This is a genomic window from Streptomyces sp. NPDC030296, assembly GCF_055572815.1.
Genome location: NZ_JBVICQ010000013.1, coordinates 114240 through 171910, shown reverse-complemented (window position 1 = coordinate 171910; position 57671 = coordinate 114240). Strand labels below are relative to the sequence as shown.

The window sequence follows — 57671 nt, the reverse complement described above, 5'->3', positions numbered from 1 at the left end:
ACGTCCCCCTTCTCCACCAACGGCGCTCTCGTCCTCAGCAACGCCCGGGGCGTCGACCCCCGCCGCTTCTACCGCCAGGTCATCGGCTACACCGGCGGAATCGTCGCCCTCGGTCCCATCGTCGCCTGGGGAGCGCTGGTCCTGCCCTGGTCGTAGTCGGGCTCGTCTTAATATATTTCAGGCTGGAACTGAAACAATATCTGGTAGGCTCCTCTCCAAGCAGCCACGACGAGCTGCGTGCACGCCATGTAGAGAGGGGACCTGCTGATGACATCGACACCGAGTCGGGCGCTGGCCAACTACCCCAACAGGTTCGATCCCGCAGCGCTCGGCGACCTGCCCGAGCGCTTGCGGTCGACCGTCCGGCGGCGGAACAACGTGCTGGGCCCGGGCTACGCGCTGAACTACCGGGAGCCGGTCGAGTTCGTCTCCGGCCACGGCGCCCACCTCGTCGACCGGGACGGCAACGACTACCTCGACGCCTACAACAACGTGCCGTGCGTCGGTCACGCCCACCCGCACGTCGTCGAGGCCGTCTCCCGTCAGTTGGCGGCGGTCAACACCAACACGCGCTACGTGCAGGAATCACTCGTCGACTACGCCGAGCGCCTCCTCGCGACGATGCCCGAGGAGCTCTCCCGGGTCAGCTTCGCGTGCAGCGGGTCGGAGGCGAACGACCTGGCCGTACGCGTGGCGCGATTCCACACGGGCGGCGAGGGCATCGTGGTGACACGCTGGGCCTACCACGGTCTCACTCGCGAAGTCGCGAGCTTCTCGCCGACGCTCGGCGACGGTTCACCGCTCGGGCCGAACGTCCGCGTCATCGACGCTCCGGATCCGCGACTCGTCCCGCCCGGCTCATCACTCGCCGACCACATGCGAAGCCAGGTGCGCGGCGCCGTCCACGACCTCGAACGCCATGGCTACAGGCTCGCGGCGCTGATCACGGACTGCGCGTACTCCAGCGACGGCATCTTCACCGATCCGGTCGGCTACCTGCGTGACATGGTCGAGGAAGTGCACGCCGCGGGCGGCGTGTACATCGCCGACGAGGTCCAGTCGGGATTCGCCCGGCTCGGAGACTCGATGTGGGGGTTCAGCCGCCATGAGGTTGTTCCGGACATCGTCACCATGGGCAAGCCCATGGGCAACGGCATGCCGATCTCCGGCGTGGTGTTCAGGCCTGAGGTGTGCGAGGAGTTCGGACGGAACGTCCGGTACTTCAACACCTTCGCGGGCAGTTCGATCGCGGTCGCCGCCGGCGCGGCGGTTCTGGACGTCTTCGAAGCGGAGAACGTACGGCAGCGCGTCCTCGACAGCGGCAGGGCACTGCGCGCCGGTCTCGAGGAGATCACCCGCGAGTCGCCCTACGTCGCGGAGATCCGCGGGAGCGGCCTGTACGTGGGAGTCGAGCTGGTGAAGGACCGGGAGTCGCTGGAGCCCGATCGTGTCCTCGCCGACCACGTCATCAACGACATGCGTGAGCGCCGTGTTCTCATCAGCGGCACCGGCGAAGCAGTCAATGTGCTCAAGATCCGACCGCCGTTGGCCTTCGACTCGGACGATGTGACGCGATTCCTCGAGACCTTCGCGGAGATCGCCGAGAAGCGCCTGTAGCAGGCCGAAAGCCCGACCGCCCGAAGGGACCGAACGGTGAACACCTCGCCCCCCGCCCGTATCGCCCGGCAGTTGTTCGAGGAGAGCGGCCTGGCGTCCTCCCACGAGCCCATCGCGACGCACGTGGTGGACACTCTCCTGGCCCGGCACTACCGACTGAGCGGACGTCTCGAACGGCTGGCGACCGAGAAGGACGACACGTTCCGGCTGCGCACCGACACCGCCGACCACCTGGTCAAGGTGTCCCCGCCCGACGAGGCGGTGGCTGTCGTGGCTCTGCAGACGGCTGTGATGCGCCACCTCGAAACCACCGCCCCTCACCTCCCCACCCAGCGGGTCAAGGAGACCATCGAGGGCGGCGACCACGTACCGATCGAGACGAAGGACGGCGCGGTGCGGATCCTGCGTGTCCTCGACTTCGTCGAAGGCACCGTTCTGGCGCGGACGGACCCCGATCCCCACCAGCTGGCCCTGGCCGGGCAGATGCTCGGGCGAGTGGATGTGGCCCTGCGGTCGTTCAGGCATCCCTCGGACGAGCGGCGCCTCGTGTGGGACCTCCGGTACTTCGACCAGCTGCGGGAACTCGTCGACCACACGCCCGACCCCGCGCACCGCCGGCTGGCCCGGGAAGTCTTCCGCCTCTTCCACGAGGCGGTCGTTCCGCGGCTCGGTGAGCTGGAGACCCAGGTGATCCATGGTGACTACAGCCCCTACAACGTCCTGGTGGATCCACAGGACGAGAGCTTCGTCACCGGAGTGATCGACTTCGGTGACAGCATGCGCAGCGCTTTGATCTTCGATCCCGCCGTCTCGCTCGCGAACCTGCTCGGACGGACGCCCGAGGACCCCTGGTACGAGGCTTGCGGCTTCGTCGCGGGCTATGAGCGAGCTCGCCCGATCAAGGACACCGAACTCCCGCTCCTGCCCGTTGCCGCGCTCGCCCGCCTCACGCTGCGCGCGCTGGTCACCCACTGGCGCGCGGATCGAGTACCGGAGCGTCGGGACTACCTCCTCGAGCACGCCAGGGACGACTGGGTCAACGTCGAGCGGGCCATGGCCGTCGACCTGGAGGAGATCGTGGCCCGCCTGCTGAGCACCCGTCGCTAGATCCCGGCCAGGACCCTCGGTTCGGACCACGCACGGTCTCGATAAGGTCATGAGGTGAGCAGCATCAACCCCACACCACGCGACTACAACAAGGCAAGTGTCCTTGATGTGCTTCTCTCCCGTGCGCCGTTGACCCGGAACAAGCTCATCGACGTCACCGGGTTGAGCAAGGCGACGGTGTCGCGGGCCGTCGAGGAACTGCGCGCCGACGGGTTCGTCGTGGACGGGGGAGTCGACGCCGTCGTCGGGCGTGGCCGTCCGTCGACGTACCTCGATGTGCCCGAGACGGCCGGACACGTCGTGGGGGTCGGTTTCGGCGCCGTGACCACCGGCGTGCTGGTGACCGACCTGCGCGGCCGGGAGATCGGCCAGACGATCGTTCCGACGGTCGAGCACGACGACGTTTCCGAGGCCGGCCGGTGGCTGGTCGACCTGATCGCGCAGACGGCGGCGCCCGCACGAGGGCCACTGCGCCAGGTCGTCGCGGCACTGCCTGCCCACGTCCGCGACGGCGCCGAGGTCTTCCGTCCCGCCGATCGGATGAGGATCTTCTCCGGCAGGGATCTCCAGCGAACCGTCGAGGAACTCCTGGACGCTCCGGTGACCTTCGACAGCGACGCGAACGCGTCCCTGCTCCAGGTGCTCAACGACGACACGAGCATCCGCAACGCCGCCCTGTTCAGCGTCAGCAGCACCCTGAACTTCGCCACCTGCAAGGACCACGAACTGGCTCGGGGCCGTACCCCCGCGTTCGGCGACCTCGGTGCCCTCTCCTCGGGCATCGACGACCACACCCTCAACGATCTGCTGAGCACCGGGGGGTTGGTGAAGTTCGCTCGCGACCACGGATGGGACGTCGAACGCGTCGAGGACCTGTCGCCGACGCCGCACAACCCACCAGCCCGTACGGAGACGCTCAACGCGTTCACGACGGCGCTCACCACCGCCGTGAGCATCGTCGCCGTGACCCTCGATCCGGAATCCGTCTATTTCGTCGGCAGATTGAGCCCGTGGGTGGACGAGGTGCTCCCCGAGGTACGCAAGCGGCTCGAGCACACCCTGCCGGCCGTTCCCCGCATCACCACCGTCTCCCAGGTTCTGGGACTCTCGGTGGCGAGCGGTGCCGTCCACTCCTGCCTCGCCATGGCCCACGATCGCCTACGGGACACGCTGCTCAAGGCACGCACCCAGGGACCCCACCAGGGACACACCGAGCCGGCCTTCTGATCGGGCTCCGGCTCAGGGGTGGACCCTGAATCTGGATCAACCTTCCGTCAGCCGATCTGTTCCGCAAGCGCGAGGATGATGCCGGACGGGCCGCGGAGGTAGCAGAGCCGGTAGATGTCCTCGTAGCGCGCTACTTCGCCGAGGGGTTCGGCGCCGTGGGGGCGCAGGCGGGCGATGGTGTCGTCGATGTCGTCGACGGCGAACATGACCCGATGCAGGCCCAGCGTGTTGGGCGGCGGGTTGTGCGAGGCGTCGCCGATCGCCGCGGGGGCGTGGTACTGGGCGAGCTCCAGCTTGCCGTGGCCGTCAGGGGTCCGCATCATCGCGATGTCGCTGCGGACGCCGTCGAGTCCGACGGCCTGGTCCGCGAAGAGGCCCTCGATCTGTGCCGTGCCTTCGACCTCCATGCCCAGTTCGGTGAAGAAGGCGACGGCGGCGTCCAAGTCTGCGACGACGATGCCGACGTTGTCCATCCGCTGAAGCGTCATGACGGTTCTCCCTCTGCGCGGTGCGGTCCTCTGAGTCCACCGGTATACCGAGGACGGAGCCGGCGCCCCGCTCCCGACACCCGTGAACGCCCGAGTTCCGCACCGCACACCGACCGGGCTGTCGGCTCAGCAGGCGATGACGTACCAGACCGGCGTCCAGAAGACGTCACTCCTGGGGGGGAGCCTCGATGGCGGTCGGTGTGGGCGGCGGCCGTACCGTCGGGCCCGACCGTCGGGACCGCGATCGCCGCTGCCGCGGACAGTGCCGCGGCCCACTCGCGCACAGTCATGCGAACTCCCTCCTCCTGCCTGCCCCGTCGTCCCGTCACCGGTCGACCCCGACCACGGCTTTCGGGCGTGGCCGAGTTCCGCTGGTCCGACCGCTGTCCAGAAGGTCGGTGCCCAGGCCGGTGACGCTGTGCAGAACGGCGCCGCCGATCCGGCGGCTCGTGAGCAGGCCCGCCTCCCGCAGCACCGACACATGGTGACTGACGGTCGCCGGACTGATCCCCAGGCGCAGCGCCATCTCGCTCGTGGTCCGGCCCTCGACCACCTCCTCCAGGACGGCGGCCCGTGACCTCCCGAGCAGCGCGGCCAGCGCCTGGTGAGTGCCGGCACCGGCCGTTCGCGGGGGTGCCAGCCAGCGGGGGTCATGGATCACCGGGTGCACGAGCACCGGAGGCAGGGAGCCGTCCTTGAGCACGATCGGGCCGGGCCAGCAGAAGAAGGAGGGAATGATCCGCAGACCTCTGCCCTGTAAGTGGAGGTCTCCCCGCAGATGGGCGCCCGCGATGTACAGCACCGGCGCCGACCAGCGCACGCTCGGATGCAGCCCCGCCGCCAGGCCGGCGAAACCCGACCGCAGCATGGCCCTCGCCGCGACCGACCGGGCCTCGTCGAAACGGGTGCGGACCTGCGTCCAGAAGGGGGCGACGAACCGTTCGTGATTCCGTCGGACCAGGCCGCCGAGCCCTCGCAGCGCCTGGGGGTCGCCGTCGGCGAGCGGGCGCGCCCAACTGGGCAGGGGGCGGGAGAGGGACAGTTCCGTCAGGTCGGTCCGCAGACGGGCGCGGGGTGTGGAGAGCAGTGCGTCCACTCCCGCCTCGAACCCGGCGGACGCGCTTCCCGGGGTCAGGAAGTCCGCCGAGTAGCCGCGTGGCGGGGCGAGATGACGCAGCCGGGACAGCGCCGGGTCGAAGGAACCCCGCGTGGCCCGCCGCCAGTGCCCGAAGACCAGCGGGCCGTCGCGGTTCTGCAGCAGATGCAGGCTGAGCAGCCCCTCCCACAGCGGATCGGGCTCCTCCGCCAGCACCACCCGGGCCAGGTCCTCGTACGTGAAATGAATGCGCAGTCCCACCGGCTCGCTCTCCCAGACTCGCCTTGGTCAGCCTCGCACGAACGTGTGCGCTCGCATGAACGTGTGCGCTCGGACGAAACGCGGGGGCGCGTCATCGAGGGTCGGGCGCCCCCTGTTCCGTTTCGGACGGACGGCTCCGGCGATCGGAGCCGTCCGCTCATGGACCGGCCCGCAGCGCGAGCCGGTCAGCTCACGTCGCCGATGCGCTCCACGCGCTCGTCGACGCCGTTGCGCAGTTCGGTCAGCGTCGTCCCGGGCGGGGCGACCTTCGGGGCGGAGGACGGCGGCTGCACCTCGTCCGCGCAGGCGGTCCCGGAGGCCGGGACCACGAGGTCGACGAGGTAGTTGACGACCGCGTCCGTCGCGCAGGCGCTGCGGCCGAACGCCGTGTGCCCCTCGGCGTCGAACGTCAGCAGTGAGGCGTTGTCCAACTGCCGGGACAGTGCGACCGCGTCCTGGTACGGCGTGTCCGGGTCACCGGTGGTGCCGAGAACCAGCAGCGGCGCCGAACCCCGGGCGTGGAAGGAGCCGCCGTAGCGGCTGGGCGTCTCCGCGGGCCACTGGACGCACGCGGTGGCGTGCTGGTGGTCGTAGGTGGGCGGACCGTAGGCCATGGCCGGGCCGAGCAGCGGCGCGTCCTCGGCGTTGTCCGTCACGTTCCGGTACAGCTTCCGCAGACTCTCGGGGTAGTCCTTGTCGACGCACTCGACGACCACGTTCGGGCCGAGAAAGTCGAAGCTCGCCGGGGACGGCGGACGCAGCAGGAAGGACGTGTTGTCCCGCAGCTGCGCCTTCTTGAGGGCCGCGCCGAGGGAGGGCCAGATGACCTTGCCCTCGTTGATGTTGAACATCAGCCGGTAGACCAGCGTGTAGCCGTTCGCCTTGCCGCCGTTGGCCGTGGTGACCGGGTTGGCGTCGAGGTCCTTCTTCAGCTGATCGAACGCCCCGCGCGGGTCGCCGTCGCCGAACCCGCAGGTGGCCTGGTCGGCGGCGCACCAGTCGAGGAAGCGGCCCATCGCGCCGTCCAGCGCCAGGTACTGGGCCCGGTCGTACGCGTAGGGGCGGTAGGCGTACTTGTACGGGTCGTACGCCCCGTCGAGGGTCAGCGCCCGCACCCGCTTGGGGAACATCGACGCGTAGACGGTGCCGATGTACGAGCCGAACGACCGCCCGTAGTAGGTTAGTTGATCCTCACCGAGGGCCCGGCGCAGCAGGTCGATGTCACGGGCGACGTACTCGGTGCCGACGTACGGCAGCAGCGCGCCCGCGTTGTCGAGGCACGCCTGGTTGAACTCGGCGGCCTCGCGCAGCGCCGGCCCGAAGGCACCCCGCCCCGGTACGCCCTTGGCGTCGGTGACGGCCTTCGAGTAGCGGGTGTCGTCGAAGCAGGTGAGCGCCGAGCTGCGGCCGACACCGCGGACGTCGTAGCCGAACACGTCGAACGACTCGCGCAGCGCGGCCGGGAGGTCGTCGTAGTTGTTGCGGACGAAGTCCACCCCGGAGTTGCCCGGCCCACCGGGCTGCATGAACAGCGTGCCCTTGCGCTTGGCCGGGTCCGCGGCCTTCTTGCGCACCACCGCGAGGGTGATCTTCTGGCCGGTCGGGTTCCGGTAGTCGAGCGGCACGTCCGCGTTCGCGCACTCGTACCCACCCTGACAGTCGGTCCAGGTGAGCGTGGGCACGGGCGGCGTGGTCGTCCTCGCCGAACCCGGCTTCTGCGGCGCGTTCTGCACGGCCATGGCCTGCGTCGCCGTCCCCGTCGCCGCGAGGACGAGCGCGGTCACGGCGGCACCGGCGAGTCGCAGACCTGAGAGGCGTCTCGGTGTGGTCGGTGTGTGGTGGTACCTGGACATGGATGTGTTCCCCCTGAACGGTCAGAATCCACCATCCCCACTGGTCGAGGTGGGGTCGGAGACTGTCTGACTGATGAGAGGGCAAAAAGGCCCCAGCGGTGCCACTGTGTCGTGGTTTTCGCTCAATTCCTCCATGAGCCGCGGCAGTCGCCGACCGCCGGCCCCCCCGGACCGCGCGCCACGCGCACGACCACGCCCCTCGGTCCCGTGGGGACCGAGGGGCGCTCATGTCGGATGTCCGGTCAGGGATCAGCCCCAGTAGACGTCGATGAGGCCGACGTTGTCGTTGAGGATCGATCCCAGGTTGCGGGCCGGCAGCCTGAACCCGGCGGCGTAGGAGCGGGCACGGTTGTGGAAGGTCGCCACCGTGCACCGTCCCCATCCCGTGGCCGAGCTGATGTTCGTCGACCAGTAGCCGTCGGGGCTCAGTCGGTAGCCCGAGGAGTCGCAGGTGCCGGAACTACCGTAGACGTCGGTGGAGTTGCCCCTCAACTGGTCGTCGCTGTACCACGTCATCAGCAGCGTCGACTGCACCGCCCTGCCGCCGGTCGCGGCCCGCGCCTGAGGAGATGCCAGCTGGGCGCGGGCCTTCGCGGCGGTGTCCGCACAGTGCCGGTACAGCTCGGGGGACACGCCGCCGTCGCTGGGCGCCTTGCCCACGACGACCACGCAGTGCTTCCCCTGGGCCGTGGACGTCTGAGCGGAGCCCTCCGCCGCACCGGCCGGTGCGGTAGCGGTCAGAACACCGACAACGGCCGCCGCGCTGATCAGGCCGACGGTCCCCTTCTTGTTGAGCATGTGCCGTCCCTTCTGTCGCTTCTTTCCCCTGAATTGCCCTACATGACAGAAGGTGCCAGCACATAACGGTGGACAGTAAGCCCTTTCGACGACGGTCGAAGGCCGGAGGTCGGGGGGGTGCGGCCCCTCCCGTGCTCGACGAGGGCGCTACTTGTCCCAGATCTTGCGGTAGGCCCGGCGGTAGCCCTCGGAGTCCCAGGACAGTGAGCCGCCGCTGTTGTCCGCGGTGGTGATGTGGACGGGAGCGACGTACCCGCTGGCCGGTTCGCCCGCGAAGGCGCGGTTGAACTCGTCGACGATCTGCCAGCCCTGCTCGTTGAGAGGCTCGGGCACGGTGGCGGACTGGTACCGCTTGCCGTTGATGCGCTGGAAGGCCGACGGGTCGCCGTCACCGGCGCCGATGTTGAACGGAGCGCCGTCGCCCTTCTGCCCGGCCGCGCGCAGGGCGGGTGCGGCGTGGTCGAAGTACAGGTCGTTGATGGCGGCGGAGTACGTCCACTTGTCGCCGAGGCGGGAATGGAGGGACGAGACCTTCTCGACCGTGCGGGTGTTGGCCTCGGGAATGGGGATGTCCTCGTAGCTCAGCAGATCGACGTCGGGGCAGGTGGCCAGCTCCTTCTTGATCAGCTCGGACTTCCGCTTCGCGAACGGGATCGAGGCGTCGGTGAACAGCACCACGCCGGCACGGCCGTTGGACCGGGCGATGATCCAGTCGGCGCTGATCTTCGCGACATCCTCGACCTTGGTGGTGATGTTGCTGAAAAGCTTGGGCTTCGTGCTGGGGCCGGGGGCGGCGGTGGCGTGCCAGCCGATGAGCGGGATCCCCGCGGCGTCGGCCTGTTCGACCTGCTTGCTCACGGAGCCGGGGTCGAAGCCGCCGATGACGATGCCGGACGGTTCGAGGGCGATGGCCTCGGCCAACGCGGCCCGGATACCCGCGGGTGTGCCCTGCCCGTCGATGGTGCGCACGTCCCAGCCGATGACCTTCGCGGCTTCCTGAACGCCCTTCGCGACGCCCGACACACCGGGGTTGGTCATGGTCTGGGCGACATAGGCGATGGTCCGGCCGGAGACTGCCTCGGGCCCGGCGGTGGGGCCGCTCCAGGGGGCGTTGACGTCCTCGGCCGCCCTGACGGCCTGCTTCGCCTTGGTGAGGACCGCGGGGCAACCAGGTCCCCGGGAAGCGGTGGGTGCCGCGGTGGCGGTCGCACCACTCTCGCAGCCGGTGGTGGCGGCGGTCGCGGCCAGGAACGCGACGACGGCCGCCGTCGCCTTGCGGGTGGAGTGCACAGGGGTCTCCTCGGGGGCAGGAGGGCGTACGGGGATCGCGTGGGGGGAGGAGACCGATCCAGCTGGTGGCTGGAAGCACAACGGTCATGACGGTGCCTCCGGCTGTGACCGGGAGGCCGTCGGGGTGGGAATGTAGCAGGGCCTCGACCTGCCCCTCCACGGCGAGGTCATCGCTCGGTAGGCAGCCGTGAACAATTTGTAATCACGTATTGATTACGTACAGCCTCAAAGCGATCACAAAGACGGTAGTCTCCCGCCGACGAGATCCGGACACGTGACGCGAATCAGTACCTCGCGTCGCGGGTCTGGTCGTTCACGCCCGGCGGACCGTCGCGTCAGCGCGCAGGTCCGTTCCCCGGGCGTCGACGGCCCGGCGGTCACAGCACCCTGACCGCCGATCAGCACACACCCAAGGAGACCAGCGTGCCCGCGAACACAGTGGAGCCGCCGCCCGGCCATGTGGACCGGACCTCTCCGCTCCGCCGGAAACCGGGCTCCGTTCTCGCCCGGTGGCCGTTCCGGCGGAAGCTCAACGTCCTGGTCGTCGCGCCCATCGCGGTCGTCGGTGTCCTGCTCGGCGTCGGTGTCACCGGACAGATGGAGCAGGCCGGGGACGCCGACCGGGTCGCCGAACTCGTCCGCGACAGCGAGCAGGTCGCGAAGCTCATCAACGACGTACAGGCCGAACACCGGTTGGCGCTGCTGCTGTCCGTGGAGTACGAGGCGGCCCGCCCCGGAGCGGCCCGGCCGTCCACCACCGCCTACCGCGAGGCCCAGCGGGCCACCGACGCGCAGGTCAGGGCCGTACGCTCCGAGTTCGGGTCGAGTCTCCCGGCCGAGGAGGAACAGGCCCTCGCCTACATCACCGGTCTGGACGTCCTGCGCGAGAAGCTCGACCGGGACTACGTCCCCGCCGCGAACATCGACCCCGCCTACGCGGCCGCGGTCGGCTATCTGATCGACGGCGTCGGCCTCGACCGCTTCTCCGCCACCTCGGCGTCCTCGGTGACGAATCTGCTGGACGCGATCCTGCGCGCCGACGCCGCCCACGCGGCGTTCGAGAGCGCCGTGTTCTCGGCCCAGACCCGGGACGCCAACGCCCTCACCGAGTACACGCGCGCGGCCGGTGCCCACGAGCTCTACACCTACCAGGCCGACCGCTTCGGCCGCATCGCCACACCGGCGCAGGGGCTCGCCATGGGCGAGATCGAGCGCGCCGCCGAACAGAACGACCTCACGTCCCAGTTCGCGGAGCTGCAGATCGACCCGGGCGCCCTCCAGTCGCAGAGCGCCCAGGAACTGCGCAAGAAGATCAGCGCCGGCGAGCGACAGGCCGAGACCCGCCTCGGCATCACCCGGGCCCTGATCGACCAGACCGCCGCACAGGCCGACTCCGCCTCCGCCGGCGCCCTGCGCAAGGCCTGGATCATGCTCGGCGCGGCCCTGCTCGGCTTCGCCGCCTGGCTCGCCTTCTGCGTCCTGGTCCGGCGCTCGGTCATCCGTCCCCTGACAGCCCTGACCGGCTCCGCACGGCAGGTGGTCGAAGCCGCCGACGAGGAACTCGCCCGGGTCGCGGACGACGAACTCCTCGACAGCACCCCGTTCAGCCCGCGGGCGATACCCGTCCCGGTGCGTGACGAGATCGGCGAACTGGCCGAGGCCTTCAACCGGGTGCAGGTCACCGCCGCCGCACTGCTGGAACGCCAGGTCCTCAGCCGCCGCAACGTCGCCGAGATGTTCGGCAACGTCGGACGCCGGGTCAGCAACCTGACCACCCGGCAACTGCTGCTGATCGACGCCGTCGAGCGGCAGGAGACCGACCCCGACCTCCTGGATCGGCTCTACCGCATCGACCACCTCGCTGTACGGCTCCAGCGCAACGCCGACAGCCTCATGCTGCTCGCCGGGATCCGGGAGACCGACGTCGAGGCCCGGCCGGTCACCCTCGCCGACGTCATACGCTCGGGCCTCGGCCGCATCGAGGGATTCCGGCGGGTGTCCCTGCGCTCCGAGACGGACATCACCGTGGGACCCGACATCGCCGGCGACCTGACGCTGATGCTGGCCGAACTGATGGAGAACGCCGTCGCGTTCTCCCCGTCCGACACCACCGTCGAGGTGGTCGTCCGGCCCGGCACCGACGTCACCAAGGACGGCGGGGCACTGATCGAGATCATCGACCACGGCCTCGGCATGAGCGCGGAACGCCTCACCGAGGAGAACGCCCGCCTCGTCCGCCGGGAACGCCTCGACCTCGTCCCGACCAAGGTGCTCGGCCTCTTCGTGGTCGGCAACATCGCCCGCCACCTGGGCCTGCGCGTCACCCTGAGCCGCACACCGGGCGGTGGTGTCACCAGCACCGTGTGGATCCCCTCGACGCTCGCACGGGTGCTGAGCCCCGGGGAGGCCGCACCGCCTCCCGCCGCCGTGGCCGGGACGGTGTCGGCACTCCCACCGAAGCCCGCCGCGCCCACGACGGCCACCCCCACCACCCCCGAACGGCGGCCGGTCGCCGTGCCCACGACGGGTGACCTGCCCAGACGCATCCCGCCCCGCGCGAACACGACCACCACCGACGCCACCGACGCTCCCGACGGGCCCTCCCCGTCGACGACGGCCCGGCCACTGCGGCGGCGGGTGCGGGGCGCGACGCTCGCCACGACCACCACCGTCGACCGGAACATCCCCGCCGCGCGACAGCCCGCCGACGCCGACGCCGTCCGCGCGGAACTCGACGAGTTCGAGGCCGCCGTACGCAGGGCCGAACAGGACAGCGCCACGCCCGCGGACCCGGACCCCGACCGCATGACAGCAGTACGAGAAAACCCCAGAAGGCCAGAAGGAGACGGGCAGTGACCATGTCGACAGATGACAGCACCCCCGAACAGTCGAAGCCCACTGATCTGCGCACCGCCGCGGCCGACTTCACCTGGCTGCTCGACCGTTTCGCCACGGAGACCGCCGGCGTCGTCGACGCCATAGCGGTGTCCTCCGACGGTCTGCTGATCGCGGTCTCCCAACTCCGCGACAGGGCGGACTCGGAGCGGCTCGCCGCGATCGTGTCCGGCGTCACCAGCCTCGCCGCCGGGGTCTCCGGCAACTACAGCCTCGGCGGCCTCAACAAGGTCATCATCGACCTGGAGGGCGGCCACGTACTGGTGTCCGCCATCGGAAACGGCGCCGTCCTCGGCGTGGTCGCCTCCAAGGAGGCGAAACTCGGCAACATCGCCTACGAGATGACCCTCTTCGCCAACCGCGCCGGAGCCGCGCTCACCCCGCAACTGGTGATGGAGCTGAAGAACAGCGTCGGCGCCCCCGTGGTCGGCTGACCCATCCCGCGAGGCAGGAGGTCGTCATGGTGGTCGGTGGACGAGAACCACAGGAGACAGAAGAAGGGACTTGGGACGATGAGGAGGCTGCGGTCGGCCGTGCTCCCGCGGTCCGCCCGTTCCTGCTGACCGCCGGCCGGGTGTCGGGGGGAGGCGCGGCGGCACCGATCCCGATCGAGACCCAGATCGTGTCGACGGCGGCCGGGCTCTCCGTCCTCGGCAAACTCGCCTTCGAGCACCACGACATCGTCGCCGCCTGCCGACGGCCGCAGTCGGTCGCTGAACTGGCCGCCCGTCTGCGCCTGCACCTCAACGTCGTCCGAGTGCTCGCCGAGGACCTGTGTGCCGCAGGGCACCTGGCGATCTACGTGCCGCACGCCCGGGCCGCCCAGGACATCTCCGTACTGCGAAGGGTTATCAATGGTCTCCGTGCCGTCCCCGACTCACGGGGCACACTCCGCGACAGCGGTTGAACAACCGCCGCTGCCGGTCAAGCTGGTCATCGCCGGCGGCTTCGGGGTCGGCAAAACCACCACCGTGGGGTCGATCTCCGAGATACGCCCCCTCACCACCGAGGCCGCGATCACCGAGGTCGCCGCGGGCGTGGACGACCTCACGCACACGCCCGACAAGACCACCACCACCGTCGCCATGGACTTCGGCTGCATCACCCTCGACCCGACCCTGAAGCTGTACCTGTTCGGCACACCCGGCCAGGACCGCTTCGGTTTCATGTGGGACGACATCGTCGACGGCGCGGTCGGCGCCCTGGTCATCGTCGACACCCGCCGCCTCGACGACTGCTACGCGGCCGTGGACTACTTCGAACACAAGCGCATCCCGTTCGCGGTCGCCGTCAACGCCTTCGACGGAGAGGTCGAACACGACCTGGAAGAAGTGCGGTGGGCACTGGACATCGCCGACCACGTACCGCTGACCGTCTTCGACGCCCGCCGGACCGGCTCGGTGCGCGACGCGCTGCTCGTCGTACTCGACGTCGCCCTGTCCCGCGCCCAGGCGGCCGCGGCGACCTGACGGTGAGGGGGACGCGGCCTACGGTTCGACGATGTGCCGCAGATAGGCCTGCGGGTCGGCGAGATAGCGCCGCCAGTGATCCACGATGCCGAGCTCCTGCCAGGCGACCCTGCGCATGCCGTGCTCGCCGACCTCGATGATGTCCGCTCCCGGCAGGGCGGTGAGCAAGGGGGAGTGCGTGGCACAGACGACCTGGCCGCCCTCCTTCGCCAACCGGTCGAGGTGCCCGATCAGCTCGAGGCACGAGGAGAAGGAGAGCGCGGCCTCCGGCTCGTCGAGAACATACAGCCCCGGGTCGAGGAACTTGCCGCGGAGCGCCGCGAGGAAGCCCTCACCATGGCTGACCGAGTCCGGCGAGAAACCCTCCCGGTCCAGGGCGTCCCACGCGGTCTCGGCCCGCAGGAAGAAGCCCTTGCGGGCCGGCCAACTGGTCATCATGCGGCGCCCTTGCGAGGCCGCGTCGAACCTCATCCGTTCGCCGAGCTCCGACTTGCCCCGCGAGGAGGCGTAGCGCCAGTCGTGGGAGCCGCCGTAGGAGTCCAGCCCGAACCCCTCGGCCAGCGCCTCGACCAGGGTCGACTTCCCCGAACCGTTCTCACCGACCAGAAAGGTCACCGGTGCGGTGAAGCGCAGCCCTTCGTCGAGCAGCTGGCGGACACAGGGCACCGACCAGGGCCAGGCGTCCTCGTCGTACGAGGAGAGATGAGCGTACGCGCGTTCGACAATCACGGGACCAGTGTCGCTCACCAGGCGGAAGACGCATGTGACGGCAGATGGCCGGCGTTGCGGAGCCGGCCGGTGAGCCGGGCGCGGACGAGCGCTGGACCCGAGCGTGCGGCCCAGAGCGGAGACCAGCGCGCCGGGTGTCAGAAGTGACCGTCGAGCAGCGCCTTCCCCAATGAGGTGATCGTGTGATGGACGGTCTTGCCCCGGCGGTGCGAGCAGATCAGGCCGGCCTCCCGCAGGACGGCCGTGTGCTGGCTGGCGCTGGCCGGTGAGACCCCCAGCCGACGTGCGACCTCTCCGGTGGTGAGGCGCCCGTCGGCGGCCTCCAGATCACCATGCCGCTTCCCGTCAGATGGACGTCCGTCCCACGGGCCAACGGCCGGTAGTCCACCTCGAGGAGCGGGGGCTTCCAGCGGATCGCCGGGTGGAGCGAGGACAGCATCGGCCCGATCCTCCACAGGCCAGGGCGCGCATCGCGGCGTCCTGTTCCCCGTTCAGCGCCGCGCGCATCCGTGGCCAGTGCCGGGCGATCGTGGCCTGGTAGGCGGTCGTCAGTGCCTCGGCCGCATGACGGGCGGCCCGGCCGTCTCCCGTACTGGCGGAGAGCATCCACGGCGGCAGCATCAGTCCGCTCTCCCCGCCTCGCGGGGTGGCCGGCTCAGATGATGTTCAGTCGCCGTGCCTCGCGGATCCACGACGGGAACTCGGACAGCAGCCGGTCGTAGAGCTCTGTGTCCGGTACGCGGCTGATGTCGTCGACGGCGAAGAACCCGACGTTGTCGACGCGTCGGCCCGGGAGGGTGTCGAACCGTTCCAGTACGCCGTACTGGGCGCGTCCCAGTCCGACGAACTGCCAGAAGACCGGTTCGTCCACCGCCTCGCGCAGCTCGGTCTCGATCTCCTTGTTCCGGTAGACGCCGCCGTCGGAGAAGAAGAGGACCAGGGTCGGGGCCGCCGCCGGGTGTTCACGGACGTAGGTCCGCACCTCGGCGATCACCTTCTGTTCCTCGTTCTGGATGCCGACCGCGCGCATGTCCACCTGGCCCGGCAGCAGTCCCTTCTGCGGCTTCTTGCGCCGGAACAGTGCCAGTTCACCGACCCGGACGTGGTGCTGGAGCCACTGCGGCAGGTCTCCCAGCGTGAGGTCGGGCAGCCGGGCCGGGTTCGACGCGAACGTCCATGCCTGCATCTCACCGTCGTCGTCGAGCTGCGCGGCCACCGCGGCCATCCGCTCCACGACATCGGCGACGACGCCCTTCGAGTACAGCATCGACATCGACCCGGAGGCGTCCAGGACCAGGATGACGCGCGCGGTCACTCCCTCCGCCCCGTGCTTGCGCAGACTGACGGCCACCTGCTCCTTGCGCAGGGAGAGCCGCTTGCGCATGTCCACCGGCAACTGCTCCTCGCCCTTGACGAGCCGCGGGGCGGGGGTCCCCGGGGAGGGAGGGCCGGGCTGGGGCTGGGGCGGAGCCGTGTTCGCGACGGGTGGCGCGGGTGACGCCGGGGCGGCGGGCGTGGGAGGGAGAGGAGGTGCGGGCGTGGGCGGGGCGGAGGTCGGCGGGGTGACGGCGGCCGGGTCTTCGTCCACGCTGATCCCGAAGTCGGTGGCCAGCCCCGCGAGTCCGGACGCGTATCCCTGTCCCACGGCGCGGAACTTCCACTGACCGGCCCGCCGGTACAGTTCACCGCCGATGAACGCCGTCTCCGTCGTCGCCTGCATCTCGAACAACGCCAGCTGCCCGCCCGTCGCGGCGTCGAGCAGCCGCAGCCGAAGACCGGACAACTGGCCGAAGGTGCCGCCGTCCGCGGAAGCGCCGAGAACGACCCGGTCGATCCCCGGCTCCAGGGCCTCCAGGTCCACCCCGATGGTGTCGGTCGTCCCGGTGCCGTCGCTCCGTTTGCCCAGATGGCGCACGGCACCCGAGGCGTGCTGGGGCTGGTTGTAGAAGACGAAGTCCCCGTCGTCCCTCACGCGCCCGTCGGCGCCGAGCAGCAGCGCCGAGGCGTCGGCGTCCGGCCCTCCGGGGCTCCCGGACCAGCCGAGCTCGACGTGCACCGCCTTGGCGGCGACGGGAAGGTTGCCGCCTTTGGCCATCGATGTTGCTGTCATACGCCCAGTCTGCCGTGCGTTGAGGTCGCCGGCGTCTCCACCCGGCCACGCGCCCTGATCAACCAGTGGACCCGCGACACCGGCAGTGCCCTCGCCACCAAGAAGAACCAGATCTGGCGGCTCTGGGGCCCGCGCTGTCCAACTCGCGAGCCACTCCGCATCGGCGGGCGCGGTTCTCAGCGAGTGTCAGATCCATCATGCCTGTTCGGAGGCGGTTTCGGTAGGACGGAGCGCACGTCCGTTCGGGCTTGTCGCAGGTGGTGATCCGCCCGCAGACTCGTCGTCATCCACTCTCCGACGTCCGTGTCGGCATCCGTTCCCGGCTGCCGGCGCGTTCGCTGTGCTGTCCCGTCGCGTGACGGGACGGGCCGGAGGGGTGAGGGTACGAAGGGGGATCGATGGATCAGGACATGGTTCTGCGGGCGAAGGTCCAGCTGCTCAGCGCGAACCGACGGGTGGTGCGTGGCGCCGAAGGACTGTGGATCTACCGCCTGCTGACGCAGGTCGAGCCGGAGGTGTACGGGTCGAAGTTGGCGTACGTCCTGGTGGAGGCCAGCGCCTCGCCACTGGTGCGGGAGCTGCCCGGGCAACGGCTGGCCCTGTTGGACGAGGCGGTGACGGTGGCGACGGCCCTCGACGCCGTGAACCCCTACCGCGCCAAGGTGCTGGCAAGAGCTCTCGCCGCCCGACGGGAACTCGACGACCGGCAGGCCGTGTAGCGGCGCGGAACGCCGGATCCGGTGCGCGTCAGGTCCGCGGCACACGCGGACCTGACGCGACCTACGACCCCTGGCCCGTCAGGCCGCCGCACTCTCCTCGGCGGCGAACTTCTCCACGAACTCCTCCGCACGGCGGTCGAAGGCAGCGTACTGAGCCTCCCGTTCGGCGCCGCTGACCGCGTCGCCGACCAGGAGATTGCCCTCGGCGTCGACGCGCTGAGGGCGCTCCTCCGCGTCGGTGAGAAGGCCGACGGTGGAGTGGGAGAAGCCGCAGTAATAGGCGATGCCCTCGCTCAGACTGGTCTCGAGGACGGTCCGCATCCCCTCCACGATCGGATCGTCGGCGGTGGCGCCGGCCAGCCCCAGCCACAGGATGCGCTTGCCTGCGAGGCGGGGCTTGCTGCGTCCGTAGGCCAACCCGTAGTTCCACACGCGGTCGATCCAGCCCTTCAGGATGGCGGGCACGCTCTGCCAGTACACCGGGAAGACGGCGACGACGGCATCGGCGTCGAGGATGCGCCGCATGTGCGCGTGCACTTCGTCCGAGTACCTCTTCTCCCGGTCACCCCAGTCCGGCTGGTCCGCCACGTTCATCCGAGGGTCGAACCCCTCGGCGTGCAGGTCGAGCAGGTCGACGCGGTACCCGGAGGCCTCGAGCCGGGCGGCGGCACGCCTGGCCGTGTGCGCGGTGAGGGAATCGGTGCGGTGGTGTGCGACGACGACGAGTGCTGTGGCACGGCTGTCGTGCTGCGTCACGGTGTCTCCCGGTGGTCTCGGTCGGTCCGATGAACGACTCCAGTACAGCCCCGACGGCGTAGATGATCCATGGGAGATACGCTTGGAAACATAGGAGATCGTCTACGATATGTGCCGTGGATCCTCTGAGTTCGCTGCTGAGCGGCATCCGGGCCGAGGGGTCGGTCGTCAGTCACGCCGTACTGGCGGCGCCCTGGAGCATCCGCTTCGCCGACGCCGCGCCGCTCGTCATGATCAGCGTGCTGCGAGGCGGGGGCACGCTGCTGCTGCCCGGCGGAACGGAACGGGCTATCGGCGCGGGCGACACCGCCATCGTGCGCGGGCCCGAACCGTTCCACCTCGTGGACCACCCCACCACCGTGCACGGGTCCCACGCCGCCTACGAGATCGCCTGTTTCACCGACAGCGCCGGGTGCACCGCCCAGGAACTCGGTGGTATCCACTGGGGCGTCGAGTCGGAGGAGGCGACCGCGCTGATCGTGGGCGCCTACCGCGCCTCGGGCCACCGCCATGAGCGGCTGCTGCGTGCCCTGCCCCCCGTCCTGGTGGTCGAGGAGGACGCCGAGGTCTGCGGCTGGCTGGAGACGGCCGCCGCCGACGCCGCCCAACACTCGGCCGGTTCGCAGGCGTTGATGGACCGCCTCCTCGACTGGGCCCTGGTGTGCACATTGCGCAGCTGGTTCGGCAAGGCGGGTGCCGACGCGCCCAGTTGGTACCGGGGCCTCGCCGACCCGGTCCTCGCGCCCGCCCTGCAGTCCTTCCACGACCGGCCCGCCGCACCCTGGACCGTGGCCTCCCTGGCCGCTCGCGCCGGTGTCTCGCGGGCACTGTTCGCCAAGCGCTTCACCCTGCTGATGGGCCGTCCGCCGCTCGCCTACCTCACCGAATGCCGCATGGACGAGGCCGAGGTGCTGCTGTCCGACACCGACCTCGGCATCGCCGAGATCGCCAGATCGGTCGGTTACGCCGACGCCTTCGGCTTCAGCGCCGCGTTCAAACGCCTCAAGGGCCTGAGCCCCAGCAGCTACCGAGGCAGGACGGCCGGGCCGACGGCGGCTGACCGCTTGTCTCACGGCCAAAGGCGGAAAGCTGCCGGAACAGCAAGGCGGCCTTGACCCTGGCGGCGGCTCATCAGCCCTCGCGCCAGTGGCGGAAGCGTGCCTCGGGTGTGAACTTCACGCTGTAAGAGTCGTTCGCCACCGGCCAGGCCCGGCGCGAGGGTCGCCGCCACCGTGGCGGCGACCCCGGACCACCCAGTTGATGCCGTCGCCGAGGGACGACGGAAGCCGAGCTGTCGGCCGTCATCGGCTTCACCGTCCCTCGGCGGCGGGCTACATCAGGTGCGGGTCCAGCGCTGGCTGCCGCCGTTCGAGCACGTGGAGATCTGGATCAGGGTGCCGTTGGCGGTGCCGCCCGCGGCGGTGTCGAGGCAGAGGCCGGACTGGACGCCGACGATGGTTCCGTCGGAGTTGAGGCGCCACTTCTGGTTGTCCCCGCCCCAGCACCCGTAGATCTGGACCTTGGTGCCGTTGCCGGTCCCGGCCGCGTCCAGACACTTGTTGCCGTAGACTCTCAGCTCGCCGGCCGCCGTGTACGTCCACTGCTGGTTGGTGCCGCTGTGGCAGTCCCACAACTGGACCTGGGTGCCGTCGGCCGTAGCGCTACCGGGCACGTCGACGCAGCGGCCCGAACCGACGCCCTTGATCGGCTTCGCGTCCGAAGGCGGCGTGGGGGTACCGCCGTTCAGTGCGTTGAGGACGGAGGTGTAGGCGGGCTTCTTGCTTCCGTCGCGGTTGAACAGCAGCGGCGAGTGCTCCGGGCGCCAGGAGTCGGAGTCGCGCACACCCCAGACGGTGATGCCGAGGCAGCGCGGGACGGCCAGGCAGTCGTTGACCACGTTGGCGTAGGTCGTGCCCGAGGCGCCCTGGATGTCGAGTTCGGTGATGGCCACGTCGACACCGAGAGCGGCGAAGTTCTGCAGGGTGGTGCGGAAGTTGCTGTTGTAGGGGCTGTCGTTGTTGAAGTGCGACTGGAAGCCCACGCAGTCGATCGGCACGCCGCGCTGCTTGAAGTCCCGGACCATGGCGTACATCGCCTGGGTCTTGGCCCAGGTCCAGTTCTCGACGTTGTAGTCGTTGTAGCAGAGCTTGGCGGCCGGGTCCGCGGCGCGCGCGGTGCGGAAGGCGACCTCGATCCAGTCGTTGCCGGTGCGCTGCAGGTTGGAGTCGCGCCGGGCTCCCGAATTGCCGTCGGCGAAGGCCTCGTTCACGACGTCCCACTGGGCGATCCTGCCCTTGTAGTGCGCCATCACGCCGTTGATGTGGCCGATCATCGCCTGGCGCAGGTTGCTGCCGCTGAGGCTCTGCATCCAGCCGGGCTGCTGGGAGTGCCAGGCCAGGGTGTGGCCGCGCACCTGCTTGCCGTTCTGCACCGCCCAGTTGAAGACGCGGTCGGCGGCGGAGAAGTTGAACTGACCCCGCTGCGGCTCGGTGGCGTCGATCTTCATCTCGTTCTCGGCCGTCACCGAGTTGAACTCACGGTTCGCGATCGTCGTGTACGCGGAATCGCCCAGCCTGCCCGAGGCGATGGCGGTACCGAAGTAGCGGCCGCTCTGTGCCGCCGCGGCGCCGAGCGTACTCTCGGCGGCGTGCGCGGCCGGCGGCGCGACCAGCGCGGCGGCCGCACCGAGCACACCGACGAGCAGCGTCAGCAGCAGGCCGCGGATCTTGCGGCGGACACGTGGTCCTGGAAGGGCGTACAAGCCCATGACTGTGCCTCCAAGGTAGAGATCACGGAATGGCTGAAGCGCGGGGGGAAGGAGTCGTTCACGGGCACCGGGACGATCTCATCCGGCGGGGACGGCAGCGCTGTCTCGACGCAGGCATGGGGGCACTCCATAGCGGCTCAGCCGGGGGGACCGTCACAGAAAAGTGGGATGGCGCAGGAGCATCGGTGCGCGGATCTCTGTCGTGCAGGCGTGCGTTGATCCGCCGTGCGGCACGGTCTGCCGACGCGGTCGAGAGCACGGTCTCTGGTCGGCTTCCCGACAGGGATGATTGAGGGATTGACGATGAATCGTCAATACTCGCCGCACAAAAAGTTTCAGCTTTCGCTTCGAAACATTCGGAAACCTGTAGAGCGGCTCAAGTGAGCCCTCGTCGACACGGGTCGACGAACGTCACAGGCCTCGCGACGGATCCAGGACAGGCGCGCGGATGCCGCACGCGCCGCCTCCCAGCTGCCGCCCTTCGCATTCCCAGGGCCGACGAGCGATATGGCGACTGCCGGCCTGACGTCGGCGGGAATCGCAGCCCGCCAAGCTCAAGGAGGCGACCTCTTTGTAGACAGGTCAGCGAGAGCCCTTGACCGCAGGGCCCCGCATTCCTAGGTTGTGGCGTCAAAGATTCTGGGAAGCCTTCGAAAGTTTCGAGACTGTCGCAAGGAGGCCCACCGATGTCTCGCGGACCGGCGACGCCTCACCGCGCAGGACGCCGTCGTCATGGCCTTCTCCGGCGACAGGCGAGCCCGCCGCAGATCGTGTCACGCCTCGTCGCGCTGCTTCTTGGCGATGGCGGCGAGGTCGGCACGGCGGACGACCTGTCCGCCCGCACCCCAGGTCCCGTCGGGCTGCTCGTGCACCAGCACCCATACCCGCGGTGCGTCCGCCGGGGAGAGCCCGGCCGCCGACAGGACGATCCTGGTGGCTTCCGCCACCAAGCCCGCGGTGCCCTCCGCGGAGAGCACTCCCTGGGGAACCGTGACGTCGACGAGGAAGCGGGACGCGTCATCCTCGGCGGTGGTCTGCGCCCCTTCGGGCAGTTCGACGAGGTAGCTCCACAACTGGGCTCGGAAGAACGCCGCGTCGGGCGCCCCCTCCCAGCGAAGGAGGGCAGCGGCCAGATCGCGCTGGACGGACGTGCGGCCCTCCTCGGTGAGGGAGTGCGCCGGGGCCGTGAGCCGGATCATCGACATGCCGAGTTCTCCCTGTCGGTCGTGCACACCACCCAGCGCCGCACGGCAAGATCTACGACGGTCGCGCCACTTCATCGCGCGAACGCATCGTAGCCGGTTCGCCACGTAGTTCGATCACCACCTGTTCGAGGCTCCAGCGCCGCACCGTCACCGCTCAAGGGCAGGCCGAAGCCGACGAGCCCAAGGCGGCCCTGGGGGAACCCGCGTTGTCAGTGGCGGCTGCAAGGCTTGGTCGGATGAACGGCGATGAGCAGCTGCTGAACGGCCGGGTCTACGGCGCGGAGCACGACGACCCCCACCCCGGCCCGCTCCCACACCGGACCTACGCCGAACTGGTCGGCGGACCGCTGGACGGTCTGCTGCTGGACATCCACGGCTGGCGGACCGAAGAAGTCGACGGCGGCGTGGCCCTGTCCACCGAACTGGGACGCTGGCCCGGCGGCCGCGCCCTGTACGACCCGCGCCCCGGCGAACCCCGCACACCGGGCCCGGGTGTGAGCTGCCGTTTCTATTACTCCGGCGACACGCCCTGACCGTCATCGGCCCGGCCACGGCAGGTCGGCCGCGGCGTTGGTGGCTGCTGTCGGACGCAACCAGGGCGCGAGGCGCTGCGTCGATCACTGACGGAACTGCTGACGCACGTTGATGAAGGAGTGAACGATGTTACGGACGAGCGGCCCTCTTGGCTCCGCGATGAGCCGGCGCACGCTGCTTGTGGCCGGTACGGCCACCGCGACAGCCCTGCTCACGACCACGCCCGCCCGCGCGTCGGACGGTGTCACCGGCGGTCTTCGCGCGCTGGAGGAGCGGTACGGTGCCCGGCTGGGGGTCTACGCCCACAACGTCCGTACCGGGGAAACGATACGGCACCGTGCCGACACACTGTTCCCGATCTGTTCGCTGTTCAAGACGCTCGCCGCCGCGGCGGTGCTGCGCGACCTGGACCGCGACGGCGAGGTGCTGTCCCGCCGGATCCACTACACCGCGGCCGACCTCCTCGAGAACTCGGACGTGACAAGGGAGCACCTGGCCACGGGCATGACGATCGCCGAGCTGTGCGACGCCACGATCCGCCACAGTGACAACACCGCGGGCAATCTGCTCCTGCGCGAACTGGGCGGCCCCACGGCGATCACCCGTTTCGCCCGGTCCCTCGATGACCCGGTGACCCGGCTGGACCGGTGGGAGACGGAGCTGAACTCGGGCGAGCCGTGGCGGATCACGGACACCACCAGCCCGCGCGCGATCGGCCGCACCTACGCCCGGCTCGTCCTCGGCGACGCGCTCAGCCGGCCCGACCGCGCGCTGCTGACGCACTGGCTGCTGCACAACCAGACCAGCAGCACCCGCCTGCGCGCGGGTGTGCCGTCCTCGTGGGCCGTCGCGGACAAGACGGGTGGTGGTTCCTACGGCACCAACAACAACGTGGGCATCGCCTGGACCGAGGACGGCACCCCGCTGGTCATCTCCATCATGTCCCGCAAGTTCGACCAGGACGCCGCGACGGAGAACAAGCTGATCGCGGACACGGCCCACCTGTTGGGCGGCGCCCTGGGCTAGCCACCTCCCGCACCTCTTCGCCGACAGGCGCCCGGCCCTGACGCGAGCGTCAGGGCCGGGCACACGGACGGTTCTCAGGAGACGGTGAACATCTGGTGGTCGCGGCCGTCGAACGGGCGTTGCTCCAACTGGTCGCCCTGGGCGTTGCCCGCGGTGAGGTAGAGACCGCTGTGGCGGTTGAGGAGCCGGACACGGCCGTTGCCCGCGTCTTCGGCCAGCCATTCGTCGTTGGTGTTCGCGTTGGCTTCGTAGGTGTACTGGATGGCCTTCGAGCCCGCGTCGCGCGACGCGTACCGGATGACGACGTCCCTGCCGCTGGCCTGGTTGACGATCCGTGTGTACCCGTCGTCGAGGGGCAGGAACGCGAAGCGCTGGTTGGCGCCGCCGGTGCTGGGCCAGCGGATGATCGCGGCGTCGTTCGCGATGCTCGCGCTCCTCACGTCGAGTACATGGCTGCTGCCGGCGATGGTCACCGTGCGGTTCCCGGTCGGGAGGGCCGCGACCTTGGTCAGCCTGACCGCATGGCCGCCGTTGGCGACCGCCGGGACGCTCAGTGTGTCACCGGCCTGGATGACCCTGCTGGTGCGGGTCAGGCCGTCGGGGCCGTCGGTGGTGATCTCCGCGTGCCAGGTGCCGGAGCCGAGGAACGTCGTCGGGTAGCTGATGGTGGTGGCGCCGCCGCGCCTGAGCGCGCCGACGAACCACCGGTCGCCGCTGCGGCGCGCGATGACCCCTCCGGTGAGCGGGTCACCCGAGACGTACTTCGTCTCGTCCCATACGGTCGGCAGCATGCGCAGCCACCGCTGTGCCTCGGGGCGGGCCTGGTAGTCCGAGACACGGCCGCCGGGCAGCATGATGCCGCTGTCCAGGAGGACGCCGAGGGCGAGTTCGGCTCCGTCGCTGTTCGGGTTGCCCTGCTGGAAGCTCATCGGCGAGTAGTCGGCCGGGCCGAGGACACCGCGCGTGAACGGTAGTGCGGCCACGTGCCCGATGTTCCGGCCACCGGGGTATTCCTCACCCCGGACGGCCTCGTTGGTCAGCACGTGCGGCCAGGTTCGGTGGACTCCGACGGACAGGCGCGAGCCGTGCAGGTCGACCATCAGCTTGTAGCGGGCGGTGTCGGCCAGGGTGGCGTCGTACCACTGCTGACGGACTTGGGTCTCGGAGCCCATGAAGTCCATCTTGACGCCGGCGACACCCCACCCAGTGATCTTGGTGAACTGGGCGTCCCGCTCGGCGGCGGTGTCCAGGTCCTGCCAGTGGTACCAGAGCATGATCCGCACGCCCCGCTCCCGGGCGTAGGCCACCAGCTCGGGGATGATCGCCTGGTTGTCCTTCCACCCGTCGTCCACCAGGAGATAGGGCCAGCCCTGCGAGGAGGCGTAGTCGGCCCACTGCTTGAGCTTGGTCAGATCGCGCTGGGTGTTCCACATGCCGTCCAGCCATGGCCACGCGGCGATACCCGGCTTGATCCACGAGGTGTCGGAGACCTTCGACGGGGGCGCGACGTCGTCGACCAGCGTGGACTCCACGACCGTCGCCGCGCTGCCGATGGCGGCGGTGCGCCAGGCCGTGGCGAACGCGCCGGACCGCACGATCTGCGCGTCGGCCAGCGCGACGGTGAACCGGTCGGTGCCCTGGGTGTGGGTGAACCGGCCACCCGAGTAGCCGCCGTCCACACCGGACTCGGCGAGCAGTACGCGCGCGCCGTTGGCCTGCTGGGCGAACATGCCCATGTCGTAGGAGCCCGTCGCCACGTCGGCGACCGGAGAGGTCACATAACCCCGCTCGTGATCGGGGCTGAACTCCTGCCGGGACAGCTGGGCGTCGGCCGGCAGATCGAACGAGGTCGCCTCGCGCAGCACCGTCGCACCCGACGGAAGCTCGTAGCGCAGCGCCATGCCGTCCGCGGAGGTGCGGACGTGCACGGTCATCCGCGCGGAGCCCTTCGCGAACACCAGTCTCGTCTCGGTCGCGGACCGCGTCCGGACGCGGGACTTCCCCGCTTGGACCTCGTAGGTGTAGGTGACGGGCGCATCCGTGCGGCTGACGAAGTCCAGTCCGGTGGTGAAGTCGGTCTGGCTGGTCACCAGCCCGATCGGAGCGGGTGTCAGGGCCTGGCGGCAGTTCCAGGTCGCGCCGAGCGAGAGGGCGCCGTTCGTGTCCAGCGCGACGGTGGCCCGTACGCCGTCACAGCCGGTCTGCGCGACACCGGGCTGGACCGAGGTCCAGCTTCCCGGCGTGGCGGCGGATGCGGGCACCGCGGTCACCGCGCCGAGGACGGCGAGGACGGCGGTGGCCGTACCGGCGACTCGGGTACCGCTTCTTCGAGGGAGTCTCATGCTGCCTTCCTGATGAGGGGAGGGGGGGCCGGCGCGCGCTCAAGCCGGGAGCCGGGGGAGGGCATCGACCGATCAGGCCCAGGGGCTGACCGCCTTGAAGGAACTGTCGGCGCGGAAGGTGGCGTTGTCCTGGAAGGTGTCGAGGCGCAGCTCGTAGTTGTAGTGGCGGAGGTAGCGGCCCGGGTAGTTGTACGACTCCAGGCTGACCGAACCGGTGGCGGAGCCGGACCGGGCGCAGTAGGTGGCGTCCTTGTCGAAGAGCGTGGTGCCGTTGCTCGCGTCGGCGCGGATCCGGAGGTCCTTGTGGCGCAGGTAGCGGCCGGACGCGTCACGGAACGAGTAGCAGCTTCCGTCGGCCAGGCCGGGGACGATCGTGAAGGTGGCGCCTTGCTTGACCGCCGTGGTGCTGGAGGACGTCACCGGGTCGAGGTAGCCGAGGCTGTCGGAGCGTACGGCGGCGTAGCGGCCGGGGAAGTTGACCGACTGGAGTGAGCGGGTGGTGTTCGTCGGCAGGGTGACGCCGCCGGTGACCGGGTCGATGCTGCTCAGGGTGGGGACGACCTTCTTGATCAGGCCGTTGGCGTCGAACTCCAGCTTGTCGATGGTGGTTTCGCGGTGGGTGCCGTCTCCGCCGGGGATGGCGAAGCGGTGGTAGGCGATGTACCAGTCGTCGGTGCCCGGTACCTGCACCACGGAGTGGTGGCCGGGGCCCTTGATGCCCAGGGAGAGGTCCTTCTCCAGGATCACGCCGCGCTTGGTCCAGGGACCGGTGGGCGAGGAGCCGGTGGCGTAGGCGACCCGGTAGTTCTCGTCACGTGTGTCGTTCTCCGACCACATGAAGTAGTAGGTGCCCTTGCGCTTGACGACGAAGGAGCCCTCCCTGTAGCCGCTGGGGGTGATGTTGGTGACCTTGGAGGCGTCGAAGGAGACCATGTCGTCGTTCAGGGGAACCACGTACGCCTGGCCGTTGGCCCAGTACAGGTACGACTGGCCGTCGTCGTCGGTGAAGACCGCCGGGTCGATCATCTGGCCGGAGTAGGCGCCGCGGGCGATCAGCGGCTTGCCCAGCGGGTCCTTGAACGGGCCGGTGGGCGAGTCGGAGACCGCGACACCGATGTTCCCGTCGGCGGAGTAGTAGAAGTAGTACTTCCCGTTCTTCGCGGTCATCGTCGGGGCCCAGGCCCGGCTGTTGGTCCAGCTGATGTCGGGACCGAGGTCCAGGATGACGCCGTGGTCCGTCCAGTGGACCAGGTCCTTCGACGAGTACGCCTTGAACTGCGTACCGCTCCAGTTCGCGAAGCCGTCGGTGGTCGGGTAGATGTAGTAGGTGTCCCCGAAGCGGACGATGTTCGGGTCGGCGGTGAGCCCCGGTAGGACCGGGCTCCTCATGACCAGCGCCTCCACCGTCCAGGTGCGCTTCGTTCCGTCGGAGCCGGTCACCTCGTACGTCACGGGCTCGGTGAAGTCGCGGGGGGTGCCGGAGGCCGGGTTGATGGACGCGCCCGGGGCGAGGGTGAACTGCGGGGCGAGCGCGGTGAGGTCCGTGCCCTCCTTCACCGGCAGCGTGATCTTGCTGCGGGCGTCGTCGACGATCGCGTCGATCTTCAGCGAGGGATGGGTGACCGCGGCGATGTGCGCGGTGTTCCCGCTGATTTCGAGGACCTCGCCGGGCGCCAGCGCGCGGTTGTAGACCCTGAAGTCCCGCATCTTGCCCTTGAAGAGCTTGTCACCGCTGTAGAGCGACTTGCCGATGTAGTTGGCCGTGGTGGTGCCGGATCCGATGGAACCGGGGGTGGTGGTGACCGACGTGTTGCGGGCCACCTCCACCCCGTCCTGGTACAGCACGCCCGTGGTGCCGGTCTGGGTGTAGGTGACGTGCTTCCAGACGGAGCGCGGCAGCTCGGTGGCGGTCCGGGTGTTCTGCTCGGTGGAAAAGGCCCCGGAGGCGATGGCGGTCCGGAACGTGTTGCCGGTGGTGAACAGGTACCCGTTGCCTGCTCCGTTGGCGGAGTTGCCGAAGCCGTAGAGGAAGTACGGCGTGGCCTGGTTGGCGTCGATCTGCACGTCCATCGAGACGGTGATCGAGTTCATGCCGCTCATGATGTTGTCCGGCACCTTGATGTAGGTGTCGGAGCCGTTGAACGTGAGCCCTTCCCCGGAACCGGACCAGCCGGCGGTGCCGTTCACGGTTCCGTTCCGGCCGTTGCCCGAGGCGTCCGCCGCCACGGTGCCCGAGGTGGCGTCGAGCTTGTACCAGAGAGCCAGGCCATCGGTGATCTCCGCTGCCTGGGCGGGGGCCACCGGGCCGGCGACGCCCACAACGAGCGAGGCGGCGGCCAGGGCGGCCAGAGCGCCCGGCCGGAATCTCCTGCGGCCATGAGATCTCAGGCTGTACATCGGTTCACATCCCTCTGGAGAAGAGCGAAAGGCACCGCGGAGGCGCCTGCATTCCTGTTCGGTGCGGGTCAGTTCGTCACGCGGAAGGTGGCGTCTCCGCGCGCTGTCGCGGTGGTGATCGGGTCGAGCTTGAGCTGGTAGGCGTAGTGGCGGATGTAGCGGTCGGGGTGGTTGTACGACTGGAACGAGGACCAGGTGGAGTCGGCGAGCCCGGCGACCTGGCGGAAGGTGGCGTCGGCGGCGAACTGAGCGGTGCCGTCGTTGCGGACCAGCTGGAAGTCGTAGTTGGCGTGCCGCAGGAAGTAGCCGGGGTAGTTCACCGACTCGAAGGAGACGGTGCCGGTGCCCGCGAGGCCGGGCCGCAGGCGGAACTGGGCGTCCGCACTGGTGACGTTCTGGTCGATGCGCACGTCGAAGTTGGCGTGCCGCACGTACCGGTCCGGGAAGTTGAACGACTGGAGCCGCTTGGCCGGGGTGCTGGGCCAGCGCGTGAGGACGCGGGTCTCCTCGGCGGCCGTGAGGTTCAGGATCGAGCCGTGGCGCTTCTTGGTGACGCCCAGGTTGTAGCTGCCCGATGTCGGGAGCTGGTAGGTGCCCACGGCGGAGGGGTTGGCCGTCGTGACCGGCATGTACCCGCCGCGGGAGGCGTACTGGTCGAGGTACAGGGTCCACTCGTCACGGTCCCGGAACTTCATCCACATCGGGCCCTCGACCTGGGCGCCGGTCAGGCCGATGCCGGAGAGGTTGCCGAGGTTGGTCCACGTCCCGAGGATCGAGTTGCTGCCTTCGATGGTGATCTGGCCGTCACCCGAGGCCCGTACGTAACGGTAGTCGCCGACGCCGGCCGGGACCTCGACGATCTGGGTGTCGATGAGTTCCTGGGCACCGGGCCGGTCGATGTAGATCCGGGGCGTGGTGATGGTGCGGAAGTCGCTGGTGCGGGCGTAGAAGATGCGGTGCTTGGTCTTGCCGTCGAGGGGAACGTTCGTCGCCCAGTACAGGACGTAGTCGTTGGTCTCGGGGTTCCAGATCGCCTCCGGCGCCCAGGCGTTGCGTCCATCGGGGATCGCGCCGGCCACGTTGAGCAGCCACGGCTCCGACCAGTTGACCAGGTCCGTCGACTCCCAGACCACGATGCTGCGGCTGCCGTTGTTGATGGAGCCGTCCACGGTCGACCCGCAGCCCCAGCACAGGTCGGTCGCGATGATCCAGTACTTGTCGCCGCCCGGTGATCTCACCAGTGCGGGGTCACGCACCCCCTTCGTGCCGACGGTGGAACGCAGGATCGACGCCCCGTCATTGAGGTCGTTCCAGTGCAGGCCGTCCGCGCTGTGGGAGAGGTACATCTGCTGACCGGTCGCGCCCTCCCCGGTGAAGTGCAGCATCAGATAGCCCGGGTCTGCCGCGGCCGCCCGCTCCGGTGTGATCAAGACGTGGGACGTGAGGAGCAGGCACGCGGCGAACAAGATCGCCGACAGCCTGGAGAGAAGAGCGGACATGTACATCTCCTGTCGTTCTGCCGGTGCCGCCATCGAGCGTGGAGCGCCAACCTGGGGGCGAGCGGGGGAAAGCTCGGTCTCGGCGTCGACGGGACAGACCAGCTGCCGCGCGACGGGGGAGGGGCGACTGGATCCGGGTGACGGTGTGTCTGCCGTGTGCGGCGTGCTCCACCGTGGGTGACGGCGGGCCTGGGCACACTCCCAGCCCTCGACCGACGGGAAACCGTCCCTGGCCGACTCCTTTGTGCTCAACGTGAGTTGTCCGATAAATCGAACGTTGTTCGTAAGGTCGGGCAGACGGTAAGTGTGGGGAGCGGGGTGCGTCAATACTTCCGGCAGCGGTGGTCCGTGGACCTGAGAAGGCTGGTCACGGTCGGGTTCTGCGCCAGACATTGCATGTCTGGCGCAGAACAAATACTCCTCGCCTGGACAAAAGAGCATCTTTTGATTGCTTCGAGAGTACTTTCATCCACTTACCCGTTGACACAGGGCAGTTACATCATCGAACTTCTTGCGTAACATCCGGCGCCTTGGAGCCCCTGAGGGAGCCCGCGCTGCACGCCTGGGGACCGAACGTCCTCGGGCGTTGCCCACCCCCTGCCTCAACCCGAACCACAGAGCCAATCGAACCGGGAGTCAACATGCCGTCAGGAAGACTGTCCCGTCGCGCGCTTCTGGGTGCCGTCGGCGCCGCTGCGGCCACGACAGCGCTGCCCGTGATGCCCGCGCTGTCGCCCCTGCTCGCGGAGGCGGCCGCAGCGGACGCGCAGACCAATCTGGAGAAGCTGGCGAACATGCGGTTCGGCATGTTCAACCACTTCAGCCTGGGCACGTTCACCAACGAGGAGTGGGCCGCGCCCAACCAGAACCCCGCGTTGTTCGCCCCCACGGCCGTGGACTGTGAGCAGTGGGCCGCCGCCGCGGCCGCGGCGAAGATGAGCTACGGCATCCTGACCACCAAGCACCACGACGGCTTCGCGCTGTGGCCGAGCGCCTACGGCACCCAGAACGTCGCGAACAGCTCCTACAAGCAGGACGTGGTGAAGGCGTACTGCGACGCCTTCCGCGCGAAGGGGCTCAGGGTCGCGTTCTACTACTCGATCTGGGACCGCACCTTCGGCGTCGAGGCGTGGGAGAGCCGGCACAAGGTGTCCGGCCTCGAGATCACCGACGCCATCCAGCCCGCCGACATGACCTTCATACTCGGTCAGATCACCGAACTGCTCACCAACTACGGCACCATCGACATGTTCATCACCGACGGCTACGCATGGCAGATGGGCCAGCAGGCCGTCTCCTACCAGCGCATCCGCGAGCACGTGAAGTCGCTCCAGCCGGACATCGTCATGATCGACCACGGTGCGCTGTCGGTGCCGTGGCTCGGCGACGCGATCTACTTCGAGGAGCCGCTGGGCGTCACCGCGCCGGCCGGAAACACGTACGCCGCCACGCAGGGGCAGACGATCAGCAACGGCTGGTTCTGGCATCCGTCCACGCCGACCGAGGGCCTGATGAGCAAGGACGCGATCCTCTCCCACCTGGCCGACCTGGAGCCGAAGTACACCTCCTTCATCCTCAACTGCCCGCCCAACCGCAACGGCAGGCTCGACACCAACATCGTCAACCGACTCGCCGAAGTCGGGGCAGCCTGGAGCCCCGACACCTCCCGCCCGCCACTGCCGACACAGCCACTGCGCGCCGAGCACCCCGTGACACCCGTCAACGCCTACGCGACCGCGTTCCGCGCGGGTGAGGGGCCGCTCCGCGTCATCGACGGGCTGAGCGACAGGGGCTACGAGACCTGCTGGTCGACCTGGGGCCTGTCCCCGGCCCTGCCCCACTCGATCACGATCGACCTGGGCGGGGTGTGGAGCAACGTCTCCACTCTGGAGTACCTGCCCAAGCAGTGGGGCCGCAGCAACTCCACCGACGGTGACATCACCTCGTACACCATCTCCACCAGCACCGACGGCACGAACTTCACCCAGGTGGCCACCGGCACCTGGGCCGGCAACCGTGCCCCCAAGGTGGCCGAGTGGTCGGCCCGGAACGTGGGCTTCGTGCGGATCCAGGCCAACGCGGCCACCGGCGGCTACGCCAACATGGGCGGCGTTCACATCGGCGGCCGGACGGCCAAGCCGGCACGGGTGTCCACCACGCTGCCCGGAGACGGCACCACCTACCGGCTGGTGGCCCGGCACAGCGGCAAAGTCGTCGACGTGAAGGGCAATGGCACGGCGAACAACACCCCCGTGCTGCAGTGGCCGTGGCTCAACAAGGCGAACCAGAAGTGGACCTTCACCCACACCGGCGACGGCTACTACAAGATCAAGGGCGTGGGCAGCGGCAAGCTCATGGAGGTGTCGGGTCTCTCCCGTGCGGACGGCGGCACCTGCGGCATCTGGTCGGACGACGCGGTCCCCCAGCAGCACTGGGCCGTCACACCCACCGGTGACGGCTACTACTTCCTCACCAACCGCTACAGCGGGCTCTGCCTCGCCGTCGACGAGGGCAGCACCGCCGACGGAGCCACCATCGAGCAACAGCCGTACGCGTCACTGACGCGGCAGCAGTGGCAGATCATCGCCCTCTGACCATCTCGACGGCGGGCGTCGAGTCCATCGACGCCCGCCGTCGGTGCCCACTCGACGAAGCGTCACGCAGGATCGAATGCCGCACCGTCACTCCGGTCGACGATCGGGATCGACATGGGGACCGGGATCGGTTTCTGTGGGGCGGAAGCAGGCTGTCACCGTCTTGCCCTGTCGCTGGCACCTGATTCCCCACTCGTCGGCGAGCTTCCGCACGATGGCCACGCCGCGGCCGGAGACCTCACCCGGCTCTGGTTCGCGCTGGCGTGGGAGCGTCGGGTCCTCGTCGTGGACACTCACATGGAGGCAGTCGCCGTCCCAGGTGAGGACCAGGTGTGCGTCGCTGTGCGCGTGGACGTGCGCATTGGTGATCAGCTCGGACACCGCCAGCACGATCGCGTCCACGGTATGGGGCTCGGCGGCGGCCCAGTCCAGGGACTCCAGTCGCCTGCGTGTCCACTCCCGCCCGGAGCGCACTCCCTTGGACATGGGGAACGAGTGCGCCCACCCCATCGCCTTCACCGCCACGGCTCCGACTCCTTCCCCTTCAGCCATCCACGTGCAAGCACCGTGTACCCGGCACCCGACGTGACAGGCATGGGAAGCCCCGTCCCGCCAGCGGCGCAGCACCCGCACACGCCGACCGCCGCCCCTTGGCCAGAGCCGAGACCGGGATCAGGCCGCGGCGAGTTCCCGTTCGCGGTCCGGCGTCTGGACCTTCGGCTTCTTGTTCGGCAGCGAGAGCCGGAAGACCTTGCGCCACGCGGAGTACACCTGCTTGGGCAGCGGCCCGCTGACGTACTCCAGCTCGTACTTCTCGAACAACGCCCGCACCTTCACCGCGACCTCGGCATACCGGTTGCTCGGCAGGTCCGGGAACAGGTGGTGCTCGATCTGGTGCGACAGGTTGCCGGTCATGAAGTGCATGGCCTTGCTGCCGCTGATGTTCGCCGAGCCCATCATCTGACGCAGGTACCACTGGCCGCGCGTCTCGCCCTTGATCGACCGGCGCTCGAAGACCTGCACGCCCTCGGGGAAGTGCCCGCACATGATCACCGAGTGGGACCAGATGTTGCGGACCACGTTCGCGGTGAACGTGGCGGCGAGCGTGGTGAGGAACGACGGACCCGACAGCAGCGGGTGGATCACGTAGTCCTTGAGCACCTGCTTGCGGATCTTGCGGCCCACGGCCTTGGCCTGCGCGCGGAACTCCGGGTTCTTGCGACGGCCCTTGCGCAGGTTCTTGCCGAGCTGTAGGTCGTACGCGGCGATGCCGTACTCGAAGAAGCAGGCGTTGATGAAGTTCCACAGCGGCTGGCCGAGGTGGAACGGGTACCACTTCTGGTCCTCGTCGACGCGCATGATGCCGTAGCCGAGGTCGTTGTCCTTGCCGATCACGTTGGTGTACGTGTGGTGCAGCTCGTTGTGCGAGTGCTTCCACTGCTCGGCCGGCGAGGCGTGATCCCACTCCCACGTGGTGGAGTGGATCTTCGGGTCCCGCATCCAGTCCCACTGGCCGTGCAGGATGTTGTGGCCGATCTCCATGTTGTCCATGATCTTCGCCACGGACAGGCCGGCGGTGCCGATCAGCCACGCGGGCGGGAAGAACGAGAACAGCAGCACACCCCTGCTGACCAGCTCGAGCTTGCGCTGCGCCGAGATGACCTTGCGGATGTAGGCGGCGTCCTTCTCGCCGCGGCCGGCGATCACCTCGTCGCGGATCGCGTCCAGCTCGCGGCCGAGCTCCTCGATCTGCTCCGCGGTCAGGTGGGCGGTGGGGTCGATGGCGGTCAAGGTGTTCCTATCGTTCGATGTCGCAGGGGCCCGCCGCGGCGGACACACAGGTCTGGATGAGGACGCCCGGCTCCGCCTGGGTGATCTCGCCGGTACGCAGGTCGCGGACGGCGCCCGCCTTGAGCGGCGCGACGCAGCCGAAGCAGATGCCCATGCGGCACCCGGAGGGCATGAGCACGCCGGCCTCCTCGCCGACGTCCAGCAACGGCGTCGCGCCGTCTGCGTCGACGGTCTTGTCCGTGGTGCTGAACGTGACCTCGCCACCGCCACCGTCCCCGGAGACGACGACGCTGGGGCGGAAGCGTTCGGTGTGCAGGCGTTCTGCGACGCCGTGCTTGCTCCAGTGCTCCTCGGCGGCGTCGAGCAGGCCCGCGGGCCCGCAGGCCCAGGTCTCGCGCTCGGCCCAGTCGGGCACGAGCTCGTCCAGGCGGGCGATGTCGAGCATGCCGTCGGTGTCGGTGTGCAGCTCGGTCAGACGCAGCTTCTTCTCCGCGACCAGGTCGTGGAGATCCTCGCGGAAGATCACGTCGTGGGGCTGCGGCGCGGAGTGGACCATGACGACGTCGTCGAACTCGGTGTCGCGCAGCATGCCCATCACGGGCGTGATGCCGCTGCCGGCCGTCAGGTAGAGCACCTTGGCGGGCGTGGCCTGCGGCAGCACGAAGTCACCGGTCGCCTGGTCGAGCTGGATCAGCGTGCCCGGTCTCACCTTGCGGACCAGATGGTTGCTGACCTTGCCGTCCGGGATCGCCTTCACAGTGATCGTGACGCGGCCGTCCTGGCGGTCGGTCGGCGAGGTGAGCGAGTAGGCACGCCACAGGCGCACCCCGTCGACGTCGACCCCGATCCGCACGTACTGACCGGCTGTGTGGCCGCGCCAGCCCCGCCCCGGCCTGATCACGATGGTCGCGGCGTCAGCCGTCTCTGGGTGCACGGCCTCGATGCGTCCCCGCAGGTCGGCGCCCGCACGCAGCGGGCTGACCAGGTCGAGGTAGTCCGACGGCAGCACCGGCGTCGTGACCATCTCCAGCAGTTTCCACGCCCTACTGCGGAGGGCTGCACTCGTCATGACTCCAGCTTGATGCGCCGCAGGGCGTAAAGTCCTGACCGTAGGACGTGAATCTGGTCCGCTGAATTGTTCGCAGGGAACAAAACATGAGTCAAGCAATCCGGAGGGCCACCGAACTGGCCCTCGATGAGACGACGGTCACCGCACTGCGGGCCGAGCTGAGGACCACCGCCGACGAGGTCGTCCAGGCGATCATCGACGAGGTCCCTCCCTACGCCAACGCCCTTTCGGGCAGCATGGGCGGCACCATCCGCCGAGCCGTCCGCACCGCCCTGGGGCACTACCTGGACCTCGCGAGCGGGAACGCCACGGACGGCGACGCCGGTGACGCGGCCTACGAGCTGGGCCGTGGCGAGGTGCGCGACGGCCGTTCGATGGACGCCCTGCTCAGCGCCTACCGCGTCGGCGCCCGCGTGGCCTGGCGATGCCTGGCCGCGGGCGCCGTACCAGCGGGACTGCCCGCCGCCGAGGTCGCCAAGTTCGCCGAGTTGACCTTCGCCTACATCGACGAGCTCTCCGCCGCGAGCGCCGCGGGCCACGCCGACGAACTGGCCGCCCGGGGCCGGGCTCATGAGCGCCACCTGGAACAACTGGTCCGCGACCTCCTCTCCGGCGCGAGCCCGGACGTGCTGCTGGCCTCTGCTCAGCGGGCAGGGTGGCAGCCTCCGGTTTCACTGACCGCGGTCCTGCTGCCCGCCGCCGATGCCCGGCCCGCCTACCGCGTCCTCGACCCGAGCACCCTCGTCCTCGACGATCTGCCGGACGCCTTCGGCGTGCTGCTCGTCCCCGATGCCGACCGAGCACATCTCCTGAGGCAGCTGACCGACCGCACCGTCGTGGTCGGCCCGGCCCGGCCATGGACTCGCGCGTCCGCCTCGTACGCACGAGCCGTACGCGCGCGCTCCCTCTCCTCCGACATCCGCGACACCGAGGAGCACCTGCCCGAGCTGGTGCTGAGCGCCGACATGGACGCGTTCGCGGACCTGCGTGCCCGAGCCCTCGCACCGTTGCGGACCTTGCCCGTGGCGACCGCGCGGCGGCTGGAGGAGACGTTGCGGGCGTGGCTGCTGCACCAGGGCAGGCGGGAGGAGGTGGCGGCGGCACTGTTCGTCCACCCCCAGACCGTCCGGTACCGGATGTCGCAGCTGAGGGAGCTGTTCCCGGACCTCGCATCGCCGCACCGGGTCCTCGAACTGACGCTGGCGCTCGGTCTTCGGGACAGCTGACCCGCCAGGTGAACGTACTTCACTCGGCGTCAGGGCGTCATCTCGTACGCCCCCGACAGAGCCTCCACGCGCTGCCACACCCGCTCCGAACGCGTCCCGTCGACGACCGGGCGCCGGACCGCGCCGAGCGCCCAGAGTTGCTGCTCCTCGGTCGCGGAGTCCTTGCCGTGCAGTTCGACGGCATGGGTGGAGAAGTCCCGCACGAGGACGGCGAACAGCTCGTCGAGCACGTCCTCGTCGAGGTCCGACAGGGCTGCCTGCTCCAGGACCAGCTGGCCGTGGACGACGAGCGCGAAGAGCTGCCCGACGGAGAGGAGCAGGTCGAGATCCCGGCTCTGCTGCTCGTCGGGCGCGGCCTTGAGCACGAACTCGCAGAGCGCGTCGGCCTGTTCGCGGAACCGGGCGACGTTGGGCAGGTGGGCGTACGTGTCGAAGGCCGGCCGCCAGTCGTGGAAGCGCACCGAGCCGAGACCACGGGCCGGCCCCTGCCGGAAGAGGAATACGTCGTCGGCCGCGTCGCGCCGGGTCGGGACGGGCTCGTACGCCACCGGATCGAGGAGGTGGTTGCGCATGAACTTGAGGATCAGCGCCAGGTTGACGTGGACGGTGCCCTCCAGCTTCGGCAGACCGCGGATCTCGACGGCGGCCTGGGCGAAGTAGTTGTCCTTCTCGAAGCCCTTGGCTGCGATGACGTCCCACATCAGGTCGATGACCTTCTCGCCCTCGGTGGTCACCTTCATCTTCGTCATGGGGTTGAAGAGGAGGTAGCGGCGGTCGTCGGGGCCCGCGGTGCGGAAGTAGTCGACGGCACGGTCGCTGAACAGCTTCATCCCGAGGAGCCGGACGTACGCGTCGGTCAACTCCCGCCGCACGTGCGGGAAGGCGGTGACGGGACGGCCGTAGAGAATGCGGTTCTGAGCATGGGTGACGGCCTCGTACATCGCGTGCTCGCAGATGCCGATCGAGGCGGTGCAGAGGTTGAACTTGCCGACGTTGACGGTGTTGAGGGCGGCGTCGAAGGCGGCGCGACCGGTGTGCAGGACGTCGTCGGAGGCGACGGGGTAGTCCTCCAGGCGGAACTCGCTGACGAACTTCGACGAGTCGACGACGTTCTTGACCAGGTGGTACGCCGGGTGGCGGCTGTCGGCGGCGAAGAAGACGTAGCCGTCGGGGCCCTCGATGTCGGTGCGCCGGCCGAAGACGGAGACGAGCCCGGCTGCGTTGCCGTTGCCGATGTAGTACTTGGAGCCGGTGGCGCGGAATCCGCCCGTGCCGTCCGGCTCCAGGAGCATGTCGGTGGAGTAGATGTCGGCGCCGTGCGCCTTCTCGGACAGACCGAAGGCGAACACCTCGCCCTGGGAGAGCAGTTCGGCGGCGCGGGCCCGGGCGGCGGGGTTGTCGCTCTGCCAGACCGGCCCGAGTCCGAGGACGGTGACCTGCCAGGCGTACCAGTAGTCGAGGCCGTAGAAGCCGAGTATCTCGTTGAGGGCGGCGATACGGGCGGTGTCCCAGCGCTTGTCGGCCTCGCCCTCCGCGGCGGCGGAGGCGGGCGTGAGGAACGTCGCGAACAGCCCCTCCTCGGCGGCGAAGGCGAGGAAGTCACCGAGCCAGGCACGGGACCGGTAGTCCTCGATCAGTCGGCGCTTGCCCCGCTCCTCGAACCAGTCGACGGTGGCGCGCAGCAGCCTGCGGGTCTCCGGGTCGAAGTGCGCGGGGTCGTAGGTCCGCGGGTTGAAGAGCAGCGCGTCGGTCATGAGTGCCGCCTTTCGGTTGAGGGTTGGGGGATGAGGGTGAGGGTGAACGCGTGTCCCGGGGGCATGTCTGGGGGCACGTTCCGGGATTACGTTCCGGGGTTACGTTCTGGGGGCCGGCTCGGCCGGTCAGTGACCGGGAGCGAAGTCGGCCAGTGTGGCGAGGACGTCGTCGAGCCAGGCGATCATCATGCGTTCGTACGCGATGCCGCCGCGCAGGACGACGTGCTGGAGTTCCCGTTCGGCGTCGAGCGGACCGTCCGCCGGAAGGTCCCCGAAGTCGCGGGCCGCGCCCACGAGGTAGTGGTCCAGGCGGTCCGTGTGCGCCTGCCGGTGTCGCTCGACCTCACTGATCAGGGCGGCCGGGTCGTCGAAGGCGGCGCCGCGGATCTTCACCGCGAGGTCGTGCCGGACGCTGTCGGGCTCGGTCGGTTCGTGGAGCCACGCGGAGAGCGCGTCCCGTCCGGGCGTTGCGACGGAGTACTCCTTCTTGTCCGGGCGCCCGTACTGCGGGACCTCGAGGACGTGGACCCAGCCGTCGCTCTCCATCCGCTTGAGCACGCGGTAGATCTGCTGGTGGGTGGCGGTCCAGAAGTACCCGATGGACCGCTCGAACCGCCGGGCCAGCTCATAGCCGGAGCCCGGCTTCTCCAGCAGGGAGACGAGGATCGCGTGTTCGAGCGCCATGCGCACGATCCTCCTATGCACTTTATTGCATAGCAACGACGTGACGGTGAGACACCGCTCACCCGGTGCCGTCACGTGGACGTCCCGACAGCTCGCGCGACCGGCTCACCGCCCGCACCATCGATGACGTCGCTACACCCGCACTGCTCGCCCTGATCCGGAAGAACACGCACAGCCCAGGGAAGCGTGAACTGCTCGTGCACAGCCGACGAGCATTCACCAAGCACGACCCCGCGACTTCCCGGTGAACTCGCCGGTCCATCCCCTGACTTCAGGGCGGCGGATCTTGCGTTTCCGCCCGAGTGCGCTCAGCATCGGCTGCGCAACTCCTCCGTAGCCCGGTGCATTTCATCCGCCAACTGTGTCAGGACCGCGGGGAGTGGGGCGTCGTCGTGAGCCGTCCATGGCCGCCGTGCGGCGGCAGAGGCTTCGATGTTCTGGCAGAGTTCCGCCGCCCGGCTGGCTCCCACGGTCGCGCAGCTGCCCTTGAGGCGGTGCGCCAGCAGGCGTGCCGCATCGAAGTCCCCGGCCTCCAGCGTCCGGCGGAGCCGGCCGAGGACGTCGGGGGTCGAAGCCGCGAACGCGTCCGCGATGGCCGCGATGTCCTCGGCGGGCAGACCGTCGAGCTCCGCCGGTGTGCTCGAAGGGGTCGGCGGGGCGGACTCGTTGGGCGGCTCCGCCGCCACCCAGACGGCGATACGGGCGAGCACCTGCGTCCAGTCCACCGGCTTGGTGAGATGGTCGTCCATGCCCGCCTCGATGCAGCGGACCCGGTCGTCCGGCATGGCCGCCGCCGTCATCGCGATGATCGGCACGCGCTCGGCTCCGGTCTGGCGCCGCCTGATCTCGGCCGTCGCGGCGAGGCCGTCCAGTCCCGGCAGCTGACAGTCCATGAGGACCAGGTCGTACTGCTTGCGGAGGACGGCCCGCACGGCACGCTCACCGTCGTCGACCACGTCGACCCGGTGGCCCGCCTTCTGCAGAACGAGCCGTGCGACCTGGGAACTGACGTCGTCGTCCTCCACGACGAGGACACGGACGGGGCGGACGCGGCGGACGGGGCGGACCGAGCGTGCCCCGACGCCCGGTTGATCGTGTGTTCCGCCGTCGTACTGCTGGGGGAGGAGCGCCTGGGGGTCGGGGGATCCCGTCGTGCCGAGCGCGTTCTGGACCGCCGCCAGCAGAAGGCGCCGGCTCAGGGGCAGCGTCACCGACTGGACGATCCGGTCCTTGGTGCGGGAGGCGGTCGGCCAAGCGACACCGGTGCGTCCCGGAGTGATCAGCACGATGACGCTGGTCGCTCGGAGTTGAGGGTCGGCGAGGACGGCGTCGGCCAGCGACCCCTCGTCGTCGTCATCCGGCCGGACCGGACGCGTACCGTTTCCGGCGAGGGACATGTGCAGGTCGATGACGGCCAGGTCGAACGGCGACCGAGCCGCTGCCGCGGCCCGTAGCGCGGCTGTGGCTGCGGCAGCGTCCGCGGCCTCTTCCACCACCAGACCGGCACCGGACAGAATGCGGCGTGCCAGGTCCCGGTTGTCCTCGTCCGCGTCGGCGATGAGGACACGGCGACCGTGCAGTTCCTCGTGGGCGGGGGTGGTCCGGGCGAGGACGTCCAGGGGCAGGGTCACCCAGAAGCGGCTGCCGACGCCCTTCACGCTGTCCAGCCCGATCCTGCCGCCCATCAGCTCGACCAACTGCCGGCTGATGGCAAGCCCCAGCCCGCTGCCGCCGGTGCGGCGCGTGATGGGCGAGTCGAGCCGACGGAAGGTCTCGAAGACCCGGTCCTGGTCCTCGGGGCCGACACCGATACCCGTGTCACGGACGGTGAACCGCAAGGTGGCCGGGTCGGCGATGGACGGGGCACCTCGATCGTCGTCGGGCTCCGACGACGGGGCACGTCGATCGGGATCGGGCTCCAGCGACGGGGCACGTCGTTCGTTGTCGGGCTCCGACGACGGGGCACGTCGACCGTTCTCAAGTTCCAGTGATGGAGCACACTGATCGCGGTGGGCCTCCAGCGTGACCTCCAGGTCGATCCCGCCCTGGACGGTGAACTTCATGGCGTTGCCGATGATGTTGGTCAGCACCTGCCGGAGCCGGACGGGATCGCCGGCCACGTGCTGGGGGAGGTCCTCGGCCAGGCGGAGCGTCAGCCACAGACCCTGCCGGTAGGCGTGCGGGGCGAACAGGGCCACGACCTCGTCGCACAGCCGGGGCAGGTCGAAGGCCACCTTCTCGATCTTCAGACGGCCCGCCTCGACCTTCGACAGATCGAGGAAGTCGTCCAGAAGGCGGAGCAGGTTCTGCGCGGATTCCTGCACGGTGCTCGCGTAGTGGCGCTGCTCGTCGTCCATGCGGGTGTCGAGGAGGAGGGTGTTCATGCCCAGTACGCCGTTGATCGGCGTGCGGATCTCGTGGCTGACCTTGGCCAGGAACTCGGACTTGGCGGCCGAGGCCCGCACCGCCTCGTCCCGCGCCGTGGCGAGCGCGTCCGCGTAGCGCGCCAGGGTCCGCTGCGCCCGTCGACGGCTGCGGCTGGTGTGGATCTGGAAGCCGAGCCCGGCCAGGATCAAGGCGGTGAGCAGGGCGGCGATGAACAGTACCCGGCTGCGCAGATGCTCCGCGGAGGCCAGTGCCTCGGCGGCGGGCACCTCCGCGGTGACCGTCCAGCCGATGCCCGGTATGGGCTCGGAGGCCGAGAGCACCGCCCCCTCGGTGCCGCGCCAGCTGGTGAAAACCCTGCGTCCGGCCAGCGCCGCGTCCACCCGCGCGTCCTCCCGCAAGGAGGTGAGCGCGAACAGCCGGCCCGCCGGGTCCGCCACGAGGACCCCGGCCCGGTCCGTGATCAGCAACCGGATCCCCTGAGCCGCGGCGGCCTCGGATGCGTACGCCTGGATCGCGTCCAGGCTGTAGACGGCGGTCAGGATGCCCAGCATCTCCTGGCCGCCCTCGTCGGGGATCGGCGCCGCGACCGCCACGGCACGGGAGACTCCCCGCATGGTGGGCGTGTACGCCTGCGACACGTACGGCCGCATGTCGTTGCGCACCGCGCGGTACCAGTCGGTTCTGCTGACGTCCTGGAACAGCTTGGCCGAGGGCTGGGCGTCGATCAGCCGGCCATCGGGCGCGGCCACGATCACTCCACTGATCCCGGGCCGCATCCGGGCCAGCTCCGCCAACGCGTCGGTCAGACCCGGCCCGGCCGCCCGGTCACCGGAGCTGACCGCGGAACGTATCTCGGGCCGCTGGGCGTAGGCGCTGACGAGCTGCTTCAACGTCCCCATCTGCTGCTCCACGACCACCCGGCTCACCGCGGCGGTCGTCTCGACCCGGTCACGCACCTCGCTGCGGACGGCCCGGTCGGACAGCGTCACACTCGACGAGGTCAGCAGCCCGAGCGGCAGCAGGCCGAGCAGCACCCACAGCGCGGCCACCGCGAACAGCCATCCCCGGTCGCCGTCACCACGGCGCGGAAACGACCAGGCACGCCGTCCAGTCCTGGAGAGTCGCCCTCCCAATGCGTTCACCTCCAGGTGAACCGGCGGCTCATCGAGATGCTGCCGCAGTACAAGAGTGGTTGCCGGGAAAAAATAGTAGGTCAATCGGTTGAAAGAGATATTTGCGGTGAGCACAATGCTCAAAATGCCGAGGGGACACCGCGTCGATGGAGAATCCATGGGGTCGTCTGGACGGTCGCCGAAACGAGGAGCGTGGCGATGGCGTCGAAGGAGATAACCCTTCTCATCGTGGACGACGACCCGGTCGTCACCACTGCCCTGCGGGCGCAGGTCAACCGGATTCCTGGGTTCAGGGTCGTGGCCATCGCGCACACGGGGCGCGAGGCGCTCGCCGCCGCGCGCCGGTTCGCACCGCGCCTGGTCCTTCTTGATCTGCACCTGCCCGACATCTCAGGCTTGGACGTGGCCCATCAGCTGCGGCGGCCCGACTGTTCGCCCACCGACGTCATCGTGATCTCCGGCAGGAGGGAGTCCGCCGCCGTGCAGGCGGCGATGCAGCGAGGCGCCCTCTACTACCTGATCAAGCCCGCCCGGACAGGCACGGTGGAGCAGACGCTCCTCCGGTACGCGGCAGCCTCGGCACACCTGTCGGCCGGCGAGGGGATGGTGGAGCAGCGCGCGATCGACCGCGTCTTCCGCTCCCTGCACCTCGACGCGGTCGTCCGGCCCAAGAGCATCTCGGCCGCGACCGAGCGGGTGGTGCTCGACGCGCTGGCCGCCGCGGGACGGGATCTGTCGGCTCACGAGACCGCCGAGGCCGTCGGCATCAGCAGGGCCACCGCCAGGCGGTATCTCGAGTATCTGGCCGACCGGGGAGACGTCGTGACCAGCCTGCGCTACGGGTCGTCGGGGCGGCCGCAGCACCGCTACCGCTTCTGCGATTCATGACCTCCCGCCGCGCGGTTCTGGCCGCGCTGAGCTATCTGCTGCTCGGCGGCTGCGGCCTGCCCGGTCCGGACACCGGGGCACGCTTCCCCGGGGGGTCGGCCATGGCCCGTATCGAGGACCGGGGCATGTTCACCGTCGGCATCAAGTTCGATCATCCGCTCTTCGGGTACAAGGACCCCACCACCGGCCGGATCACCGGATTCGACGCGGAGATCGCCCGCATGGTGGCGAAGGACCTCACCGGCAGCGAGCACAACATCCGGTTCATCGAGACCATGCCCCGCAACCGCGAGGACTTCCTGCGCCGCGGTGTCGTCGACATCGTGGTGGCGACGTACTCGATCAGCGAAGAGCGCCGCAAACTCGTGGACTTCACCGACCCGTACTACTACTCCAGTCAGGACGTGCTGGTCCGCCGCGACGAACGGGGCATCCACGACCTCGCCGACCTCGCCGGCCGGGACGTGTGCACCGCGGCGGGCTCCACGTCCGCGCAGCGGTTGCGGGGCGAGGTCCCGCGCGCCCGACTGGTCCTCGTCGACACCTACAGCGAGTGCATGTCCGCGCTGGTCGACGGACGGATCGACGCGATCAGCACGGACGAGTCCATCCTGCTGGGCATGATGAGCCAGTACCCGGACACGGTCCGGCTCGTCGGCAAGCCCTTCGGAAGGGAGCCCTACGGCATCGGCGTGCGCAGGGGCGACACAGACTTCCGCGACTATCTGAGCGGGCTGATCCAGCGGTACGTGCGCGACGGCCGCTGGGACAAGGCATTCCGGGACACCATCGGAGTGATGAACGTGTCCGCGAAGGCGGCCAAGCCGTCGCTTTCCCCTTCCTCACCCTCCCTTTCCCGCTCTTCATCCTCCCTTTCCTCACCCTCCCGCTGAGCAGAAAGCGCACAAGCCCTTTGCGGGAACGCGCTTTTCCTACGGTGACGCCATCGCCGCCGAGAACGACATCGCGGCCGGCGAATCCGAGGAAGGGAGGGATGTGTTCCCATGACCAAGGTTATGTCCGCGACGCATCAGCGGTCGGTGCCGAGCACCCGCCTGGTGGTGCTCGACAAGGTCAACAAGCACTACGGGCCCCTGCATGTGCTGAAGGACATCGACCTGGCCGTGAGCCGCGGTGAGGTCGTGGTGCTGATCGGTCCCTCGGGATCCGGCAAGTCCACGCTCTGCCGCGCCATCAACCGGTTGGAGACGATCGACTCCGGCGCCATCACCGTCGACGGCACGCCGTTGCCCACCGAGGGCAGGCAGCTCGCACGACTGCGCGCCGAAGTGGGCATGGTCTTCCAGGGCTTCAACCTCTTCGCCCACAAGACGGTCCTGGACAACGTCACCCTCGCCCCGGTCAAGGTGCTGAAGCAGAACCGGAGGGCCGCCGAGCAGCGCGCCCACGAACTCCTCGACCGCGTCGGTATCGGCAGCCAGGCCCACAAGTATCCGGCCCAACTCTCCGGAGGACAGCAGCAGCGGGTGGCCATCGCCCGGGCGCTGGCCATGGACCCGAAGGTGATCCTCTTCGACGAGCCGACCTCCGCCCTCGACCCCGAGATGGTCAACGAGGTGCTGGACGTGATGACGGCCCTCGCCCGGGACGGCATGACGATGGTCGTGGTGACGCACGAGATGGGCTTCGCCCGCCGGGCCGCCGATCGCGTCGTGTTCATGGCCGACGGTCAGATCGTCGAGGAGAACACCCCCCACGAGTTCTTCGACAACCCGCGCAGCGAACGCGCCCAGGCGTTCCTCGCCAAGATCCTCACGCACTGACACCTGGACCCGCCGGCCGTCCGAGGGCCGCGCGCACCCGCACATCCACACCCTCTTCCCGCCTGCCATCGAAGGAATCAGCATGTCCAAGAGACTGATCAGCGTCGCACTCACCTCCGTGATCGTCGTACTGAGCGTCGGCGCCTGCGGAAACGGCGGCGACGACACCGGATCGTCCCTCGTCGACCGGGCCGCGAAGGACAAGAAGCTCGTCATCGGCGTGAAGGCCGACCAGCCCGGGCTCGGCCTGCGCACCCCGGACGGCAACTTCACCGGCTTCGACATCGACGTCGCCAAGTACGTCGCCAAGGAACTGGGAGTCGACCAGAAGGACATCACCTTCAAGGAGGCCGTGTCGGCCAACAGGGAGGCGTTCCTCCAGCAGGGCCAGGTCGACATGGTCGTCGCCACGTACTCCATCAACGACGCCCGCAAGCAGAAGGTCTCCTTCGCCGGGCCCTACCTGGTCGCCGGCCAGGACCTGCTGGTCCGCAAGGGCAACAAGGGCATCACGGGGCCGAAGTCGCTCAACGGCAAGAAGCTGTGTTCGGTCGCGGGCTCGACCTCCGCGCAACTGATCAAGGACAAGTACGCCAAGGACGTGCAGCTCCAGGAGGAACGGACCTACTCCGCCTGTGTGGACCGGGTGCTCACCGGCCAGTTGGACGCGGTCACCACCGACAACTCCATCCTCTACGGCTACGCGGCCCAGCACCCCGACGAGCTGCGGGTGCTCGACTCGCCCTTCAGCGAGGAGAAGTACGGCATCGGGCTGAAGAAGGACGACAGGAAGGGCCGGGACGCGGTCAACGACGCGCTGGCGAAGATGGTGTCCGACGGCTCCTGGGAAGTCGCGCTCAAGGCCAACCTTCCCGCCTCCGGATTCCCCGTCCCGCGCCTCGAGCGGTACTGACGACGACGCCGAACGGCGGGCCACCGGGCAGCACGTTCGACCGCGCGGCCCGGCCCCGCCCCGATTGAAGGTACTCATGGACGCACTGTTCACCGAGCGAGCAACGATCCTCGCCGCGTTCTGGATGACCCTGCGGCTCACCGCCGTCAGCGCCCTCGGCTCACTCGTGCTGGGCACCGTGCTGAGCGGGATGCGCGTCTCCCCTCTCCCCGTGCTGCGCACCGCCTCGCAGGTCTACGTGACGGTGGCGCGCAACACCCCGCTCACCCTGGTCCTGTTGTTCACCAGCCTGGGCGTGGGCGCCAATCTGGGCGTGGAGTTCTCCGCACAGATCAGCGTCAACAACTACTGGCTCGCCGTCCTCGGCCTGACCGCGTACACCTCGGCGTTCGTGTGCGAGGCCCTGCGGGCGGGCATCAACACCGTCCCCGTCGGGCAGGCGGAGGCGGCCCGGGCCGTAGGGCTCGGGTTCGGTCAGACCCTGGGATTCGTCGTTCTGCCCCAGGCGTTCCGTGCGGTGATCCCACCACTCGGAAGCATTCTGATCGCGCTGACCAAGAACACCACCGTCGCCCTCGTCGCAGGGGTCGCGGAAGCCTCCGTCCGGATGCGGGAGATGATCGAAATCTACGGCGACCAAGTGATCCAGATCTTCCTCGGCTTCGCGGCGGGCTTCGTGGTGCTGTGCCTGCCCACCGGCCTGCTGTTCGGCTGGCTCTCGCGTCGCCTGGCGGTGGCCCGATGAGCGGTCACTCGAATCTGTACGAGGTCCCCGGCCGCCGGGGCGTCATCCGCAACCGGGTGCTGGCAGCGGTGATCACCGCCGTCTTCGTCTGGCTCGGATACGTGGTGTACGCGCGCTTCGACGAGCGTGACCAGTGGGCGGCCGAGAAGTGGCAGCCCCTGCTGCGCGCGGACGTCTGGACCACCTTCATCCTGCCGGGCCTGGAGGGCACGCTCAAGGCCGCGGGGCTGGGCATCGTGCTCGCGGGCGCCTTCGGGCTGGTCTTCGCGACCGCCCGGATGTCCGAACACGCCTGGATCCGTGTACCGGCCGCAGCGGTCGTGGAGTTCTTCCGGGCCGTTCCCCTTCTGCTGCTCATCTTCTGCGCGTTCTTCGGCTCCTTCGCGCTCACCGGGACGACCATGTCCCCGTTCGCCGCCGTGGTCCTCGGCCTCACCCTCTACAACGGGTCGGTGATCGCGGAGACGCTCCGGGCCGGAGTGAACAGCCTTCCCAAGGGACAGGCGGAGGCCGCACGGGCGCTCGGCATGCCCAAGGGCCAGATGATGGTGCTCGTCCTGATCCCCCAGGCGATCGTCGCCATGATGCCCGCCATCATCAGCCAGTTCATCGTCCTGCTGAAGGACTCCGCCCTGGGTTTCATCGTCGGCTACGACGAACTCGTCGACCGGGGGCTGAACGGCATCGCCGCCAACTTCTCCAACGTGATCCCGGCCGCGCTGCTCGTGGCGGCGATATTCATCGCGATCAACACGGCCCTGGACGCGCTGGCGCACTGGCTCCAGAAGCGCATCAGCAGAGGCGGAAAGGTGACGCGCGAGCCCGGCAGGGACACGGCCCCACCACAGCCCGCCACCATGGACAACGCCCTCGCCAAGCCGCTCTGAACAAACTCACGGTGATCCGCCCAGATCAGGAGTACACCCCCTCATGGACGACGAGTTCCGCTACGAGCACGACCTCCTCGGTGACCTTCCGGTGCCCCGGTACGCCTACTTCGGCATCCACACCCTCCGGGCCGTGCACAACTTCCCCATCACCGGCACCCGTGTCTCGGCCCACCGTGACCTGGTCAACGGGCTGGCCGCCGTCAAGCAGGCCGCGGCGCTGGCCAACCGCGAGCTGGGACTCCTGGAGGCCGACAAGGCCGAGGCCATCGTCACCGCCTGCGAGGAGATCCGCTCCGGCAAGCTCCACGACCAGTTCGTCGTGGACGTCATCCAGGGCGGCGCGGGCACGTCCACCAACATGAACGCGAACGAGGTCATAGCCAACCGGGCACTCGAACTCCTCGGTCACCAGCGCGGCGACTACCACCATCTGCACCCCCTCGACGACGTGAACGCCGGGCAGAGCACGAACGACGCGTACCCGACGGCGGTCAAGGTGGCCCTGCTGGCAAGCACCCACCGTCTTCAACAGGCCATGGCCACCCTGCGGCAGGCGTTCCGGGCCAAGGCCGACGAGTTCACCGACGTCGTCAAGACCGGCCGCACCCAACTGCAGGACGCGGTGCCGATGACCCTCGGTCAGGAGTTCGGCGCGTACGCGGTGATGCTGGCCGAGGACGAACAGCGGCTGGCCGAAGCGAGCGCCCTCATCCGGGAGATCAACCTCGGCGGTACGGCCATCGGGACCGGTCTCAACTCCCACCCCCGCTACGCGGCACTGGCCTGCGCACACCTCAGCGCCATCACCGGTGAGCCCCTGTCCACCGCCGCCGACCTGGTGGAGGCGACCCAGGACGCGGGAGCGTTCGTCCAGCTCTCCGGGGTGCTCAAGCGCATCGCCGTCAAGCTCTCCAAGACCTGCAACGACCTGCGTCTGCTGTCCTCGGGGCCACGCGCCGGCCTCGGCGAGATCAACCTCCCCGCGGTACAGGCCGGCTCCAGCATCATGCCCGGCAAGGTCAACCCCGTGATCCCCGAGGTCGTCAACCAGATCGCCTTCAAGGCCATCGGCAACGACATCACCATCACCATGGCCGCCGAAGCGGGTCAGCTCCAGCTCAACGCCTTCGAACCGGTCATCGCCCACTGCCTGTTCGAAAGCATCGGTCAGCTGGAGGCCGGATGCCTGACGCTGGCCGAGCGTTGCGTGAACGGCATCACCGCCAACCGCGAGCACCTGCGCGCGGTCGTCCACAACACGATCGGGATCGTCACCGCGCTCACCCCCGTCATCGGATACGCGAAGGCCAGCGCCGCCGCACAGGAGGCACTGGACAGAAGCCTGCCGGTGGCCGACGTGGTCCTGGCCCGAGAACTGCTCACCGCCGACGAACTCCAGCACGTACTACGCCCCGAGTTTCTGGCCAGAAACAACGACCGGGAGACACACGCACACGTACCGAACTGACCCGGCCGCCCTCGACCACCACACCCCTGCCCGGGGCCGGGCAACGGCAACTGGCAGGCTGGCCCCGCTGGGTGGCCCGACCGTACATGCTGACGGCTCCCGTCCTGCGAACAGGGAAGGGAGCCGTCCAGGTGTGGTCCGGAGGTGTGATGCCTTCAGCGGGTCATGCGTGACGGTGCGAATGCCGGTTGCCGGTGACGAGCCGGTAGAGGGCGAGCAGGATGACGGAACCGGCGATCGCGGCGACCCAGGTGGAGAGGTCGAAGAACCCGTCGATGGAGTCGACGCCGAAGATGACCTTGCCGAGCCAGCCGCCGAGGAGACCGCCGACGATGCCGATGAGCATGGTGATGATGATGCCGCCGGGGTCCTTGCCCGGCATCAGAGCCTTGGCAATGGCGCCGGCGAGCAGGCCGATGATGATCCACGCGATGATGCCCATGGTGCCTCTCCGCTTCGTCGTGTAAAGACTGTGTCAGCTCATCGTGTGCACCGATCGAGCCCGAACAAACGTCTTCTCCACACTCGGCTGCGTCGGCTCCTCATCCGAGAGGGCAGGCACGAGAAGGGCAGGGCGCGATCAGAGAGCGCGGGGTCCGGGTTCTGTCGGCGCGCACCCTGGTTGTTGAGATCCACGTGCCGTTGCTGCCGACGCCCGACGTGGCGGACGGCGCCTACCCGTTTCCCTGGATCGAGGAGGCCGTGAACTTCCTGGCCGATCTCGAAGACCACGGTGACGTGGAAGTCTTCGATGAGGGAGAAGAGGACGGGGACGTCTACGTCTTCTGGAGCAGTTCGGTCTGGGACGACGGGTGGCGCTTCCACTGCCTGCGCTCTGCAGACCGGTGCGGCACTCCGCCTCCTGCCCAGGTCGGTGCGGGTCGCGCTTCAGCGGGGCACCGCGCGTGCGGGAGGCCGCGGATACCGGACCGGCAGGCGTTGTGCGGGATCCTGTTCGGGTGCTGCACGCCGGCATCCAGTGGGAGTTCCTGGCCGGCCCTCCACCCGCTTCGGCCCCCCAATTCGGCGATCTACGGCTTCTGTTCCGACGAGATGTCCCTTGCCCGGCTGTATAACGTCATGCAGAGTTCTCGATAGGTGAATAGTTTGTCAACGTCCCGGCGCTAATCCGATGCAACGGCTGACCGCCAGGCGAGATCGAATATCCATCTTGAGGGGAGTTCGGGCGTGACGCCGTCTCAGATCGTGGACGCGGCTGGTGCTGTGCCTTCCGGGCATGCCGGCCCACTGGTCCTCGACGGAATCGGACTCCGGGTCGAGGACGTCGTAAGCCTCGCCGACGGGACGGCGCGTCCGGAACCCGGGACCGACGCGATGAGGCGCGTGACGGAGTCCTGGGACGCCGCCCGGCGGATCGCCGCGACCGGACGCGTCTACGGCCGCTCCACCGGGGTCGGCGCCAACCGGAACGAGGACGTGCCCACGGAGGCGGCCGCCGAGCACGGCCTCCGGCTGCTGCGCAGCCACGCCGGCGCCATCGGGGAGGAGCTGCCCGCCCGCCAGGTCCGCGCACTGCTCGCCGTGCGCGCCAACCAGCTGCTGGCCGGGGGTGCGGGGCTGCGGCCGACCGTGATCACCGCGCTGTGCGAGGCGCTGGAGGGCGGGGCGTATCCGGTCGTCAACGAGTTCGGATCGGTGGGCACCGGGGACATCGCGGCACTGGCCCAGGTGGGACTGGCGCTGGCGGGGGAGCATCCATGGCGGAGGGCGGGCTTCTCGGCCGCGGGCGACGCTTCCGGAGAGCCGCACGGCGTGGTCGGCGCCCCCGCGCCCCAGCCCCTCGACAACAACGACGCCCTCGCCTTCATCAGCAGCAACGCACTCACGCTCGCTCAGGCCGCGCTCGCCCTGCACGAACTGCGGGGGCTACTGGAGGCCACGCAGGTTGTCGGCGCGCTGTCACTGCTGGCGATCGATGGGGCGCACGAGGCGTACGCCGCGCCCGTGCACGCCGCCCGGCCGCACCGCGGCTCCATCGAAGTCGCCCGGCGGATGCGGGAGTTGATCGGAGCCGCCGACCGGCCCGCCCCGCCGCTCGGGCGGATCCAGGACCCGTACGGCTTCCGCTGTCTCCCTCAGATCCACGGTCCCGCCCATGACGCGGCCGACGCCCTGGAAGAGGTCGTCGCGATCGAGATCAACGCGGCCGCCGAAAACCCACTGATCGCCCCCGACGACATGGCGGCCTACCACCACGGGGGCTTCTACCAGGCGCAACTCGCCCTTGCCCTGGACCACTTCAGGCTGGCCCTCACCCAGGTGGCCCGGCTGTCGACGTCACGGCTCTCCACCCTCAACGAGCCCGCCTACACCCGCCTGCGCCCCTTCCTCGCCGACCACGAACCCGCCTCCTCCGGCGTCATGATCCTGGAGTACGCGGCCGGCGCGGCCCTCGGCGATCTGCGGGCCTTCTCGGCGCCCGCGTCGCTCGGCCACGCCGTACTCTCCCGAGGCGTCGAGGAACAGGCCAGCTTCGCCTCGCTCGCCGCACGTCAGACGCTGCGTGCGTGCGGTGCGTACCGTCTGGTCGTCGGCTGCGAACTCGTCGCCGCCGTACGGGCGCTGCGCCAGCGCGAGCTCCGGCCCGACCCAGATCTTCCCGTGGGCCGCGCGCTGGAGCTCGCCCTGTCGGTGCTCAACGAGGAGCAGGCCGACCGGCCGCTCACGCACGACGTGACGGCGGCGGCCGCACTGCTCGACCGGTTCACGGACATCTGGAGGGGCGAGTGAGGGCGTGAGCGTGACCGTGGCTACCGTCGAGGCGGCCACCCGATCGTCCGGATTCTCGCGACCCGAGCAGGTTCGAGCCCCAGGCCGAGGCAGTGGCGCTCGGCGCGACCCGTGGCTCGGTGCGGCCTTCGGACGCTGGTGGAGCGCGATGACACCGTCGTCGTTGAAGGTGGCCGCGGAGCTGCCGTACACGGCCGATTCCCGCCCCGCGCATGTGCAGCCGCATCCCCCATACATATCCACAGATCGGCGCACCCCCCCTTGTGCTCACCGTGTCGGCTGGTGCGCGGTGGACTGCGGAGCTCGGCGATCGTCTTGTCGTAGGCGGCTTCGCCGGGCGTGCGCAGGACGGGCCGTGCGACCTTGGCGTCCCACTCGGCGAGTGTCCGCGGCGCGGTGGGGTGACTCCTTCAGGCTGAGGTGCGCGGGTGATGCGCCGGACGTCGTCGAGACGGACAAGGACGGCCTCACGGCCCGATGCTGTCCTGGCGCGTGATGCGTTGCCGCGCACCCTGCGGATCGTGGGACCTGACGAGGTCATCGACTGCTGTCCACCCTCAGCCTGGCTTTGGACTACTGACGCCGCGCCGCACGCGGGGGCCAGGTGGCGTAGGCGGGGGTATGGGGGTTACCCGGCCGACATGGTGAAGTTGTTGCATCTTGCAAGAAAGAAAGCGCATCGCGGCAGTGACGAGGGGCAGGCACCGGAGGTGCCGACGCCCGAGGAAGCCGGGCCCGGACCCGAGGTCGAGCATCGAGCCCCGGACGCGCCGACGAAGCTGCCCAAGCGGGCCTGGGGCTCTGTGCTCAAGGGGGCCCTGCGGGAGTTCAAGGACGACGAGCTGACCGACCGCTCGGCGGGCCTGACGTACTACGGGGTGCTGTCGCTGTTCCCGGCACTGCTCGTGCTGGTCTCCCTCCTGGGGATCGCCGGGAAGTCGGCCACCGACACGGTGCTGGACAACCTCAAGCAGCTCACCCCCGGCTCAGCCCGCGACATCATCACCGGGGCCGTTGAACAGCTCCAGGGCAACGCGGGCGTCGGGTCCGTCATGGCGATCGTGGGCCTGGCACTGGCGGTGTGGTCGGCCTCCGGCTACATCGCGGCGTTCATCCGGGCCTCGAACAGGGTCTATGACATGCCGGAGGGACGCCCGGTGTGGAAGATCCTTCCCATACGGATCGGGCTGACAGTGGTGCTGATGGTCCTTGCGGTGATCAGCGCGCTGATCGTGGTCTTCACCGGCGGCCTGGCCCAGCAGGCCGGGCAGGCTCTGGGAATCGGCGACACCGCTCTGACAGTGTGGTCGATCGCCAAGTGGCCCGTCTTGGTCCTCCTGGTCACCGTCATGATCGCGATCCTGTACTGGGCCAGCCCGAACGCCAAGGTCAAGGGATTCCGGTGGATCACCCCGGGCAGCTTCCTCGCCCTGCTCATCTGGATGATCGCCTCGGCCGGGTTCGCGTTCTACGTCGCGAACTTCGCCTCCTACAACAAGACGTACGGCACGATGGCCGGTGTCATCGTCTTCCTGGTGTGGCTGTGGATCACCAACCTGGCCATTCTGCTGGGCCTGGAGTTCGACGCCGAGACCGTACGACAGCGGGCCATCGCGGGCGGCCTGCCACCGGACAAGGAGCCCTACACCCAGCCCCGCGACACCCGCACGTGGGACGAAGAGGACGTACGCCGCCTGGATGACGCATGACTGCCCGCGCCCTGGCCGGAGCGGCCGAACCGGACTCCAGTGGCTTACTCGCGGCACTTCGGGAAACGAGCAGGCCATGAGGTTGCTGACGGCGTTGCGCGAATTTGATCGAGTGGGAACGCAGCAGGCGGCCCGCCGCATCCCGCCCGGAGTGGGCAAGGCGCTCTCCGTGGTGGAGGAGAGCGCCGAGAGCACCAAACTGTGGTGCGGCGCCGCCGCCGCAATGGCGTGGCTGGGCGGGTGGCGCGGCCGCAAGGCGGCGGCCGGGGGCCTGGCCGCCCTGGTCGTCGCACAGCTGATCTCGAACGGCCTGTGCAAGCAGATGGCCGACCGTCCCCGGCCGCCGAAGGAGTGGTTCCCCCACGACGAGGTCGACGACCGCCCCGAATCCTCCTCCTTCCCCTCGGGACACACCGCCGCCGCAGTCGCCTTCACCGCCGCCGTAGTCCCCTCATGGCCGGCCGTCGGTGCGGCGTGTACCGTTCCCGCCGTCATGGTTGCGGTCGAGAGGGTGCAAAGCGGCGCCCACTACCCGAGCGATGTGACCACCGGCGCCGCCATCGGCCTGGCCAGTGCCTGGCTCGTCCGCCGCGCTCCGCGTCTGTTCCTGCGCCATCGGACCTCGTGGTGACCAGGTCCGCCGCGACTGCGCCGAGGCCGCTGCCGGGCCCGGGAAGGTCCGGGGCGGTCTGGGCCCGCGGGCGAGCGCGGCAGGTGCGGAGGCCATGCGGAAGGCTCCACCTGGTGTCGGCCACGACCCCGGACCGTACCGGCGTGGCTCGGTGCCGTGGGGCCTGGCATGATCCACTGCATGACCAGGGGTGGGGAGTCCGTAACTGAACCGGCGGCGGTTTCGCTGACGAAGGAGTCAGCGCAGACCGGTCTTCGTCTGCCGGTGTGGGCGGTGGCCGGCGCTGTCCTGACTGCTGCTGTGGGTGTGGGGCTGTGGGCTTGGGAGCCTTGGGCGGACCGCACGCCGTTCACCGCCTACACGGTCGGTGTCCAGGATGCGCAGTACACGGTGCCCGGCTCGAAGCCCGGTACATGTGTACGCACAGCCGCCTCGGAGGAGGAGACAGTCGTCTTCGACGAGGACGGCGGAGAGCTGGCTGCTGGGCGCGCTGAGAAGGAAGGCGAGGTTCTGGGCCCGGAGTTCGGGGACTTCGCCGGGGACTGCCTGATCATTACGCGTATCGACGGCGTCCCCGGTGGGCTGGGTACCTATCTGACCTCGTGGGGCGGCGGAGACCGCAGCGAGATCACCGAGGACGAGTTGCGCCTTCCGGCGACGGCTCAACGCGACAGGTTCAAGACGATGGAGAAGAGCGAGGGCTGACCGTCCACGCCCGACAGTGCCAAGGAGGAACTGACGATCGCGGCTGGCTTGTCCGCCTCGTCACCGTGGAGCGCCAAGCCCGCACTGGATCCGTTCCGGCTCCTCCCGGGCCGGTGTACTTCATGCTGCACGACGTCGGCGGCGAGCCGCGGGCCCGCGAGCCGGCCACCGCCCTGCGTGCCGCCCCTTACGGCGATTTCGACTCCCTCACCGGCAGCAAGATCGGAATTCGGCTACCGGCCATTTTGTCCACCATTCAACACTCATCATCTGGTTTCGCACCCAATGTGGTGGTGAGCCGGACAGGGCGAGCCGAAACACGACGAGAGAGTGTGAAAACAGTGATCACCCACGAGCAGATCCCCACTGTGATGGGCCACCCGGTCTACGACACGGAGGGAAACAAGATCGGCGATGCGAAGGGAGTCGGCTGTCATGACACAGGTTGAGCAGCCCCTGACGGAGGCTGGCATCAAAGTTCGGCAGGTCAACCACTACCAGTTCAGCTGGGTGGCTGCGGAACCCGGCCGGCGCGGCACCTTCACTCTGCAGCTGGTCCTGGACGAAGGCGCCGGGGAAGAAGTCCTCACGGTCGACGCCGACGACGCCGACGTCCTGAAGGATCTGCTGGAGCAAACCCAGAACGTCCAGTACGACGTCCCACGCCACACCCTCATGTTCGGCGTGACGCCCGTCGGCAGCTGACGCCCGGCAAGCCACCGCGCTTCCCCCGTCAGCATCGCCTGTAGCACGTACGGCGTTCGCTGAGCGCGCCGTGTCCAGCGACGGCGGGGGAGCCACCCGGAACACTGCGCTGGGTCGCGACACGACACGGCCGCATGGTTCACGGTGGCGCCCCCGCGTCCATCTCGCAAGACGTGCGCCGGCCCGCTCGCAACCTGCTCGAGCGGGCCGGCTGCGTGTCTCGGCAGCCTCATCCGCCGCCACACACCTTTCCGGAACAAACCAGTCAGGCGGCCGCCGCCACCCACCAGGCCGCACCGTGCGGCGGACCCGTACAACGGCGGTCAAACTCCGCGGCGCCGCCTGAATAATGGAGAGGAACGGGAAGTGAGCGCCGTGACGAATACGCGGCGCACGACGCCGACAGTACGGACCGCTCCGGGCAGAGCCGGTGGGCCAGCTGGTGCAGCGGGCCGACGTCCGCTGCCACGGCTGTCCCGGGACAAGAGGGTGCGGACGGGGTGCCCGGCGCGCCGGAACGGGTAGCCGTCCGCCGTTTGGGCACACGGGACGTCATGCACGGAAAACATGCGCGTCCCACCAGCAGCGGTCTGATCGGCCGGGCCCCCACAGCCGAGACATCGCCGCCCAACCACAAGGGCGCCAAGCATTCACGCCGAGGCCGACGCACCGGCCGCCTGCGCCGCCGCGTCCTCGCCTACCGGGCAATCGAGTTCCTGTCCACGCACATCCCGGACGACCCCGGCCCGGGCGAGGAATGCCTGCTCCTCGTACACATCCGCCAGGTCGTCGGCCAGGTCCAGTACCGGACCTGCACTGCCTGTGCTCAGGGCGTCATCACCGCCGTCGTCATCGACGAGCGCTTCCACAGCACGGGGCTGGGCACCCGTGCACTGTCACACCTGCGGTCCCGCCACCCGGGACTGGTCTGGCGCAGCACGCTGCGCAAGCGCACCACTCGTGATCTCATGCGCCGGATGCGCATTCCCACAACCACCTCTGCCACGCCCTGCCCCCATGCTCACCAGACACGCTCTGCCCCGGCCGACCCGACACTCGCCAGCGGCTGACAAACGCTCAGCGGTGACACCCCAGGGTTGGTGAGCGCCAGCCTCGACTTCGCGGGGCGCGTCCAGCCGGCATGGCCGAGGGGCGGCAGGGCATCCGAGGTGAAGGAGCCGGGTGGACCACGCCTTCGGTGCCGCCCGCCGACGTCAAGAGCTTCTTAGGGGTGAGAAGGTGAAGGGCTTCCGCAGCTTCATCCTGCGCGGCAACGTGGTCGACCTGGCCGTCGGCATCGTCATCGGCGCAGCGTTCACCGCCGTGGTGAACGGCTTCGTGAGCGCCTTCCTGACACCACTCGTCGGGCTGGCCACCGGCGCCACCGGCGACATGAGCCGCAAGACCTTCACCGTAGGCGCCACCGAGTTTCCCTACGGCGCCTTCATCAACGCGGCGATCAGCTTCCTCCTCCTCGCCAGCGCCCTGTACTTCCTGGTCGTGCTCCCGATCAACAAGCTCCACGAACGCCTCGCACCGCACCAAGACGTCCAGGCCCCCAAACGGGACTGCCCCGAATGCCTCAGCCCCGTACCCGCCCAGGCCCGACGCTGCGCCTCCTGCACCGTCTCCCTGCCCGCCGTACCCGCTCAGGCCGG

At 69.2% G+C, this 57671-nt stretch carries 49 protein-coding genes and 1 pseudogene (2 of these 50 cut by a window edge); 29 read left to right on the top strand and 21 right to left on the bottom strand.

Going from position 1 to position 57671, the window contains the following annotated elements; genetic code table 11:
• The 4 genes from ACZ4Z3_RS32520 to ACZ4Z3_RS32505 all read left to right on the top strand — a co-directional run.
• On the top strand, positions 1–156 hold the 3' end of the coding sequence (locus ACZ4Z3_RS32520) for an SLC13 family permease (protein ID WP_468504386.1). 1098 nt of this gene lie to the left of the window's left edge; only the last 156 of its 1254 coding nucleotides appear in the window; its start codon lies off the left edge, out of view; its stop codon occupies positions 154–156.
• Between the two features lie 111 nt (positions 157–267).
• Positions 268–1617, top strand: coding sequence for an aspartate aminotransferase family protein (locus ACZ4Z3_RS32515; RefSeq protein ID WP_468504385.1), 1350 nt, complete (start codon positions 268–270; stop codon positions 1615–1617).
• Positions 1618–1653: 36 nt separating this feature from the next.
• On the top strand, positions 1654–2724 hold the full coding sequence (locus tag ACZ4Z3_RS32510; RefSeq protein WP_468504384.1) for a phosphotransferase: 1071 nt from the start codon (positions 1654–1656) through the stop codon (positions 2722–2724).
• A gap of 54 nt (positions 2725–2778) precedes the next feature.
• Positions 2779–3951, top strand: coding sequence for an ROK family transcriptional regulator (locus ACZ4Z3_RS32505; RefSeq protein WP_468504383.1), 1173 nt, complete (start codon positions 2779–2781; stop codon positions 3949–3951).
• A gap of 47 nt (positions 3952–3998) precedes the next feature.
• On the opposite strand, the gene ACZ4Z3_RS32500 is transcribed toward ACZ4Z3_RS32505, so the two are convergent.
• The 5 genes from ACZ4Z3_RS32500 to ACZ4Z3_RS32480 form a co-directional block, all read right to left on the bottom strand.
• On the bottom strand, positions 3999–4439 hold the full coding sequence (locus ACZ4Z3_RS32500; protein ID WP_468504382.1) for a VOC family protein: 441 nt from the start codon (positions 4437–4439) through the stop codon (positions 3999–4001).
• 325 nt (positions 4440–4764) lie between these two features.
• On the bottom strand, positions 4765–5796 hold the full coding sequence (locus ACZ4Z3_RS32495; protein WP_468504381.1) for an ArsR/SmtB family transcription factor: 1032 nt from the start codon (positions 5794–5796) through the stop codon (positions 4765–4767).
• 185 nt (positions 5797–5981) lie between these two features.
• Positions 5982–7649, bottom strand: a complete 1668-nt coding sequence (locus ACZ4Z3_RS32490) for an alpha/beta hydrolase (protein WP_468504380.1) — start codon at positions 7647–7649, stop codon at positions 5982–5984.
• Between the two features lie 249 nt (positions 7650–7898).
• Positions 7899–8447, bottom strand: coding sequence for a hypothetical protein (locus tag ACZ4Z3_RS32485; protein WP_468504379.1), 549 nt, complete (start codon positions 8445–8447; stop codon positions 7899–7901).
• Between the two features lie 147 nt (positions 8448–8594).
• The gene (locus tag ACZ4Z3_RS32480; protein ID WP_468504378.1) at positions 8595–9737 is read right to left on the bottom strand and encodes a substrate-binding domain-containing protein; all 1143 of its coding nucleotides are present in this window, start codon (positions 9735–9737) and stop codon (positions 8595–8597) included.
• Between the two features lie 423 nt (positions 9738–10160).
• Between ACZ4Z3_RS32480 and ACZ4Z3_RS32475 the strand changes: the two genes are divergently transcribed.
• From ACZ4Z3_RS32475 to ACZ4Z3_RS32460, 4 genes are read left to right on the top strand one after another with little or no spacing between them, the layout of a single operon-like run.
• Positions 10161–12593: a sensor histidine kinase gene (locus tag ACZ4Z3_RS32475; RefSeq protein WP_468504377.1), complete on the top strand. Its 2433-nt coding sequence runs from the start codon at positions 10161–10163 to the stop codon at positions 12591–12593.
• Positions 12590–13066 (top strand): roadblock/LC7 domain-containing protein, encoded by a 477-nt coding sequence (locus ACZ4Z3_RS32470; protein ID WP_055539139.1) that lies wholly within the window; start codon positions 12590–12592, stop codon positions 13064–13066. The genes ACZ4Z3_RS32475 and ACZ4Z3_RS32470 overlap by 4 nt, the downstream gene beginning before the upstream one ends.
• A gap of 26 nt (positions 13067–13092) precedes the next feature.
• Positions 13093–13539, top strand: coding sequence for a DUF742 domain-containing protein (locus ACZ4Z3_RS32465; RefSeq protein WP_468504376.1), 447 nt, complete (start codon positions 13093–13095; stop codon positions 13537–13539).
• Positions 13487–14101: a GTP-binding protein gene (locus ACZ4Z3_RS32460; protein ID WP_107466472.1), complete on the top strand. Its 615-nt coding sequence runs from the start codon at positions 13487–13489 to the stop codon at positions 14099–14101. The genes ACZ4Z3_RS32465 and ACZ4Z3_RS32460 overlap by 53 nt, the downstream gene beginning before the upstream one ends.
• Before the next feature lie 18 nt (positions 14102–14119).
• Here the strand turns inward: ACZ4Z3_RS32460 and ACZ4Z3_RS32455 are convergent, their stop codons facing one another.
• From ACZ4Z3_RS32455 to ACZ4Z3_RS32445, 3 genes are all read right to left on the bottom strand, one after another.
• Positions 14120–14830, bottom strand: a complete 711-nt coding sequence (locus ACZ4Z3_RS32455) for an AAA family ATPase (RefSeq protein WP_468504375.1) — start codon at positions 14828–14830, stop codon at positions 14120–14122.
• 137 nt (positions 14831–14967) lie between these two features.
• Positions 14968–15285 (bottom strand): helix-turn-helix domain-containing protein, encoded by a 318-nt coding sequence (locus ACZ4Z3_RS32450; RefSeq protein WP_468504374.1) that lies wholly within the window; start codon positions 15283–15285, stop codon positions 14968–14970.
• A 200-nt stretch (positions 15286–15485) separates the two neighbouring features.
• Positions 15486–16940: a VWA domain-containing protein gene (locus tag ACZ4Z3_RS32445; protein WP_468504373.1), complete on the bottom strand. Its 1455-nt coding sequence runs from the start codon at positions 16938–16940 to the stop codon at positions 15486–15488.
• Between the two features lie 398 nt (positions 16941–17338).
• Between ACZ4Z3_RS32445 and ACZ4Z3_RS32440 the strand changes: the two genes are divergently transcribed.
• A complete protein-coding gene (locus tag ACZ4Z3_RS32440; protein WP_468504372.1) occupies positions 17339–17659 on the top strand; it encodes a hypothetical protein in 321 nt (106 codons plus the stop codon).
• 78 nt (positions 17660–17737) lie between these two features.
• Here ACZ4Z3_RS32440 and ACZ4Z3_RS32435 read toward each other — a convergent pair whose 3' ends face one another.
• Positions 17738–18415 (bottom strand): NAD(P)H oxidoreductase, encoded by a 678-nt coding sequence (locus ACZ4Z3_RS32435; RefSeq protein WP_468504371.1) that lies wholly within the window; start codon positions 18413–18415, stop codon positions 17738–17740.
• A gap of 116 nt (positions 18416–18531) precedes the next feature.
• On the opposite strand from ACZ4Z3_RS32435, the gene ACZ4Z3_RS32430 reads away from it, so the two are divergent.
• Positions 18532–19530: an AraC family transcriptional regulator gene (locus ACZ4Z3_RS32430; RefSeq protein WP_468504370.1), complete on the top strand. Its 999-nt coding sequence runs from the start codon at positions 18532–18534 to the stop codon at positions 19528–19530.
• 221 nt (positions 19531–19751) lie between these two features.
• Here ACZ4Z3_RS32430 and ACZ4Z3_RS32425 read toward each other — a convergent pair whose 3' ends face one another.
• On the bottom strand, positions 19752–21182 hold the full coding sequence (locus ACZ4Z3_RS32425; RefSeq protein ID WP_468504369.1) for an endo-1,4-beta-xylanase: 1431 nt from the start codon (positions 21180–21182) through the stop codon (positions 19752–19754).
• Between the two features lie 773 nt (positions 21183–21955).
• Positions 21956–22387 (bottom strand): tautomerase family protein, encoded by a 432-nt coding sequence (locus ACZ4Z3_RS32420; protein ID WP_468504368.1) that lies wholly within the window; start codon positions 22385–22387, stop codon positions 21956–21958.
• A 236-nt stretch (positions 22388–22623) separates the two neighbouring features.
• Between ACZ4Z3_RS32420 and ACZ4Z3_RS32415 the strand changes: the two genes are divergently transcribed.
• Both ACZ4Z3_RS32415 and bla read left to right on the top strand, forming a co-directional pair.
• Complete coding sequence (locus ACZ4Z3_RS32415; protein WP_468504367.1) at positions 22624–22920, top strand: hypothetical protein; 297 nt, start codon at positions 22624–22626, stop codon at positions 22918–22920.
• 127 nt (positions 22921–23047) lie between these two features.
• Entirely contained in the window at positions 23048–23947 is a 900-nt protein-coding gene (bla, locus tag ACZ4Z3_RS32410) for a class A beta-lactamase (protein ID WP_468504366.1), read from the top strand.
• A gap of 74 nt (positions 23948–24021) precedes the next feature.
• Here bla and ACZ4Z3_RS32405 read toward each other — a convergent pair whose 3' ends face one another.
• The 3 genes and pseudogenes from ACZ4Z3_RS32405 to ACZ4Z3_RS32395 form a co-directional block, all read right to left on the bottom strand.
• A complete protein-coding gene (locus ACZ4Z3_RS32405) occupies positions 24022–26289 on the bottom strand; it encodes a glycoside hydrolase family 97 catalytic domain-containing protein (protein ID WP_468504365.1) in 2268 nt (755 codons plus the stop codon).
• A 72-nt stretch (positions 26290–26361) separates the two neighbouring features.
• Positions 26362–28647, bottom strand: a pseudogene (locus ACZ4Z3_RS32400) (family 43 glycosylhydrolase); the annotation flags it as partial.
• Positions 28648–28754: 107 nt separating this feature from the next.
• Positions 28755–30185 carry a glycoside hydrolase family 43 protein gene (locus tag ACZ4Z3_RS32395; protein ID WP_468504364.1) on the bottom strand — a complete coding sequence of 477 codons (1431 nt, stop codon included), beginning with the start codon at positions 30183–30185 and terminating at the stop codon, positions 28755–28757.
• A 641-nt stretch (positions 30186–30826) separates the two neighbouring features.
• Between ACZ4Z3_RS32395 and ACZ4Z3_RS32390 the strand changes: the two genes are divergently transcribed.
• Positions 30827–32779 carry an RICIN domain-containing protein gene (locus ACZ4Z3_RS32390; RefSeq protein WP_468504363.1) on the top strand — a complete coding sequence of 651 codons (1953 nt, stop codon included), beginning with the start codon at positions 30827–30829 and terminating at the stop codon, positions 32777–32779.
• Positions 32780–32866: 87 nt separating this feature from the next.
• Here ACZ4Z3_RS32390 and ACZ4Z3_RS32385 read toward each other — a convergent pair whose 3' ends face one another.
• The 3 genes from ACZ4Z3_RS32385 to ACZ4Z3_RS32375 form a co-directional block, all read right to left on the bottom strand.
• Positions 32867–33304 (bottom strand): ATP-binding protein, encoded by a 438-nt coding sequence (locus ACZ4Z3_RS32385; RefSeq protein WP_468504362.1) that lies wholly within the window; start codon positions 33302–33304, stop codon positions 32867–32869.
• Between the two features lie 147 nt (positions 33305–33451).
• On the bottom strand, positions 33452–34570 hold the full coding sequence (locus ACZ4Z3_RS32380; RefSeq protein ID WP_468504361.1) for a fatty acid desaturase family protein: 1119 nt from the start codon (positions 34568–34570) through the stop codon (positions 33452–33454).
• Positions 34571–34577: 7 nt separating this feature from the next.
• A complete protein-coding gene (locus tag ACZ4Z3_RS32375) occupies positions 34578–35639 on the bottom strand; it encodes a ferredoxin reductase (RefSeq protein WP_468504360.1) in 1062 nt (353 codons plus the stop codon).
• An 86-nt stretch (positions 35640–35725) separates the two neighbouring features.
• Between ACZ4Z3_RS32375 and ACZ4Z3_RS32370 the strand changes: the two genes are divergently transcribed.
• On the top strand, positions 35726–36865 hold the full coding sequence (locus tag ACZ4Z3_RS32370; protein WP_468504359.1) for a PucR family transcriptional regulator: 1140 nt from the start codon (positions 35726–35728) through the stop codon (positions 36863–36865).
• A 29-nt stretch (positions 36866–36894) separates the two neighbouring features.
• On the opposite strand, the gene ACZ4Z3_RS32365 is transcribed toward ACZ4Z3_RS32370, so the two are convergent.
• The 3 genes from ACZ4Z3_RS32365 to ACZ4Z3_RS32355 all read right to left on the bottom strand — a co-directional run bounded on the left by ACZ4Z3_RS32365 (position 36895) and on the right by ACZ4Z3_RS32355 (position 42740).
• Positions 36895–38619 carry an acyl-CoA dehydrogenase family protein gene (locus ACZ4Z3_RS32365; protein WP_468504358.1) on the bottom strand — a complete coding sequence of 575 codons (1725 nt, stop codon included), beginning with the start codon at positions 38617–38619 and terminating at the stop codon, positions 36895–36897.
• Positions 38620–38745: 126 nt separating this feature from the next.
• Positions 38746–39303, bottom strand: coding sequence for a PadR family transcriptional regulator (locus ACZ4Z3_RS32360; protein WP_468504357.1), 558 nt, complete (start codon positions 39301–39303; stop codon positions 38746–38748).
• 308 nt (positions 39304–39611) lie between these two features.
• Positions 39612–42740 carry a hybrid sensor histidine kinase/response regulator gene (locus ACZ4Z3_RS32355; RefSeq protein WP_468504356.1) on the bottom strand — a complete coding sequence of 1043 codons (3129 nt, stop codon included), beginning with the start codon at positions 42738–42740 and terminating at the stop codon, positions 39612–39614.
• A 282-nt stretch (positions 42741–43022) separates the two neighbouring features.
• Between ACZ4Z3_RS32355 and ACZ4Z3_RS32350 the strand changes: the two genes are divergently transcribed.
• From ACZ4Z3_RS32350 to ACZ4Z3_RS32320, 7 genes are all read left to right on the top strand, one after another.
• A complete protein-coding gene (locus ACZ4Z3_RS32350) occupies positions 43023–43712 on the top strand; it encodes a response regulator (protein WP_063799156.1) in 690 nt (229 codons plus the stop codon).
• Positions 43709–44605 carry a glutamate ABC transporter substrate-binding protein gene (locus ACZ4Z3_RS32345; protein WP_468504355.1) on the top strand — a complete coding sequence of 299 codons (897 nt, stop codon included), beginning with the start codon at positions 43709–43711 and terminating at the stop codon, positions 44603–44605. Before ACZ4Z3_RS32350 ends, ACZ4Z3_RS32345 begins: the two co-directional genes overlap by 4 nt.
• A 111-nt stretch (positions 44606–44716) precedes the next feature.
• The gene (locus tag ACZ4Z3_RS32340; RefSeq protein ID WP_468504354.1) at positions 44717–45496 is read left to right on the top strand and encodes an amino acid ABC transporter ATP-binding protein; all 780 of its coding nucleotides are present in this window, start codon (positions 44717–44719) and stop codon (positions 45494–45496) included.
• A gap of 82 nt (positions 45497–45578) precedes the next feature.
• Positions 45579–46409: a glutamate ABC transporter substrate-binding protein gene (locus ACZ4Z3_RS32335; RefSeq protein WP_468504353.1), complete on the top strand. Its 831-nt coding sequence runs from the start codon at positions 45579–45581 to the stop codon at positions 46407–46409.
• A gap of 76 nt (positions 46410–46485) precedes the next feature.
• Positions 46486–47154 (top strand): amino acid ABC transporter permease, encoded by a 669-nt coding sequence (locus tag ACZ4Z3_RS32330; protein ID WP_055537191.1) that lies wholly within the window; start codon positions 46486–46488, stop codon positions 47152–47154.
• Entirely contained in the window at positions 47151–48041 is an 891-nt protein-coding gene (locus ACZ4Z3_RS32325; protein ID WP_468504352.1) for an amino acid ABC transporter permease, read from the top strand. Before ACZ4Z3_RS32330 ends, ACZ4Z3_RS32325 begins: the two co-directional genes overlap by 4 nt.
• 43 nt (positions 48042–48084) lie before the next feature.
• Positions 48085–49512 (top strand): aspartate ammonia-lyase, encoded by a 1428-nt coding sequence (locus ACZ4Z3_RS32320; protein ID WP_468504351.1) that lies wholly within the window; start codon positions 48085–48087, stop codon positions 49510–49512.
• Positions 49513–49675: 163 nt separating this feature from the next.
• Here the strand turns inward: ACZ4Z3_RS32320 and ACZ4Z3_RS32315 are convergent, their stop codons facing one another.
• A complete protein-coding gene (locus tag ACZ4Z3_RS32315) occupies positions 49676–49954 on the bottom strand; it encodes a GlsB/YeaQ/YmgE family stress response membrane protein (protein ID WP_359701504.1) in 279 nt (92 codons plus the stop codon).
• A gap of 746 nt (positions 49955–50700) precedes the next feature.
• Here ACZ4Z3_RS32315 and ACZ4Z3_RS32310 point away from each other — a divergent pair.
• From ACZ4Z3_RS32310 to mscL, 8 genes are all read left to right on the top strand, one after another.
• Positions 50701–52263, top strand: coding sequence for an aromatic amino acid ammonia-lyase (locus tag ACZ4Z3_RS32310; protein ID WP_468504350.1), 1563 nt, complete (start codon positions 50701–50703; stop codon positions 52261–52263).
• A gap of 644 nt (positions 52264–52907) precedes the next feature.
• Positions 52908–53972 (top strand): YihY/virulence factor BrkB family protein, encoded by a 1065-nt coding sequence (locus ACZ4Z3_RS32305; RefSeq protein ID WP_468504478.1) that lies wholly within the window; start codon positions 52908–52910, stop codon positions 53970–53972.
• Positions 53973–54048: 76 nt separating this feature from the next.
• Positions 54049–54603 carry a phosphatase PAP2 family protein gene (locus tag ACZ4Z3_RS32300; protein WP_468504349.1) on the top strand — a complete coding sequence of 185 codons (555 nt, stop codon included), beginning with the start codon at positions 54049–54051 and terminating at the stop codon, positions 54601–54603.
• 180 nt (positions 54604–54783) lie between these two features.
• Positions 54784–55308 (top strand): hypothetical protein, encoded by a 525-nt coding sequence (locus tag ACZ4Z3_RS32295; RefSeq protein WP_468504348.1) that lies wholly within the window; start codon positions 54784–54786, stop codon positions 55306–55308.
• Between the two features lie 122 nt (positions 55309–55430).
• A complete protein-coding gene (locus ACZ4Z3_RS32290; RefSeq protein ID WP_468504347.1) occupies positions 55431–55757 on the top strand; it encodes a hypothetical protein in 327 nt (108 codons plus the stop codon).
• Complete coding sequence (locus tag ACZ4Z3_RS32285) at positions 55744–56013, top strand: hypothetical protein (protein WP_468504346.1); 270 nt, start codon at positions 55744–55746, stop codon at positions 56011–56013. The genes ACZ4Z3_RS32290 and ACZ4Z3_RS32285 overlap by 14 nt, the downstream gene beginning before the upstream one ends.
• A gap of 554 nt (positions 56014–56567) precedes the next feature.
• Positions 56568–57083, top strand: a complete 516-nt coding sequence (locus ACZ4Z3_RS32280) for a hypothetical protein (RefSeq protein ID WP_468504345.1) — start codon at positions 56568–56570, stop codon at positions 57081–57083.
• Between the two features lie 169 nt (positions 57084–57252).
• Positions 57253–57671, top strand: partial view of a large conductance mechanosensitive channel protein MscL gene (gene mscL, locus ACZ4Z3_RS32275; RefSeq protein WP_468504344.1) — the 5' portion only. The gene runs 25 nt beyond the window's last position; 419 of the gene's 444 nt are visible here — the first part of the coding sequence; the start codon lies at positions 57253–57255; its stop codon lies off the right edge, out of view.

Coding starts and splice junctions, on each gene's coding strand:
- ACZ4Z3_RS32515 (WP_468504385.1), top strand. CDS start 268: ATGACATCGACACCGAGTCGGGCGCTGGCCAACTACCCCAACAGGTTC.
- ACZ4Z3_RS32500 (WP_468504382.1), bottom strand. CDS start 4,439: ATGACGCTTCAGCGGATGGACAACGTCGGCATCGTCGTCGCAGACTTG.
- ACZ4Z3_RS32490 (WP_468504380.1), bottom strand. CDS start 7,649: ATGTCCAGGTACCACCACACACCGACCACACCGAGACGCCTCTCAGGT.
- ACZ4Z3_RS32485 (WP_468504379.1), bottom strand. CDS start 8,447: ATGCTCAACAAGAAGGGGACCGTCGGCCTGATCAGCGCGGCGGCCGTT.
- ACZ4Z3_RS32465 (WP_468504376.1), top strand. CDS start 13,093: ATGGTGGTCGGTGGACGAGAACCACAGGAGACAGAAGAAGGGACTTGG.
- ACZ4Z3_RS32460 (WP_107466472.1), top strand. CDS start 13,487: ATGGTCTCCGTGCCGTCCCCGACTCACGGGGCACACTCCGCGACAGCG.
- ACZ4Z3_RS32445 (WP_468504373.1), bottom strand. CDS start 16,940: ATGACAGCAACATCGATGGCCAAAGGCGGCAACCTTCCCGTCGCCGCC.
- ACZ4Z3_RS32440 (WP_468504372.1), top strand. CDS start 17,339: ATGGATCAGGACATGGTTCTGCGGGCGAAGGTCCAGCTGCTCAGCGCG.
- ACZ4Z3_RS32425 (WP_468504369.1), bottom strand. CDS start 21,182: ATGGGCTTGTACGCCCTTCCAGGACCACGTGTCCGCCGCAAGATCCGC.
- ACZ4Z3_RS32420 (WP_468504368.1), bottom strand. CDS start 22,387: ATGTCGATGATCCGGCTCACGGCCCCGGCGCACTCCCTCACCGAGGAG.
- ACZ4Z3_RS32415 (WP_468504367.1), top strand. CDS start 22,624: ATGAACGGCGATGAGCAGCTGCTGAACGGCCGGGTCTACGGCGCGGAG.
- bla (WP_468504366.1), top strand. CDS start 23,048: ATGTTACGGACGAGCGGCCCTCTTGGCTCCGCGATGAGCCGGCGCACG.
- ACZ4Z3_RS32405 (WP_468504365.1), bottom strand. CDS start 26,289: ATGAGACTCCCTCGAAGAAGCGGTACCCGAGTCGCCGGTACGGCCACC.
- ACZ4Z3_RS32395 (WP_468504364.1), bottom strand. CDS start 30,185: ATGTCCGCTCTTCTCTCCAGGCTGTCGGCGATCTTGTTCGCCGCGTGC.
- ACZ4Z3_RS32390 (WP_468504363.1), top strand. CDS start 30,827: ATGCCGTCAGGAAGACTGTCCCGTCGCGCGCTTCTGGGTGCCGTCGGC.
- ACZ4Z3_RS32375 (WP_468504360.1), bottom strand. CDS start 35,639: ATGACGAGTGCAGCCCTCCGCAGTAGGGCGTGGAAACTGCTGGAGATG.
- ACZ4Z3_RS32370 (WP_468504359.1), top strand. CDS start 35,726: ATGAGTCAAGCAATCCGGAGGGCCACCGAACTGGCCCTCGATGAGACG.
- ACZ4Z3_RS32365 (WP_468504358.1), bottom strand. CDS start 38,619: ATGACCGACGCGCTGCTCTTCAACCCGCGGACCTACGACCCCGCGCAC.
- ACZ4Z3_RS32360 (WP_468504357.1), bottom strand. CDS start 39,303: ATGGCGCTCGAACACGCGATCCTCGTCTCCCTGCTGGAGAAGCCGGGC.
- ACZ4Z3_RS32350 (WP_063799156.1), top strand. CDS start 43,023: ATGGCGTCGAAGGAGATAACCCTTCTCATCGTGGACGACGACCCGGTC.
- ACZ4Z3_RS32345 (WP_468504355.1), top strand. CDS start 43,709: ATGACCTCCCGCCGCGCGGTTCTGGCCGCGCTGAGCTATCTGCTGCTC.
- ACZ4Z3_RS32340 (WP_468504354.1), top strand. CDS start 44,717: ATGACCAAGGTTATGTCCGCGACGCATCAGCGGTCGGTGCCGAGCACC.
- ACZ4Z3_RS32335 (WP_468504353.1), top strand. CDS start 45,579: ATGTCCAAGAGACTGATCAGCGTCGCACTCACCTCCGTGATCGTCGTA.
- ACZ4Z3_RS32330 (WP_055537191.1), top strand. CDS start 46,486: ATGGACGCACTGTTCACCGAGCGAGCAACGATCCTCGCCGCGTTCTGG.
- ACZ4Z3_RS32325 (WP_468504352.1), top strand. CDS start 47,151: ATGAGCGGTCACTCGAATCTGTACGAGGTCCCCGGCCGCCGGGGCGTC.
- ACZ4Z3_RS32320 (WP_468504351.1), top strand. CDS start 48,085: ATGGACGACGAGTTCCGCTACGAGCACGACCTCCTCGGTGACCTTCCG.
- ACZ4Z3_RS32315 (WP_359701504.1), bottom strand. CDS start 49,954: ATGGGCATCATCGCGTGGATCATCATCGGCCTGCTCGCCGGCGCCATT.
- ACZ4Z3_RS32300 (WP_468504349.1), top strand. CDS start 54,049: ATGAGGTTGCTGACGGCGTTGCGCGAATTTGATCGAGTGGGAACGCAG.
- ACZ4Z3_RS32295 (WP_468504348.1), top strand. CDS start 54,784: ATGACCAGGGGTGGGGAGTCCGTAACTGAACCGGCGGCGGTTTCGCTG.
- ACZ4Z3_RS32290 (WP_468504347.1), top strand. CDS start 55,431: ATGCTGCACGACGTCGGCGGCGAGCCGCGGGCCCGCGAGCCGGCCACC.
- ACZ4Z3_RS32285 (WP_468504346.1), top strand. CDS start 55,744: ATGACACAGGTTGAGCAGCCCCTGACGGAGGCTGGCATCAAAGTTCGG.
- ACZ4Z3_RS32280 (WP_468504345.1), top strand. CDS start 56,568: ATGCACGGAAAACATGCGCGTCCCACCAGCAGCGGTCTGATCGGCCGG.